Origin of the sequence: Legionella maioricensis, assembly GCF_023618015.1 — a bacterium.
Taxonomy (GTDB): domain Bacteria; phylum Pseudomonadota; class Gammaproteobacteria; order Legionellales; family Legionellaceae; genus Legionella; species Legionella maioricensis.
In genome coordinates this window covers 115,344-157,584 of the sequence record NZ_JAJKBJ010000009.1, presented here as the reverse complement: position 1 = coordinate 157,584, position 42,241 = coordinate 115,344, and the positions used below count along the sequence as shown (strand labels likewise).

Sequence of the window (42,241 nt, the reverse complement as noted above, 5' to 3'; positions counted from 1 at the left end):
AATTTTCCTGAGTATCAGTCTACTTGCATGGGCTACAGCTCTGGTAATATAGAAGGCCGAGGTTCAGGTATTGAATTTAACGATAAAATCTTTCAAAGTGCGATTAAGCTCCCTGCTGATGGTCGATTTATGAACTCCAATTTCATCTGCTATTTCTTGCTGCGTATAGCCTGCATGAAAAAAAGCTTGTATCTTACAACGCTTAAGATAATCCAAACGCTTGTAACCCACCAATCAACTCCTGTATTAAAACAGCGTGAAGTTTAATCTCTTCCACTGTTTTTTTTATATACAAAAGTTGCATTGGTAAGTTGAATTCACCAGTTAATGTAGTCAACGTTAACTATCTGGCATATATTTGCCCATTAACGTTTTTTAATAGTTTATTGATGAGCAAAAGTTCCTGAAAAACTCAATGATTCATCAGAGGTTGTTTGCCTATTCTTATAGGCTCCCGTAGCAAATAACCCAACACCTGAAAGAGCTGCAGCAGCTCCAACAACGGCTACTACTAATCCCGCAATACCAAAAGTTGCAGCATTAAGCACGGTAAATGCGATGGCGACAGCGGCAATTCCTGCCGCAGCAATAAAACCACCTAAAACCATCATGCTAATATTCATCGGAGATGATATAGGCATATCTTCTGTTTGAGGCAAATTAATCTCGGTGTTTTTATTCTGTTCGTCTGCTTCATCAGCAGCTAAAAGTTCTTTTTTAGTATTATGTAGTTCAGTTTCTATAATTTTTTTGAATAAGTCATTATGAGAGTTGGTACTTTCAACCTCTTTAATACTGGAGACTTGTCCTGTAATTTCTTCACTCCATGATGATTGTTCATGCCCTATAGAAATCAATGTAGGTAATAAATCATTTTTCTTAATTTTATTTATTCCTGCAAGAAGTTTCTTTATATGGTTTTCTTTATTAGGACAAGAAACATCATACACAACAACAAATTGAGTATTAGCGCATGATTGAGTCGATAGACAGGCAATAATATCTCTAATACCTTCAGCCCAGCTAGAGCCAGCACTTCTAATTTCAGCATGGGTTCCGTTTTGAGTATTTTCCTCCCAGTATTCATTCATTTGATAGAGTTTAACATCCTCATATTCAGCGCCAATCATTATGCCAATTACTTTAATACTTTTAGTCATCTTACTCACCTATTGTCGATAATCATTCTAGTTACACGACAAACCCGCTTAATAATTAAAACTAGGAAGTCCAGTTCTCCATTAGTCCTTAGGGAGAAGATAGGTCGCGGTGACTGATTGAATTAAATTATAGTCAGCCAATCAGTGAAAGAAATTATATCATTAAGAATCAATATTGGATCAAATAAAACATACATTATAACAAAGCGGCCTGCCGCTGATATTCATTGCCTAAAATTCAACAGACACTCTTTCTTGCGTTAACATAAGGTAATTTGACGATGCCCTCTTAGCTCTTAAAAAATTTTTGCTCCTGGATTTGTGCCTAGAAACTCTTATTCCCAGGTGAAATTGACATTGAATGATTGGTGAAAACCTCTTCAAGCGCCGAATAATTTAAATACGAAGCTAATTCTTGTGCAGTAACCTCAATGCATTGATTGTCTGGAAAAATCCGATAAGTAGCTCGCAAATCCGTATTTGCCCCATCCGCTAAAAGTATTTGGACCATCTCTGCTCGCTGTAAAAGTACCGCCTCGTGTAAATAAGTAGCGTTCTTTTCATTTTTTATATATCGCGGATGGTGTAATTTTGATGCTGGTTGAGTGAGATGTAAAACGACCATCTGTGTAACAGCGGAGTCTGTGATCGGTTTAGGCTTATCCTCTTTAGGAAAGTAATCTTGCAAGTTGGTGAGGCAATCCTCTACACAAACAACTTGCACGCCTTTTAATCGGATAAAATATATCTTCTCCTTCTTGGATAAAACATAGGCAGTTTCGGTCTGGATAGGTAAAGAGAATAATTGATCCCTGTCTGCTGAGTTGGAGTAATGCAAACTACAACTCTCCAAGAGATATAGATTCGGCGACTGACTTTGTCTATTGATATCAGCAAAAACCCTCTTTTGTAAAAAACAATCAACTCGATCAGGATGTACCCAGTAGAAATGACCTAACTCTATACGGTCACCGTAGGATCTGTAAGAAATTTTTTCGACTCCAAGTCTCTCATATTTAGACCCGGTGACATTTGAAATCAAAGGAATGTTAAAATCCTTGAAAACGTCAAGATTTGCAAAGGACGGACTTTCAATCCATTTCTTAAATACTTGCATGGCAGTGGGATCCTTCACTACTGGTGAATACATGAGGAAAAAATCCCTATGCCACTCACGCAGCCCTGATGTTGTAAATTGCTTTTCACCACTGAAATCAAGTAGTTTCCGATTTCGGAGCGGTAATATATTCGTATCAAGAAAATAACCTGATTGTGTTAAAAGTAAAAATAATGAAAAACCATCTTTGAATTCAACTCGTTTCATAACCGTGGTCAATTTAGGAAAATTTACTTTTTCCATGTACGCCTTAAATTGTTGCGCGGCTTCAGCTAAATTGCCCTTCAGCTCGTGTTTCACCAAATCTTCAATGGCACAAACTTGAATATCCACTTTGGCTTTTAAAAACTCGCTGCGATAAAAATCTTGATGCTCTTTAATGCACCAAAACTTAATGGTATTCACCCTTGTGCCTTGACTTTGTAACTTTTGTGCTAATTGTATGGGGCCATCTATGTCATGGCCTGGAACAGCCCGTTCATCTTGGTATGTAGGTGGCCCTATCCACGCATAATGGATGATTTGACTGGCTTCTAACTCTTTAAAAAAAATATTACTTTTCACGCTTTCTGCTTTAGGTGTTTTATCCCACATATTTTCCTACCTAATATCAAAACTTTAGACGTATTTTATATCATTATGTACAACATAACGTCTTTGTGGTGGGATTATAGCATAAACCTGTTCCATTCGATTGTAATGTACTTTGAAAATTGATATTTAAGTTAAATTTAATAAAGGGGTAACTGTGTGTAGTAGGAACTGGAATGTATGATTTATCCTGATACCAATCGAATAAACGTAACTTGTGCATGTCATTTTGCATCACAGTGCAAGTTCCGGAATGTAAGATCGATATTTAGCCAAGTTGTCTCTTCAATTTATCATGGGTGGAGTTTAGTGAATGGACAAAGAAAGGTTTAATCTCTTAGAAAAGATAGAACTTAAAATACTCATTCCAATAACATTGTGTTTTTTAGCTATAAGCCTCTATATGACCACACAGACGTACCTTAATTGGGATGTCAGTTGGCTGCTTGAGGTAACTCGACGTTTGCTCTCTGGTGGATCCTACTCGCACAATTTTATGGAAACTAATCCCCCTTTAATTTTATTTCTTTATGCCATACCTGTTCTCGTCACTTCCTGGATAGGTAACCTGGTCAGCAATTTTCTTATTTTTATCTATGCTATCAGTGTCTTATCACTCAGTTTAAATTATCTTTTCCTCAGGCAGCTTATGGCCAATCACATCGTATATTGGATACTGTTTTTTTGGGGTTTGGTGTTCTGTGAGCTTGTCTTACCTAGCTATGAATTTGGGCAACGGGAACATGTGACATTGATGCTTATTACACCCTATTTGTTATTAATTTCTTCAATTAATACACTTAAATTACCCTTATCCCTACGCTTGACTGTAGGTATCATGGCCGGTATAGGATTTTCGATAAAACCCCACTTTTTAATTCCGTTTATTTTAATTTTATGCTGGCAACTCTGCAAAAAGGGTAATTTACGGAACTGTTTCATCATTGAAAACGGATGTTTATTTGGAGTGATGATTCTTTATTTGATTGCCTGTTTCATTATTACCCCTGACTACTTTAGTTTTATATTGCCCTTAGTATTTAAATTTTACCTGGGCTATAAAGAGTCAATGTTTAACATGCTTACTCACCAATGGAGTATAGCATTCTACATCATTATGCTACTGGGAATTATTCAATTAAAACAAAAACATTTCCCTTACCGGAATCTATACCAACTGTTAATGGTAAGTAATTTTGGGTTTTTCCTGGTTTTTATAATCGGAGGGCATTTTTTTTACTATCATTTTTTAGTGGTCGCCGCTATTTCAATGCTATTAACTCTGTTTAATATTCAGTTAATAGCGCAACGAATGACCATAAAAACCATATGGAAAACAGAATATCTGAATATCCCTCTTGTTGGATTCTGTCTGGCTTTTTTATTAGATGTAGTTGTTACTAGTGACCTGTGGATATTAAAACGCGATGCGGAGGGTCCTACTCGTCAGCTCCTCATGGCCTTTCAGAAGATCAATCATGGACCGTTTGTTGTTTTTTCAAATTACGTGGCCCCGAACTCCTCTTTATTGACCTATAGTCAACTCCACTCCTCCTTCCGACTTCATCAATTTTGGTTATTACCCGGGATTGCTCAATTAGAGCATGATGGAAAGCGGGGGTTGGCCGATGAAGGAAAAAGTCTCCTGCGTCAAATTGTTATTCAAGATCTCTTACAAGATCCCCCCTATATCATTGTTATCGACGAAACGGATCCATCAATGACTATCGATGGACGAGATTTGAGTTATCTTAATTTTTTATTGGACGATTTGAAATTTAAGGAAATATGGGATAACTATCACTTGGAAACAAGGGTACGGTCTTCGTTTGGAAATTATGCTATTTATACCTTGCGCTCGTAAACCATATTATCCAAAAAACTCTGGGCTTTGTTGTGTTTTTTGGAATGACGCGTCATAGAGCAAAAGGGTTAGTTGGAGTGAGTCTGCTGCCAGGGAAGAGTACCCCCTCAACCATGGTATTCCGCGGTTCCCACTCATCAGTGCATATCAATTTTCATCATTTTTTCCTCGATTCATCAATATATTTACTATAGGGAACCTACTGATTTTGTTTTAAATAGTCGCTTAACTTCTCTATAAATCCTTCTTGAAGAAAATCTTGGCGGATTGGTGTTTGCTGTTCGTACATAATAGTGTCAACTAGTTATTACTTTATAATATTGATCCCATAATAGTAATGGGTTTTCCAAGCAAAGCGTTTTTTTCAATTTCAACCCATCCTAATTGCCTGTAATAATTAGGTTTAGTCTGGATATGCCTTTTGAATGGATGACTGAACATCTTGGTATGCCGTATTTAGCAGCGGTTCACCATGTGCACTGAGGAGATGGCAAAAGTTATACGACAGTAGCTTTTTAAAATCACTCCCCTGCACTTTACATGCTTGTTGCCAAATTTTAGAAATACTGGCTTTTTCAAAAAAACCTTGCTCTTTGTATGCAGCGGCAGATTGTTCGCTAAAATACTCATCGGCCTTAAGCCAATTCTTGATACTGTCACAAGTAATGATAATCCCGTTATTTCTTTGTAAGTGCAAAATACCTTCTGGAAATTGGGATGTGTTAAAGATAAATAACGAGCTATCGACAATTGGCAGTTCACTATGTGCTCGAAGTATTACATCAATAGGGGTTTGGTGTTGATCTTGAAGCCCTTCCAAAGCATAGAGCTTTGCATTATAAGTTTGTTTGTAAAAAGCATCGTCTCTTCCATGAAAGGCTCCTATCCTGATAATATTTTTAACTTCACCTAAATCCTCAAGTTGATGAAGCCCCTCTTCCGTCAGTCTCACCGTGTTGATTAAGCTCAACTGGGTTCCTTCACGAATGATGACCATGTTTCGACTGTGTTGAAGCTCCAAACCATTATGTTGCGTGATATTAGAACCTGTAACTAAAAAAACATCATCAAAAATAGATCGTATCTTGCCGTGAGGCCATGCTGGAGAAAAATTTTGCATTAAATTAGAAACTCATGAGTTATAAAGTTAGATAATAATAACCAACCAACTTGATGTTCGCAAAGCCAATGTTCTGATATTCATTTAAATCTTATTATTCAAACGCAGAAGTGTCTTAAAGAAATTGACAGTCCTTTAGAGCCTATTGAATCGTATATCCAAGATCTTTTGCTTCGTTTTTTACTTCATTTGTTTACTTTAAACATCGACTAATAGTAATGAAAAAAATGGATGAAAATAATATGGTTATATCTTTCATGTGATGGCTATTATGTTATCATCTCGCACAATTGTGGAGTAAAAAAATTATATCCTTAACGATTAACAATGAGCAGTAATTCTATGACAGTAAAGCAATTAAATGTACAAATAGCAAAGCTCAAAAGACAAATTGCCCTAATTAGCCTGCAAGCAGATTCTTGTACTCAGCCTAGCGATACCATAACAGAGAGCACTCGGCTTCGTGACTTTGCTGATGAGCTGATTGGTTTAACTTATGGAGCAAAAAATACGATTCAAAAAATCAGCGAACTGTTCCAAAGCGCACACAATCAATTAACTGATGCAGAAAAACATGCATTATGGAGCCTTTTATTCGAGTATTGCCGCTTAATTGACAAAAATATCACTTATCTTCAGCATCATCTTAAGGATGATTTCACTATTGAGGAAATGCTTCACGCAACCAAACAAAATTTAGAAGCCATACGCGACTTGATTCAGCCTATGGAGTTTAAAACCATTCATCTTTATCCTCATGGTCCTTCAACAGTTGATGTCTCAAGTCAGCAGTTTAATCGTGCAGCTTTAAAAGAGAGAATGGTCAAACCAGGTTTCATTAGTAAACTAATTACAAAAATATGCGTGAAAGCCATTACTGATGTAGCTGAAAAAGAAATAGATATTGCAGACAACCTTAAAAGCACCCTCCTCTCAGCTCCTAATGACGTAATCAGCTATCCATTGCGAATTGATCAAAAAACTAATGTTCAGGCAGTAGAATACCGCAATCCCGTTGCCACTGACAAATGGCTTATTGTTGTGGGAGGAGCAGGTGCTTCATACACCAATATGCTACCTGTAACCAAGGAAGTTGCTACTCGCAACCACTATAATTTTTTAGTCGTCGACTATTTGGCCGAAGGAGCAACTTCTTTTGCCAGCCCCGTAAAAATTATTTTGGCTGCAGCAGCATTTCTATATAAAAACAAAGGGGTCAAACCAGAAAACCTAGTTTTAATGGGACATTCAAACGGTGGTCGTATCGTATTAGAGGCAGCTACTGCTTTACCAGGCTGCAGCGTCATTACAAATAATACTTACACCAGCTTGGAAGAGGTTATTGTAAAGAACGTGCTGCATGCTATTGAGCTTTTTAAAAATATGGGCATTCCTGTAAATAAATATGCTGAAGAAATCATTAACTCAATTGCTGATTTTATAAAAGCGCATCATCTTGATGAAAAAATTCTGCATAGAGTTCGTAAAGCACTCGAAACAACCAATAATGGTTATCAATCAGAGCATGTAAAAGCAAAAATTCCTGATCATCGCTATGCTGCTGTCTATACAGCGCCTAGTACTACTCATGATAGTGATGGTCAAAAGTTACCCAAAACAGGGGGAGATAAACTACTTTTTGAAGCGAGTGATGGCATGGTACAAGCTCAAAGAAGCAAGCAGAGTACTCCCGAACAGCGTGAATTGCTAAAGAAAAGAAATAGATTTTTCACTTTCGATACTGAAGAAAGCGCTCAAAAAGCCGAGGTTCTTGGTGTAAAATATAAAGACAGCCCCAATCCCGCTCGTCACGGACATCATTTAGTATTGAAAGGGATCACCAATCCCAGAGTAAAGAACACTCACAATGTAATTGACGCTGGATTACTGAGTACCGCCCTTGCTGAATTAGAAAAACAAAAAGACTATAAGCCACTTACCCTTCAGGAACAGCTGCAATGTGTGTTAGATAAATACTATCTTAACAGTGAGCTAGAACATTTATTAGAGCCTGTGGGAATAGAGCTTGCCCCTACTGAGCGCTTTTTATTAATAAAGATAATGACCCAGTTAAAGAAAGATCCAAACCAAGCGGGTATGCCAACTCAAGAACAACTCATGCGTCTTTTCCAAGCCAGTAGTGCTGCTGCAGAAATAATCAGTGCTTATGAGCCTGCTCTAAATATCATGACATGGGGTGACAACCTAGCTGAATATAAAAAAGGAAGAGCCTTTCTTGAGGAGCGTCTCCGAAGTTTAGGTGAACGCAGCATGGCACCCAATCCTTGTCTACAGGGAACGGGGGCTTATCTTAATAAAAACTTAGCAGATGTCATCATGAAAAGATTACGAAACTATCATGCCCAATTGCCCGGTTATGAGCCAGGTTTGTTTAGTGGTTCGACTCTAACCCCCGTACAACGACATAGACTGTTTCAAGGAACAACCATCTCTGATTTGGATCTGTCTCACGTCACTTCAAGTGTTATGGTTTGCGCATAATCTTAGATATGCGCAACAGTTCTCTCTTGTTGGGCTGCGCGTTGCTTAGCCCAACCTGCCAAGAGTTATTTTTGATTTTACGAGCATACTGCAAAATTAAATACTTAGCATCCTGAATTCAAACCGCATGTGAGTAACTACTTAGCAAAATAATCATTTAATAATTGCATAGTAATGGGTTTTAGTAATTGGCTGCCAAATGGTTTTAAACTACCGTCAGATTTATCTATAGATGCCTGTACTACTTTATCAGTCAAATTACTAACAAAAATATATTTCTGGGAACCATCCTCAACAAAGCCGACAAACCAACCATCGCGTAATTGACTGGGATTACTTTCTCTTTCGTTACGCCCATGCCGTCCGGAGCCAGTCTTACCATAGTAATCAGCGCCATTATCCAACTTCCCTAAATACATGTTTTCTTTAGTTTTAACAATCGCCTCTTTAGCAATAGGCAATTTGTTACTCAACATAGCGTTTAAAAAATGAAGTTGTTCTACTGCAGATATTTTTAAACTACTCGATAACCAAGCATAGTGAAGACCATTATTTTTTCCTGAATCCCCAGTAAAATCCTGGTTACCGTAATTAAAATCAGCCAAATAATGTTTTATTGGGGCATAACCTAATTGGGAAGTAATCTGTTGAGAAACCCAAATGACTGAATATTTTATCCAGGTACCAGGGGTTTGATCCCGATCGTGCTCCGCCAATAATCCTTTTTTACCGTCCCATTTAAAAACTGTATTTTGGTTGATAATGCCCTTATCAAAAGCCATTAAAGATAAAGGAACTTTAAAAGTAGAGTCAGGCGCAATGCGTTGGTTACAATGGTTTTCCGGATTATATTCACTAACTATCTTCTGTTGATTCACACTATAAAGAATGAAACAAGCATCATAATTTTTAAATACTTGTGAATACTTCTCTGGGGTTATCTCCTTGGCAACTACAGAGAAGGATGTGGTTGCTAAAATTAGTGCTAATAGTTTGTTCATTTTAATACCCTAGAAATTGAGAAATAATCGTTGCTACACCGGATCGCCCATATTATGGGCAGTCATTAAAAAACTCACTGCGAGCAGTATACAATATAAGATCAACGAATTAAGCTTCTCGTTGAAATTCTTTGGGGTATTTATTTCCGCTGGCAATATTAACTGGAAATAATTGCTCAAGGTGATGCAGATCCTCTTGCGATAATTCAAGAGTTAATGCTTCCAGATTTTCTTCAAGATAAGAAGTTCTCTTGGTTCCTGGTATCGGAATAATAGATGCGGGTTGGGCTAATATCCATGCTAATGCCAGTTGGCTCAAGCTGCAGCGTTTCTCTTCAGCCATTTTTCTTAATTCATAGATAAGTTTTTGATTAGCAATAAAATTTTCTCCTTGAAAGCGCGGCAACAGGGTTCTGAAGTCCTCATGGGTTAATTGATGCATATTAGTCACCGTACCTGTCAAAAAACCACGCCCTAACGGGCAATAGGCAACAAAGGCAATTCCTAACTCCTGGCAAGTTGGTATAATTTCTTTTTCTGGATGTCGTTCCCATAAAGAATATTCTGTTTGTACTGCAGCAATAGGATGAACTTTTGCCGCTCGTCTGATAGTTGCAGGCTTTACCTCTGAAATGCCGATATGGCGAATTTTACCTGCTTTTACTAAATCAGCCATTGTTCCAATGGAGTCTTCAATAGGTGTTTCAGGATCCACTCGATGTAAATAATATAAATCGATTGCATCTACACCTAAACGCTTTAAGCTCGCATCACAAGCTTTTATTACGTAGGCTGGGGAACCATCAATGCGGTAATCTCGTGCGTCTCCAAGACTTTTTCTGGCAAATCCCATCTTGGTTGCCAAAATCATTTTATGACGCTGTGATTTGATGGCTTTACTGATTAATTCTTCATTATGGCCCCAACCATACATATCGGCAGTATCGATAAAGGTCACACCTAATTCAATCGCTCGATGAATCACCTTAATGGACTGAGTATCGTTTGTTGGGCCATAACTCATGGACATTCCCATACAGCCAAGTCCTAATGCTGAAACCAGTGGACCATTTACCCCTAAGCGTCTTTGTTCCATGTAGTTATCTCCTTATTCATAGGATATAAAGCGAATTCTATATTGAAAAATTGCATGGATCACTAGTCAAGGCTCCATGCATAGCTGTCAAGCTGAAGATTATTTTTGTTTAATAATGGACATATTGCATAAATATTTTTCGTGTCGATGAGGATCCATTTTTGCATTAGCATTGTACTAAAATAGGAATGGATTCCAGCTTGCACGGGAAGGACATTGAGCAGAGTAGTCTTACCCTGATGGCTATGCGACTCCACTCGTGTTCCACAATGTAAAGACTCAATTCATGCCAGAGCCTTCTCCGGCATGAATCATTCTCTATACAAGTGGAGGAGGACCGCGACGACCTATTAGACCCATGACTAGAAACACCACAAATATCACTAAAAACAGGAAGAATAATATTTTTGCAATTCCAGCAGCAGCCACTGCAATACCACCAAAACCAAAAGCAGCCGCAATTATTGCAATGATAAAAAAGACCAGCGCCCAACTTAACATGATGCACACTCCTTAGCATGGATTATCCATTTATCATTGAACCAAGCTTTCCAGTTAATTATAGTACATGGAGACAATGACTTGTGATTTCAGCTGGCACACCTCACTTCATATTTACAAAGATCCAAGAGAATCAAATCGCATCACTCTTATTTTTCTTCGTTATGTAAAGTATTTTCTTTACCTCAGCAACGATATTCCCCTTTTTATCAGTTATTTCTACCATAAACTCAGGCTCAAGTTTTTTGAAGTGTTCCAGTTCAAGACGAATTTTTTCAATTTGTTCTGATGATAAGGTGAACTGCGCATAAACAGTTCCTTTTGCAGGAATTTTATAACGGATGGTTGATGACTTATCCCAAACAATATACTCTCTTCCAAGAAGCTTCATTAACATCAACATATAAAAAGGGTCAGTCATGGAGTATAAAGAACCACCAAAATGAGTCCCAACATAATTCCTGTTCCAAAAACGCATTTTCATTTGGACTAAAATATACGTGTAATCAGAATTGAATTTTTTCACACTAATTCCAGCGCCCCAAAACGGGGGCCAAAATCGCATCATTTTCAATAAAATGGAAAAACTCATAAAATATTCCTTCAAATGAAATGTTGGAAAACGTTGAAGTCAAAAATATATTTTCTCATCCTCTGTTGTAGCTAATTTTTGCGAAAGAAACAATTAACTCGATAAGATTGTGTTATTTCGAACACTGAAAGCCTGGATTACGCTGCGCTAATCCAGGCTCCAAAACTTAACTTAATTGCAGTGACTGCAAGGGAGGCGGATCAATATCCAAAATAAAATCTTTCATCTTATCGATTAATTGCTCGGATTTTGTTTGAGAAAATAAACCTACTCTATTGGTATTGATGTAATTTATCCCTAGAGCAATTAAATAGCCTACACCAAGCAAACCAATTGCCGTTGCTATTTCAGCTACTAGCCACCATGAATCCCTGTGATTTTTCAAGGGTCCTTTAGCAGCATTTATTTCTTCTAAACAGCAATTTCTATATGCAAGAAGTATATAGGGCTCAGGTTTTCTCACTAATAACTCTGTATTGGTATTTAACTCATCAACTAAATGTTTCATTGCATCAGCAGCAAACAGAAATCCTCTTTGTCTAAGATTCCTTTCTTTATTCCGCAACACGATTAATTGATTTTGAATTGCCTGGATTTGCTCATTTAATCTTATTTTAAATTGTTCGGGATCTATGTGAGAAAATCCCAGCCTGTTTCTATTTCTTGGGGGTTGAATATCGATTTGAGAAAATTGAGTAATGGACTCTTCTATCGTGGGGCGCATGTTGGGATCTTCACTCAACATTTGATTGATACATTCTCTAATCTGATTCTGTTTTTCTTTCGCGAGAAAAAACTTAATATCAGGCTCATGAAATAAATGTTCATTTGTAGACTTATTTTTTATATAACTCCAATCCTTATCGCGCCCCAGATAATAATTATGATAATCATCACCCCATAAATAGCTTAAGATTCTTCCTGCTGAATACACATCGGATTTCGTTGAATACGCGAGATGGTCTGCGAATGATTCTGGTGGCCTATAGGCTCTGGTTCCCACTCTGCGAAGATCCTGCTCTCCTTGTTTCAAATTAAATCCATAATCAATAACAGTAACAGTTGGAGGTGAAGTGTTTAGATCAACCATAAGATTCCAGGGTTTTAAATCTCTATGAACAAGATTTTTATCTGTAACCTGAGTTTTAATGGCATTTAATATAGCCAAGGTTAACTCAAAACGTTTTGCGACTGTCAACTCCGGAATTTGATCAATGATATCAACACGTTTATTAGGATGAAGTATTTTTTCTAAGGCGATCCCTTTCGCACGCGCCATGACCAAGTAACTTTTTTTCCCCTCAGGCCCATCTGTAAACACAGGAGGCTTCACATGCAAATGTCCTGCTTGTAGTAATCCTTCATATTCCTGTCTTATTTCCGCCGATTGATCTTTTTTACTGTGATCCTGAATTTTAACAATTCGCTGATTACCCGATTTTAAAACGGTTTTTTCTGCTTTAAATCCGATAGTTCCTATAATTGGGTAAACGACGCCATAACCACCCTTTCCAAGAGGATCTTTATCACGATCATAAATATCAAATCGAACCCCCGTTTTACCCTCTTTTCTTTTTCGTTTTAAAATTGACTGAGTAAAACTAAATTGATAATTAATGTGATTATAAGTGTACTTATAATCTTCGTGACTTGCCCAAACCCCTTCTGTTTTATTGGTGTCTAAAAAAGACCTCAATGCTGCTATTATTTGACTATTTTTAGAACTTAACTCATGAATTTTTGTCGGTTCAATGAGTAGCTTTACTGTTTTGGGCATGCGTAATATGTCATTAATTTGAAAAAATTGGCCTATTATATGCCATAAAGGTGTATTTGTTAAATTTATTGAACTTATGGATAAAATCCCATTCATTAATAGCAAAATATATAGTATAAAATGGATGAAATTAATGAGAAGTGTCAAAGTCAACTCCCAAATCTTTAAGTAAGACTGGTAGGATTTATAACCGATATTTTAGATATGTTTATTCTAGAGTATTTTTATTTTCAAGGAGAGAGAAGTATGGGTAAGCTAAATGCTAGCAAAATGAGTGAAATTGCAACAGAACGAGCGAAACGAACCGAAAAACTAAGAGTCCTAACCTCAACTCCTTTTGACCTGGATAATAAAGAACATACAGGGGCATTAAAAAATTACATCGATAGTTTTGAGCTTACTGTAAACCAAATGTATCTTTTTCAAGCGATGAGCGCTGGTTTAACTACTTGGGGAGGCTCCTGGATTGTGGGGTTTTTCTTGCCTATTCCAGACTTTGCTAATTATTTCTTAACCGCGGTTCTTTATTTCGGAGTTGCCGGGTATATTCTTGAACGCTTTAGCATGACTGATTTTTTCGAACAACTCGCAGAAATGAAAACCATTTACAATTGGTGTTTAAAAAACGGTCAGGAGAACTACGGTTCAGCAGCAGATAATACCCAGAATTTAGCCTATCCTGATATCCAACGCATGATCAAATTAATCTCTCCGTTATGTAGTACCGAATTTATGCTTGCATGGCCCAAAGAGGCTAAAGAAGAAGATCAAAAAGGCGGATTATCCAGTGTCCTCTCCACGGGGTATAGTATAGTATCCTCTACATTTTCCTTATTTTCTTCTTCAACAAAACCCAAAATTGATCTAAACCGTATTCGTGAATTAAAGGTTAATGTAGAAACACGTAATTTTGATGTGGGAGTATTTAATGGATTGGAACAAGCGATTAAATATTTTGCAACCAGTCCTGACTTCAGAGAACTAATGACCGCCAAAATAAGACAACCAGTTGAGACGGTAAAACAAATGGTACCCAGTGCGATCATGGGAGGCTTTTCGCCATCCAGCTTTAACTAATCGTTGAATGTGTCAGCCTTTGCGAGGCGTTTTTGAATCAATCAGATGTTTTATAATACATTTCAACGCCTCACGGTTTGCCCTCGTTGTTGTATATCTTCTATACTCCCTCCGTCCCGCGGCTTGTCCGCGGGATCTAGAAATACTGCTCTGTGCCTCGCTTTCCGGATCCTGCTGACAAGCTGTGGGATGCAGAGCAGTATATTTGAGGTTCGGTCGGGATCCTGACGAAAAGGACCGTTTCCTGTTTATTTTTAATTCAGTTTAAATTCCACCCTCAATTTTTCTCTATGTCCCGTCAAAGGGAATAAACCAAATCGATTAAGATGGCCTGTGTGATACGGCGATAAACCATTGAGCATTTCAGGGCTAATTTCATAACCTTCAGTTTTCATCTCATTAATTACATTTGTCATATTAGCCACAACATGCAGAATAACAGCATTAGCGGCCAAACGACCAAAATTAATAATTTTCTTTTGGCTCCCCTGTAGATTATCTTCAATAGTTCCATCATGCCCGAATGCTACCCAATCAATGAAGTTATTAAATTCTTCACTTTTGCACGTTGCGGCATGAATAACCCGTCGCAATTCAATATCGTTGATGTAATTGAGTAAGAAAATTGTTCGAATTACTCGGCCTAACTCACGAAATGCCTGATAGATCTTATTCTTACGGCTTTGCGTGCATAGCTTACGTAAAATAGTTGATGCTTTAATTTTACCATTTTGAATGGACATCACTACCCGCAACATATCGTAGTAATGCGCCTCAATCAACACCCAATCAATCTTATCATGAGTAATTAAGCTATCAATATGTTTAAACGTGACGCCTGATGCTGTAACCGGTCTGTAATATTTTAGATGTTTGAAATTGCGAATTCTTGGCATCAATTTAATTGCAAGCAAATAAGCAAAAGCAAACACTACCTCACTTTGAGCACCTGTATCACCATGGATTGTTTTGGGCTGAATATCAGATTCATTATCAATAACGCCATCAAAAATATAAGTCGCTTCGTAGACACCGCAAGGAATAAAATTACTAAACAGTGCAATGTATTGATCAGAAACGTGGTAATAACCAATACCGCCATACTGTCCATAGCGAATATGGTGCTCTGCCAGTAAATTATTGGTGTACATGTTCCAATACGTTCCATCAACAGAGCTGCTATCACCAGTACCCCATGACTTCGGTAACTCGAATTGATTATAAATATTAATCAACTTCTCTGTTGCTTTACTTAGCCGGTAATCGGTCACATGATGGTTAAATACCCATGCAATTTGTTTACGGCTATATTGTTGTAAACAACGTTCTGCTTGAACGGGGCCAACATTACAGCCATAGGAAAAAGTAGTGGCTACGAAACGCATGCCATAATCTTTGATTTTGGCATCATAACCTGACAGTGGTTTAAAAAATTTGCTAATAGATAGCCATTCTTCAATATCCCTGTAGACGTCAACGATGTTTGAGAGGGGTAATCGTGCTGAAACTTCATCAACAAAAGCAGTAATCGCTTTATCCTCTTTTTTGGTTACTGCACGTTTTAAAACTGGCTCTCCATTTTCAATACTTAGATATTCATTGGCCAGGAAACCACTGTCTGTTTGCATTGCTGCTTCAAGATGCTGGTCTTGCAAACTTTTAATAAACTCAGAAGGCTTGCTTGGTTGCTGAATTAAGCCACAATACTCATCAACGCCGGCATAAAATTCTTCCCAGGTCATCAATTGTTTATTTGGATCGTCATAATGATTAGCGCCTACCAAAAACATGTCCGCACAGTGGATTTCATCTGCTAACGCATTAAAAACAGCCATTTCGAAATGTTTTTTATTGACCACCATGATCTCATCATGTCGCTTGTTATTCGTAACAAAATTAAACCATTTATCACTGAGCCAGCTTAATTGATCAAAATCATTAGCAACGATGGGAATCATCTTTTGTTTGCTTTGACGATGCTCGATAATGAAAGAAGCCGCCTGCTCAAGTGATCTATCTTGAGATGCAGAGCGCAATGTTAATTGCTCCAATAACTGAAATAGTACATACCTCTTGTTTTGATAGAGCTTTACCATAAAAGGCAAATAATTATTTCCTGAGTGTGCTAAATATTGTTCACATTGAATAATGGTTCCTTCTTTGTCTTCTGGAAAAGCTTTTTCAATAGCATCCAATCTTTCTGGAGGTGTCCCAGTAACCTTTGATGCTAATAACACGTTATACAGAATTTCAACTAATCGGTCTGTTTCATTTTTCTTGGTTAATGTGTAAGCATCTAATTCCTGACTGGCTTCATGTCTCATTTTACGCATCCAGCGAATCAATACACTTGCAATGTTATCCAAACCATTTGCAAGTTTAAAATGAAGCATGGTAACTGCTAAAGCATAACGTTTATTTTGCTTTAAGTCCTTCATGTCTGAGCTATCCAAGGCAGTTGATTCTTCAATCAATTGCTCTAATCGATGAGCCGGAATTTCATCAATAGCAGCTGGTGCTTTAGAGCGCCAATCTTTTAATTGAGCTAAATTCTCTACGAAGGTTTTGACATTCTGAGTAGTCGGTACTTTCATTTCCTGTTTTAAATAAGCCCATCGTGTTGTGGCATTATCTAGCGCAAGTTCTGTATCAAACAATGTATCGAGAAATATTTTTGACTCATCACTAAGCTTAGCGGTGATTCGCTCATACAATTTAGTACTGGTAAGCACTCTAGCGGCTCTAGCCATTCGTTCCAATGTAGTAAAACCGGGCAACTCGAATCGCTCCTTGACAAGCGTTTCAATCATGTCATTAATAATATCAGCCAACCCTTCTTTGAAAACCGCAGACTTTAATGCACTTTGCTTCATACAATCCCGTTGTTTATGCTCATCATCTGATATGTTAAGAAATTGCAGAATAATTTTCCGATGTCTTTTTTTAGAGCTTGGTGCATAACCAGTAAGTACCGGATTATCAGAACCTCCTAATGCTTTGGAAACATAGCTGATGATTGTTTCAGGAACATCTTTCAGATTAATTGCATAACCCAAGCATTGATAACATTTCAATGTGACTATAAAACCTAACTTATTAATGGCTGATGCTGAGCGTGTGCTTTCTTCCATCAGCATTATTTCATCGAACGTTGGTTTGAAGTTTTTCTCAAGCTCTGTTGGTGAAGGATGTGGTTTCAATCTGGGATAGGCGGTTTCATGTATTGCAGTCATATTAAATTTTGGTTATCTTTACAGCGGCCGAAAACAGTAGTTTATGGCCATGCTAAAATCAAGACTTTTGATCCTTATATTTAAAGGGTTTTCGATAGACGAATTTCATGGGGTTTTTGGCCAGGTATGAAAGCAGGAATTTATGCCAGAGTTTCAACACATGACCAACATACGTTGGATATGCAAATTGAAGCTATGAAAAAATATGTCAAGGCTAGGGATTGGCAAGTTGAAAGTGAAATTACCGAAATTGGTTCTGGAGCCGAAGATAAGCCAAAACGCGGAGAGCTTATAAACCAAGCAAAGCGGCGACAAATTGATGTGATTATTGTTTGGAAGTTAGATCGGTGGGGTCGATCGGTGAATGATTTGTTTTACACACTTAATGAACTTAATAGCCTTGGAGTTGGATTCATATCATTAACTGAAGCCTTAGACTTAACTACGGCAACGGGGCGCGCAATGGCTGGTCTACTGGCCATATTTGCAGAGTTTGAACGGGAAATTTTACGGGAAAGAGTAAAAGCAGGTATAGCCCATGCAAGGGGCAAAGGTAAAGCGCATGGGCGACCTGCGACAGCAAAAAAATTTGAAAAAGAAATCATTGCATTATTTAAAGATGGGTTAAGTCAATCAGCAATTGCAAAAAAAGTGGGTATTGGCCGAACATCGGTAAGGAGAATTCTCTCTGCTCAATAAAGAGCCTTTTGTCAAATTAATCTTAACCTATAGGAAAATAAAGTGAATTCTTCTTTTCAAGAACTATCAGATGAAATTTATGAAGTAAAACAGGATAACCTAATTTTTAGCAGTGATAGAAATAAACTCAATATTACTTATTTACATGAGCAATTATCGTCTTTTTATTGGGCTAAAAACATTTCATTGCACCGCTTAGCAAAATCTCTGCGTCATTCTGTATGCTACGGATTATATGAGGGCTATAGTAGGCAACTTGGATTTGCAAGAGTAGTAACTGACTTTTCCCAGGAAGCAATGCTATGCGATGTTTTTATTGATCGTAGTTATCAAAATCAAGGATTGGGTAGATTTTTAATAAAAAATGTCCTTGAAAGCCCAATTACTAAAGAGTGTTTTCGATGGGTTCTACTGACTCAAAGATGCTCATGCTTTTTATCAGCAATTTGGATTTACTCAGAGCGAATTAGCCATGTTTAGATTGACAGAATCTAATTATTAGATAGCGAAGGAGTTAGTTATGATTTCTCATATTGGAATTTATGTAGAAAACTTGAAAAATAGCAGCGAATTTTATATTCCATTACTGGAAGCAATAAACTGGGAAGTCATAATTAAAAATGACTTTTGTGTTGCTATGGGTAAGGGGAATATACCTTTTTTTGAAATATATACCGGGAAACCAGCTTCATCACCTATCCATATTGCTTTCGAATGTGCATCTAAAGAAGAAGTTAAAACATTTTATAATACAGCTCTTCAATTAAACGCCAGCGATAATGGGAAACCTGGTTATAGAGATTATTTTCCAGATTATTATTCCTCTTTTGTAATTGATCAAAACGGACATAATTTAGAAGGATTATATTTTGGAAAGTGAGCAACCATTACAGTTGTATTAAAAATGCACATGAAACGGGCCTTTTCGACAGGATCCCGGCCGAACCTCTATTTAAAACTTATACCTTATTGGAGAAAAGAGCGGAGAGTATATTTGCATAAAACACTTTTTTTATATTTTCCATTGCAGTCAGCGCATAAAAATTTTTTACGTCATTTAATAAATCACGCATTAGATTTTCAGAAAACACTTCTACATCATTTAAATGTTTTAATTCCTTATAAACTGCAATAAGCTTTATTAATTAATTCCACATTTGTATCTGATTTTAATTTCTTTAATTGTCTGGTTTGAGTGCTGTTTACCTTGTCTCTAGATAATATTGTTATGACACAGTCAATATCTTGACTTAAAATAAAACCACTAAAGACACTCTTGTTTTTGCGCCACCAATTATGGCCTTCACGCGGATGACCAGTATATCCAGAAGACGCTATGCTCGGTCTTATAAATCATGCCGTTCTACCACGAGTTGTATATTGATCAAATACTTCTTGTTCAACATAGTCGTGTAGCGCTAATCGTTTATAGGCCTGAATGAATCTCTTCTAGAAATTGAATAAATGCGTGTATCTTTGGTGGAATTATTCGGCTTTGTGTGAAAATGGCATAAATGGGTGTGTCTGGTGGATTAAAATCAGATAACAAGGTATATAATTTACCATTATTGATGTCCTCATTGATAACAAATTGGGGTAGTCGAGCAATCCCTTGCCCATTTAACACCGCTTCTAAAAGTACTGGTACGCTGTTAGAAAAAACCCTTGATTTAACAGCAATAGTTATTGGCGTATCTTCATCGTAAAAGGGCCAATGGTCGATGCTCCTTTCGGATGAATATACTAAACAATGGTGCTCGTGTAGTTGTTTTGGTGTTTTAGGTTGACCATATTGTTCCAAATATTTTTTTGATGCACAAATTACCATACGATCAGAACCAAGCCGTTTGGCTACTTTATCTAAAGGAGGTTCATGAGTTATTCGGATTGCCACATCTATTTTTTCTTTTACTAAATCGAGAAGATCCCCACAATGCTTCATTTCCAGGGATATGTCAGGATATTTTTCGAGAAACCGAGATAAATTGGGTGCAAGTAAATAGTCAGCATAACCTTTAGGCGATGTAATTCGTAAAGTTCCCTGCGCCTTATTTTGCAATGAATTCACTGTATTTTCGACAAATTGTAATTCATGGATTATTGATTCGGCATGTTTAAATAAAGCTTCTCCAGCAAATGTAAGTTTAATCGATCGCGTATTACGGTGGAGTAAGGCCGAACCAACAAGTCGCTCTAAATCAGTTACTTGTTTACTTATATGAGCCTTGGAACAATTCAAATGATTTGCGGCTTTGGTAAAACTCATGAAATCAGCAACATAATAAAAAATCACCAACTGTGAATAAGATTTTTCCATTATTGTTCTCACACGGAAACTAATAGTTAATTATATGCCAATTGTTCTATCAATAAAACAATGATAGCCTTAATGGATTGTAAATAACCAAATTTATTTGTATTTAATCCAGGGGAGCATAATGAAACGAAGCATAAAAGAGATGACCATCGTATGGAGAAAGTAAAAAAGTTCGCTTATTGGCATTTTTTCATGCCGATTATTTTTGTAATTTTGTATGGTTCAGGATTTGTTGGCGCAAAATTAGGTCTTCCCTATGCTGGGCCTCTAACATTTTTATCATTACGCTTTATCTTTACGTCAGCCCTACTTTATATAATTACCCTCTTCGTGCGTGCGCCATGGCCACGAAGACAGCAGGAAATCGGGCACATTATAATAGCTGGATTTTTGATGCAAGGTGTATTCTCTATAGGTGTATTCGAAGCTATTAATTTAGGAATTTCACCCGCTACCACTGCGTTAATTATTGCATTACAACCGATTTTGGTTGCCTTGGGTGCAGCTCCCATTTTAGGAACAAAAATACGACTGCCACAATGGTTTGGTTTATTACTGGGTCTACTTGGAGTTTTGCTCTTGGTTAGTCATAAATTAACCTTTAGTCATACCCACATAATTGGTTTAGCAATGAGTTTTTTAGGACTTTTCGGTTTAACGGCTGGTAATCTTTATCAAAAACGCTTTTGTTCACACATGAACATATTTAGCGGAGGGATGATCCAATCACTGACAGCTGGTATTGCCGTTTTTGTGGGTGTTTTTCTGTTTGAATCTATGCACGTATCGTGGACAAATCAGTTTATATTCGCGCTCGCCTGGATGTCTGTAGTCGTCTCTATCAGTGCACTTAGTGTTCTTTATTTATTATTAAGACACGGTGATGTGGCGCAAGTGGCTAGCTTATTTTATTTAGTACCTGTCTCAACTGCTATTATTGCATTCTTTATTTATAACGAAGCTATCGACATGCTTAGCATTGTTGGTATTTTTATCACTGCACTTGGGATTATCCTCGTTCAAAAACACGGATCATTACAAACTGTATAAAAATCCAACCGAATAATGTGATCAATATCTGTAAAGACCCCCTAGAAATTGATTTATTCAATAGCGTCCCAGCAATGGAATGCTTAATTTTGCTGTTCGCTTATAATTTTCTCAGTAAAATGACTACGCAGATAAAAACCTCTTGGGAGAGTTTTTATTTTATTACCTTCACTATCGTAGCCATAACATAAGGATTTTCCATTCGCAGCTTTGGGTCTTACTTGCAAGTACTCTCCTGCTGTAGCATCTATTGTTTCAAGTTGTCCTGTGCTTATTTGCAAGGTCAGGTAATTCCAATCGGCAGCAAGTATCGACTCTTGATGCAGATCAGGCGACCATACAAATCCCCGTCCTATTCTTCTTTGGGCGTAGGGAATATCGGTATCTCCTTCAACAGGAATCCACAAAATACGCTTTAATTTGGCATAGCACTGGGATGATTTCCAATTTTGTTGATGAATAGTCAGTAAAGGAATGGAGGTAATAAAAGTCGATTCAGTAGGCTTTCCTGAGCGTGCAATGGGCAATGTTTTCAGCTCTATTCCAAGGTGCTGAAAATCAGGCAAGGATTTATTGCTTGCATCAGCTCCTAAAACCAGTTCAAGTGCCTGTCCAACCCATCCTTTTCTGTGATTTGGGTTTGATGGAATAAATAGTTCTAAACTCATCCCTAATTGGCCAAAACTAAGACCTTCAATTGTGGTACAGCGCTCGATTAACTCTTTTTCAGTCTTCGGCGGGATGTTTTTTAGGAAAGAAATCACCGTGCCCTTCTTTAAATTCCACTGTAATTGGTTCTATAGGCGCTCTAACACCTGCGGCCTTGAATTGAGCCGTTATGGCAAAAAGAACTTTTGAGCGCACTTCAAAACGAGTATGTTGTTGAACATTAATAAAATAGCGTGCTTCAAACTCAATTAAGGCCTCATCAATTTTCTTAAGAAATACTTGTGCAGGTGGATCAGGAACTATCTCAGGAATAATAGCGAGTACATCAAGGATTAATTGCTGAATCATCACGGGATCATCAGCACGACTGACTTTAATAGGAACTACTGTCCTCACAATGCTATCTTGAAGAGTCCAATTGGTAAATGGCTTATTAAACGTTTCAGCATTGGGTATTAAAACCTCCATATTATCCCATGAAGAAACGCGCATTGAACGAATGCCAATATGAGTCACTTGGCCTTCATATTCACCAAGAGTAATTAAGTCCCCTTCTCGGACAGGTCTTTCAATAAGAAGCATAATGCCTCCAACTATGTTGTTGGCAAAATCCCTTAAGCCAAATCCCATACCTACTGCAAGTCCCCCTAGTACCATTGACATACCGCCAAAATCAAGCCCCAGAACGTGTAAGGTAATAAAAGCACCTAATAAAATAATGGCGTATTGACTAAATACAGACAGACTATTACGAATTCCGGCATCCTTGGCATTTTTATACAGCCAGCGATAACAAAACTCCCGAGTCCATTTCGATGCCCAGATAAAAAGTGCCAACACAATAAAAAATTCTATAGTACTTGCGACAGTGATGTGAATGCCCGTTAAATTGACAATGGTGTACTGAGCCAGTTTTTCCAGACTGACCATGACCAAAGAGTCAGAGTGCCACCCGTAGAGCTGGAATAAAATAAGCGCACTAAATAAAAGCAAAATAATACGAAGAATTTTATCAATGGGTTTTAAGAATACTTCTATCCATAGCCATCCATTGCGTAAAGATGAAATCATCCATTCAGAAAAGAGCTCTAATGCATCAAAAAGCAGGCCTCTCGTAAGAATATACCCAACCAGTACTAACAAAAGATAAGCCTGATAACGACACATGGTCCAGGCTAAATTGACAAAACCTAATAAACCGATGATTGCCGTAGTAAACAAAGTGATAGGAACGAGAATAACCAGCAATGAAATTGCATTCTTAAAATATCTCTTTTTATATTTTAAGAATGGTCTTAACAGATAGGGAATCACGTCCTTACTTTTCCATGCCACTAAAGAAACAGCCAAGATAAACAGCATAAACAGTCTGTTAAAGATATCTTGTAATAATAAAGATAACGGCAAGATATGACTAAAGACCATGAAAGCAGTAGTCCATCCACCAAATAAAAATAGCCATTTTAATCGATAATATAATTTTACATCCTTACCAGATGAATCCGAGATTCGCTCCAGTAGCCCCAGGCGTGCAATTAAAATGAGTAGCCTAAAAGTGAACCAAACAGTAATTAAATTAAATAATAATTGATAGTTGGCAAAAGAAATATTAGTAAAATACAACACCGACCATAGCATAATAAACAAACAAAGATAGGGGATGTTTCTTTGCACAAGGGTCAATGCACCGTCATAAAGATATCCTGCCAGTCTGTAGCGTTCTTTGTCATTGCTCAAGGTTTTTAAGAACCGATTCAGCATAAAAAAAACACCAACTGACAAAGCCAGTATCACCCACAAAATCGTCGCAGGAAGTGTATCCAACCAAGTATAACTATCATAAACTTTCAAGGTTAAGGTTTTTAGATATTTATAGAATAGGTTCGGAATATCTATTAATTTATTAAGAATAATAGGTAAACTATCCAAATTATATTCAGCAAGACTTTGGCGGGAAGAAATAAGTTTTTTTAGTTGATTTTGAACTTCATCCAGCTCTTTTAAAGCTATCTTTTTCTGCAAACTGACATCTGCAAGCTGAATATTTAATGCTTTTTGCAACGAAACAAGGGACTTCTTCAAAGCGGGATTTACTGAAAGATTGGCTTCGTTATTGAGCGAAACCAACATTTGTTGTAATGATTTTTCAATATTAGAATATTGCTTAATGCCCTCTTTATAGGTGTCACTCACCGCCTGTAACGTTTTGGTATCTATATTTTTAAGCAATAAAATCTTAGCCTTAATTATCATTTTTTGTAAATGTAAGGCATTTATATTTTGATGAATAAGCGCAATATGCTGATTATTAATGAGTAAATCGACCTCGTTTCCTATTTGTGCATTGGAACTGTTATCTGGACGCTTTTTATCATGATTATTGATGTTACTTTGATAAAGTTGACTCAAATCATGATTTAATTTGGTCTTTTGGGATTTAATTTGAATCAGTTTTTGTTCTAACTCATATTTTTGCTTCCACAGTTGCAATCCCTTTATTTGGTCCTTCAATGAAACCTCAAACTCTCTTGCCAACACTAAGTTTTCATTAATCAGTTCAATTGTTTTTTTATTCACCGTAAGTAAGGTTTCTACCTTGGCTACCCTTTCCTGGATGCTTACTTCTGCACTGGCAAGCGGTAATTGCTGCAAATACTTTAATCTTTGCTTAAGATTTATTTGTTGTTTATTTTGATTATCAAGAAACCCTTCCAGACTCTGAATTTTAGCGCTAGTCATCGTCAGCATGGATGATATGTGCTGCATTTTTGCGTTAAATTCTTTCTCATTTTGAGGTAAGGTATTTTGCTCCGCATTATTAATAGCGATCGTTAGATGAGTCTTCTCTTGCGCCAGATATTCAATAAGCGTTGCTTTACTTTCTTTGTTGGGGACGGCCTTAACCGGTTTAGAAACGGCGCTGACATGAGTGCTAAATAAGAAAAATAACAAGAAAAAAAATAACGGAAAGCACCACCAACCCTTTAGGCTGGTGGTGCTTTGAAATGAGTTATTTTGTAGTAATTGTCGGCGCAAGTCTGATTCCTAATTCAGTAAGTTGTGCATTGCCCGTAGGCGACGGAGCACTGGTTAACAGACATGATGCAGTCTGCGTTTTTGGAAAAGCGATGACGTCTCTGATCGATGTTGAATCAGTAAGCAACATCGCTAACCTGTCGATACCTAAAGCAATCCCACCATGAGGTGGTGCGCCATATTGTAACGCTTCAAGGAGGAAACCAAATTTATCCTGGGCCTCCTGTTCATTAATTCCAAGCAACTGAAATACAGTTTGCTGCAAGTCAGATTGATGAATACGAATAGAGCCACCACCAATTTCATAACCATTGATGACTATATCATAGGCTTTTGCTAATGATGCAGTAGGGTTAGAACGCAATGCCTCTGGAGATAACTCTTGAGGAGAGGTAAATGGATGGTGCATAGGCTGTAATTTATTATTTTGATGATCCATTTCAAACATGGGCCAGTCAACTACCCATAGTAATTTCCATCCTTCGCTTAACAGCTTTCTATCTTGCCCCAGTTTAATTCTTAATGCGCCCATAGACTCATTAACGATATAGTTTTTATCTGCACCAAAGAAAATGACGTCGCCGGATTGAGCCTCAACACGATTTAAAATTGCTTGAATGGCATCTTCTGATAAAAATTTCAAAATAGGAGATTGTAATCCAGCCATCCCGGCAGCAAGATCATTAACTTTGATATAAGCAAGCCCCTTAGCCCCATAAATACCAACGAACTGTCCATAGCCATCCAGATCTTTTCGACTTAAATCGCAGCCATTAGGTAATTTTATGGCAACCACTCTACCTGCCGGATCGTTAGCGGCAGCAGAAAAAACATTAAAATCACAGTCTTTTACCAAATCCGCCACATCAACTAACTCTAAAGGATTACGCAAGTCAGGTTTATCACTGCCAAAGCGTCGCATTGCTTCTGCATAAGACATTCTTGGTAATTTTTCAGGTAGCGTCACATCAAGAATTTGCTTGAATACATCCTTTAACAATCCCTCGATCAGAACCAGAATATCTTCTGCATCAATAAAGGCCATCTCGATATCAAGCTGAGTAAATTCAGGCTGCCTGTCAGCACGTAAATCCTCATCTCTGAAGCAACGCACGATTTGATAGTATTTATCAAATCCCGACATCATTAATAATTGTTTAAATAATTGTGGCGATTGGGGTAATGCATAAAATTGTCCTGGATGAACTCTTGAAGGCACCAGGTAGTCCCGAGCGCCTTCAGGAGTAGCCTTGGTTAGCATCGGTGTTTCTATATCCAGAAAATCTTTTTTGTTTAAATAATCGCGAATACATCGGTTTAAATTGTGTCTTAACGTCATTTTATTTTGCATGACGGTACGACGCAGATCGATATAGCGATATTTATAACGCAAATCTTCATTTACGATTTGGTGATCATCAGGCAAAAATGGAGGCGTAGGTGACTGATTGAGAATCTCAAGCTGGGTTCCAATGACTTCAACACTCCCTGTGGCCATTTTGTCATTGACCATTCCCTCAGGTCTTTTGCGCACTATGCCTGTAACGCGGACAACAAATTCAGACCGCAACTTTTCGGCAATAGAGAACGTGTCTTTATTTTCCGGCTCATAAACAACTTGCAACAACCCGGAGCGATCACGAATATCTAAAAAAACCACACCACCATGATCTCGTCTATTATGTACCCAACCACAGACGGTGACTTCCTTATTTAAACTTGATTCATTCACTGCAGAACAGTAGTGTGTGCGCATAAAACCACCTATTTAATTTTTATTTTGTTTGTAACTAATGGCATGGCAGTATTAGACTGCATGACGCCTAAAGAGATTGTAAACTTCAATGCCTCATCAATACTCATGTTCAGTTCAATAGCCTCTTTTTTGGGAATCATAACAAGAAACCCGGATGTCGGATTAGGCGTTGTCGGTATAAACACCGAGAGCATTTCATCATTTACTTTCTTACTTATTTCAGAATTTACGGCTCCGGTTTGAAACCCGAGAGTCCACATCCCATGGCGAGGATACTCTATTAGTAACACTTTGCGAAAAGCCTCGCTATTAGTCGATAAAATAGTATTAAGTACTTGTTTAACAGAATTATATATAGAGCGAACCAAAGGAATTCTTGAAAGCAGTGACTCTCCCCAATTCATTAACCTCTGGCCCAAAAAATTCGTGGCCAAAATTCCCGTACTCACCAGTAAGATCAATGACAATATGACGCCAAGGCCTGGAATATGTATACCAAATAGCTGTTCCGGTTGATACCCCTTAGGAACTAGAGCAAGTGTATTATCCAGTAAATCAATGATGAAACGAAGAACCCCCATAGTGATGAGAATGGGTAACCATACGACTAAACCCGCAAGTAAGTAACTTCGTATCGAGTTATACTTCACTCAGAATCACCTTTAGTTGATTTTGCTGTACCCGTGGCAGCAGGATTATCCTTGGCTGTAGCATTACTGGTCTTACCGGAGTCTTCTTTTTTACCAGAAGCATCCTTGGGTGCAGTACCTTTGGTTTTAAAATCAGTAGCATACCACCCTGTTCCCTTGAGCTGGAAACCTGCTGCAGAGACCAGTTTAACCACTGAATTATTAAAACATACAGGACATTGCTTCACAGGTTCTGCAGTGACTTTCTGTATTAAATCAAAATGATGATGACAACTTGTACATTCATATTCATAAATTGGCATCGAAAATAACTCCATTCACTTCAAATAACATTAATTGAACAGTCGATTATAGCTAACTAACAGCGTATGGACAACATTTGTCGCATTTTATATGGGTTAAGGTGTTGGAATGAAATGAATTTATGTCCGGAAGTAATTTTTTGAGGATTATTCTTTAAGCTTTTCAAACAAAACTCTATCAATTGCTTCGCTATGTTCGCAACGACGGGATTGTCCAAACCCACAACATGCTTTATGTATGCGGTAAAATTTATGAGGGTCCCTCAATCCCAAACGCAGCAGGTCGGGAAAGATGAATTGTCAAAAAGGCTCTAGAAGAGTTCCTGATTAACCTCTGAAAGTTCACCAAAATATGGGATAGTAGCTAATAAGGGAAAATTCAAAATGCTCTTTAGAGTTCTTATATTATCTGATAACGCCAGCATTTCAGGGTCAAGGCAATTAGCTATCCATCCCACACATTTAATTTTATTAGCTTCTAAAGCCGTTTCAGTAAGCAGTGCGTGATTAATGCAACCTAATTTTAATCCAACAACTATAACTACAGGAATGTCCGTCTCCTTTAAAAAATCAATCCAGGTCTCCTTTTCATTTAAGGGAACCATTAGCCCCCCTGCTCCTTCAATAAAAAGGGATTCAACGCCTGGTAATTGTAAATTCATACAATAATCGGCTATTTCTTTTATCGATAAACAGATTCCTTCTTCTTTCGATGCTATATGGGGTGAAACAGGTAATTTAAATCGCCAGGGATTAATCACATTCAATGATAAAGGACTACTTTGCTGTAAATGTTGAGCATCTGTACTCACTAACTGATTTTCTATCACCACACACCCACTGGCTACAGGTTTTATTGCTGCAGCATTGGCAAAATATTCAACCAGTTTTGCTGTGACATAAGTTTTGCCACAGTCTGTATCGGTACCCGTAATAAAATATCGTTTCATTGGATAAACTCTAATACTTCCTCAATAAATAACTCAGTGTGCGATAAAAAGGGCATATGAGCGGCCTTGTTAAAAAGAACATATTTAAAATCTGGATAAAGAGTCTGCATGGTATTCATGGTTTTAACCGGTGTAATGGGATCAAGGCGCCCAAACATGAAGCATGTTGGTTGGACAAGATTTTTTACTCCCTCTCGCAAATCCCATGTGTCTAAAATAGTCAAACCTTTTGCCAACCCCTCTGGGCTTGGCGGCGCGCCTGGAACAAACTTGAATTTATTTTTATTTAATTGTAAGGCAATAAAGTCATGCAGTGTTTTATTAATATCAGTTGATAGATTTCTATAAAAATTAAGAAACACTTCTTTGGCCACGCCGGGCCATAAAGCATCAGTAATAAATCGGGGGGATGAGCTTATATTTAATAGACAACGCACTCGATGAGGTTCTTCTATCGCCAGTCGTGTCGCATAAAGTCCTCCCATAGACCATCCAGCTAAAGCAAATCTAGGCGGCAGCTGCTCGAGCAAATGAATTTTAAAGTCATGCCAATTCATCATGGGAGTCAAGCCAAAACCCGGCAGATCAACTAGCATCAATTGATAACGGTCTTGAAGAAAAGGAATTAATGGTAACCAGATTTGATTATCAAATCCCCATCCATGAAACAGGACCAAGGGAGTTCCTTGTCCGTAGCGATTAATGTGTATATTCATAAATAGCATGCAACTTTTTAAACAATTGTTGAATTTGCTCGGGCTGATGACGGTAATTAAGAATAACTCGCAAACCAGTAGACTTTATATTGACTGTTGGCGTCCTTATAGCCGAACAACTAACCCCTTCTTTTTTCAACTCCTGAGCATAATGAAGCGCTAAATGAGGGCATTGCAAATGCAATTGTTGAATGGGCGTTTCAGAATCAATCCATTTTAGCGGTGAGTCGTTGATCTGCTCCTTAAATAATTTAATGAGCTGGACTAATTTTTGGCGCCTATCGTCAGCGCAGGCCACAACTTCTAAAGTTTTTAATAAGCCATAACTCAAAGCAGGACTAATCGCTGTTGAATACACTACAGAACGACCTGCTTGCAAAAGAGCATTAATCCATTCTTCTTTTCCAGCAATCAGTGCCCCTTGCGCTGCAAAAGCTTTACCTAAAGGAATAACTCGAAGAGGAACTTCTCTTTGAGATAGTCCGTGGTAATCAACAGAACCTTTTCCTTGATTTCCCAAAACGCCAAAAGAATGAGCCTCATCAACCACAAGTTCTGTTTTGTTATTAAAACAGAGCGAAGAAATGGTCGATAACGGCGCAATTTGCCCACTCATACTAAAAATTCCCTCAGTCAATAAAACAGAGTTGAGAGCAACGGCTTTCAGTTTCTGCGCCAAATCATTCATATCATTATGCCGATAGCGAGTATAACTTACTTGCGATAATGCTAATCCGTCATAAACCGAAGCATGTATGCTTTTATCTATTAAGCAATATACTTTAAGTAAACCTAGTAAGGCGGTAATAGCCAAATTTGCAGCATAGCCAGAAGAAAATAAAACACACGCATCTACATTCAGCAGATCTGCAAAAGCATGCTCAACTGCCTGATGATTAGGGTGGTAACCACTAAGCAACATTGACGCGCCACTTCCCGCAGGATAAAAGGCATATCCATCCTGATATGCCTTAGCAATACGTTTATCCTGGGTCAACGATAAATAATCATTACTATCAAAATGAATCAATGTTGAATTGGCAGGTTCGCAAACTTGCCTGACTCTCAATAATCCTTGCCGATTTAACTGCTCAGTATATTCTTTAATTTTATCATTCAAACTCATCTATACCATCTCAGTCAAACCAAGTTTATTAAACAGAGCTTTATCTTTAGCACGTTGGGGATTTTCTTCTGTCAATAATTTATCCCCGATGAACACTGAGTTTGCGCCAGCGTAATAACATAGAGCCTGCAGCTCATCACTCATTTCAGTTCGTCCTGCTGTAAGGCGAACAACACTTTTGGGCATGAGGATTCGGGCAGTAGCGATAGTTCTTACTAACTCAATACCTTCAACTGGTTGTGCTTCTGCAAGTCGGGTTCCTTCCACCGGTATCAATCTATTAATCGGTACACTTTCCGGTGGGACTTCCATATTAGCAAGGGTTAATAAAAATTCGATGCGATCTTCACGAGTTTCACCCAAACCCAAAATCCCGCCACAACATACATTGATTCCAGCAGCGCGAACCGTATTGAGCGTCTCGAGACGATCACTGAATTTACGAGTGGTCACTACTTTTTCGTAATAAGACGGTGAGGTATCTATATTATGATTATAGAAGTCCAACCCCGCTTCTTTCAGGCTTTCTGCTTGCTCCTGATTCAACATGCCTAGGGTCATACAGGTTTCCAAGCCCAAAGATTTGACTCCTTCAATCATTTCTTTTAATTTAGGCATCGCCTTATCAGGCACACAGCGCCAGGCAGCTCCCATACAAAACCGTTTTGCCCCTCCGTCTTTTGCTTCCTGGGCACTTTTGAGCACTTCCGCTACTGACATTAATTTTTCTTTTTCCACATGGGTTTTAAAATGACCGCTTTGAGAGCAATAGCCGCAATCTTCGGGACAAGCCCCCGTCTTGATGCTTAATAAAGTGGCAAACTGCAAGGAATTAGATTCATGATGTTGCTTATGTATTGTATGAGCCTGATGAAGTAAATCATTAAATGGCTGCTGATAGATTGCAGTAATCTCAGAAATTGACCAGTTTTTTTTAGCCTCAGTCACAACGTCCCCCTTTTATTCATAATAATGAACATGATAGAGTGGTGCCCAAACTTGTCAACCAATTTTTTAAATAATGGTCAACGTAGAAAAATTAATCTCAAGGAATTTAAAGCATATTTGGCACCCCTGTTCTCAGATGAAAGATTTTGAGATGTGTCCTCCTTTAGTAATTGAACAAGCTCAAGGCAGTTATCTTTACACGAATCAAGGTCCATTAATTGATGCCATTTCGAGCTGGTGGTGTAAGTCTTTGGGACATGGACATCCCGCGGTAATTTCCGCAATTAAAGACCAGTTATCGCGTTTCGAGCATGTCATTGGTGCAAATACTACTCACCCTGCTCTAGTTGAATTAGCGGAGCATTTAACAGAAATTACTGGTAAGCAACATGTTTTTTTTGCCAGTGATGGGGCTAGTGCTGTTGAAATTGCAATGAAGTTAGCACTGCATGCGAATCAAATTAAGGGGCATAAAAATAAGAATCAATTTATTGCGCTTAAAAATGGATACCATGGAGAGACGCTTGGAACAATGAGTGTCAGTGACTTGGGTATTTACAAGGAACCGTACAAATCCTTTGGTGTTCCCTGTTATTTTGTTGACAATATTCCCTATGTAACCGGAATAAATGATCCTTTGTGGCGCTGTTGTGATAATGAATGGGATGCTATTGTGGCTCAATTAGACAAAATCAGTGACAACGTCTGTGCACTTATTGTAGAACCGATTATTCAAGGCGCAGGGGGAATGTTATGCTACAGTGCTGATTTTTTAAAAAAAATATCCTTATGGGCAAAATCAAAAGGTATTTATCTGATTGCCGATGAAATCATGACTGGACTTGGACGAACCGGACAATGGTTGGCATGCGATCATGCGGGAATTGAGCCTGATTTAATCTGCTTATCGAAAGGACTAACATCCGGCTCCATTCCATTCAGTTGTGTCATGATTGATAGTTCCATTTATGATCTTTTTTATGGAGATTACAAAACAGGGAATTCATTTTTACATTCCCATACCTACAGTGGGAATCCTTTGGCAGTAAGTGCGGCCTTGGCGACAATTAAAGCAATGCACCATGAGGACATCATAAATAAGGCACAACGCCTGGGAGAAACCATGCTAGATTACCTCAAACAGGTGGCTGAAGAGTCTGGCAAGTTAAACAATGTCAGAGGTGTTGGTGCCGTTGTAGCAGCTGACCTCGCCGAGATAGGTGATTACCGTATAGGCAATGAGGTGTATCAACAAGCATTAAAATATGGTGCCCTTATAAGACCGATAGGAAAAACACTATACTGGCTTCCCCCTTTAAACACGGAGAGTGAAATTATTAGGAAATTAGCGAAAATAACACTAAACTCTATAGATGCAGCTTATACGAAAGCGCAAGGCTATGAGTAAATTATTTCAACAGTCATCACTGATAATTTATAAACGATTCACTTTCCTTTGGGTTTTAATTACGCTTCTAGTGCTTTTAGTGGCCCTTTATAGAAATTGGCAAATTAGTCTGGAAAAGTCATATCAAAATATTTCAGAAACAGCGATTAAACTCAGCAATAATACGGACCGATTGATTGAAGATCTCTTTCAGGAAATTTATACATTACCCGCTTATGAAAAAAATTTCTCAGATTGCCAAGAGGGATTAGCTCCTTATCTGGAACGAATTCCTTTAAATGATCCTAAAATTGCAGGATTAGTAGTTAGTGATAACACCAAGCTGCTCTGCTCCACTTTGAGTGATACCACGGGGCTTGTTTTATCCCATGCTCGTCCCAGGAGCATTTCAGGACCATATAATCTCTCTATATTTGATCAGCCAGTTTATTTTATTCAACAGAAAATGGGACATTATGATATAGGAATCCTCGTCCTTTCCTCTACAATTAAAAATGTACTTTATCCCTTAGATGACAGTGTCAACGCGGTTGCACTTTATGATAACTCAGAAAGAAAAACTATTTTAAGAATTGAACGTAATCCTGAGCGCTCAGGTTGGATATTTAATAATAATCAAGAAGACTTATCTTTGCAGAAGGATCAATCTCTATTTGCGGTGGATAAGCTTTATAGCATAGATGGAGTTAAGGTGATGGTTTTTAAGGATGAAAATACCACACTACGTCATTTAGGATATAGAGAGACATTAGTCAGTTTAACCATCTTAATCATTTCGTGTTTATTGTACTTTATAACGAAAAATTTCATCACTAAGCGTTATTCTTTGCTTGGTGCGATGAAATCAGCATTAAAAAACAAGGAATTTTATCCAACCTATCAGCCTCTTTTTGATAAAGAAAAAAAGAAATATGCGGGAGTCGAAGTATTATTACGATGGCAAGACAAGAAAAATCAAATAATTATGCCTGACTTATTTATTGAAGAAGCAGAGGCTAATGGATTAATTGTGCCAATTACTTTACAAATTATAGAAATAGCTTTTAATCAAACTAAAGCTCTTTTAAATAATTACCCTGATTTTCATCTGGCTTTTAATATTTCAGCTTTGCATTTTACTGATCCCACTTTTTTTAACAAATTTAATTTACTAGTTGAACAATATGTCATCTCCCCTACCCAAATTATTTTTGAAATAACTGAAAGGGATCTATTAGATAAAAATAATGGTATTTTCTTCGATAAAATGCGGGAATTGCGTCAAGCAGGATTTTCTTTAGCTGTTGATGATTATGGTACGGGACATGCCAGCATCAGTTATTTACATCATTTTCCCTTTAACTATCTGAAAATTGATAAATTATTTATTCAAGCTATTGGTACAAAAGCGATTACAGAGTCTTTAAATGATGCCATTATTAATATGGCGAAACGATTAAATTTGATTATTATTGCTGAAGGTGTTGAAACAGAAGAACAAGTTAATTATTTATCAGAAAATGGAGTAAGATTTCTACAAGGTTGGTATTTTTCAAGAGCGCTATCCATCGAAAAATTATTTGACCTGTTACAAGGAGAGGAAAATGAATCACAACTTTAAATATTATTTATTGTTGTTCTTATTGGGTTGCGGTACCGCAGCATCAGCACCTTTTTTAACTAGAGGGAACTATTGGGTATGTACCACCCAGGACAATGCAAACCAGCAATGGTCAGCAAAAAGCACTTATCAAAAGGCAGCGCTCAACTTTGCCTTTGCAACATGCAAGAAAGAAAGTAAAAATCCTTTAAGCTGCAAAGCATCCATAGCCAACTGCGAGGGATTTAATCAAGGTATGAGTACTAGACCGATGTGGCGATGTACCGCATTAGATCAAACGGCAATGCCCTGGCAAAGCAACTTTTATTCACAGCGTGATGATGCTGCTCTTGGAGCCCAGGCTTATTGTAGAGAAAAAAGTACGGTCCCTGATACCTGTTATATTAATTTAGTAACCTGTGCGAGTTTCCAAGAGGGAGTTAGAATGTAATGGTCTTTGCCGTTGGATTAACTGGTAATATAGCCAGTGGGAAAACTACTGCTGCTAAAATTTTTGCAAGCTTGGGAGTAGAGGTTCTTAGTGCAGATAAGGTCTCTAAAGAATTAACAGCCAAGAATACGCCTACTTACAAAGAAATTATTGCACATTATGGCCCTGAGATAATTCTTGAAGACGGTGAACTTAATCGCAAGCGCATGCGAGATATTATTTTTTCTAACCCCGATGAACGAAGATGGTTAGAAAATCTGCTGCATCCGCTTATTCGTAAGAATCTGGAGAAACAAGTTAATTTATGCATTACCCCTTATTGTGTTGTTGAAATTCCCTTGTTGCTTGATAAAAAAAAATATCCTTATCTAAATAAAATATTAGTCATTACTGCACCGCAAGAGCTGCAAATAGCTCGTGTCATGGAGCGAGATAAATGTTCGAAAGAACAAGCCCAAGCTATTTTATCTGCCCAGCCTGACGATAATTTACGTTTAAAAAGCGCCGATGATGTAATTATTAATGCTGCTGGTCTGAATGTCTTAAAACATGACTTGGAAAAACTACACTATAAATATCTGAATGCTTTATAGTATTTAAGAATAAATTCAAGACTTAAAACAGATATAAGTAACAGAAGAGTTGCAAGACACAAGATATCTTTTGTTTTCAATGACTTTTATGTTAGTCTATGCGCAAAAAACTGACTTTCGCACTGTGATATTTTGAGTCACACATAGGTCATAAAGAGCTTCTATAAGCAACTTTCGTGTGAAAGACAATGAAAATCTACACTGAGATAAAATACTGAGTACCAAAGTCGGATCATGCTAGGATGGCCAGATTATATGTATAACGACACGATTACTTTTCAATTAGCCACACATTTTTTATCAAGAATTGCTTTACGCTTAGAGTTTTTATTTAAAACTATCAATCAAGCCTGTTATGAATCTCATGAAGTCATCCACCGCTTTGCCTTAAAACATATTATTGAAATTGTTGATGTTATTGAAAAACCAGAATTAAAAAGCAGATTTCTTAAAGAGTTAATTCGCATAGAACATGTATTAAAAAAAAGTAACTTATTGGCTAATACCCTGTTATTTGATAATTTAGCGACTCAAATTCATGCTTTAAATCATGTTCCCGGTCGCTTTAGTAATTCAATACACAATGATGAGTTTTTAAAAACGTTAAGGCAGATTCATCATCCCAATACTAAGGAATGTGAGTTTAACTCGCCTCATTTAGTATTATGGTTTGACTCAGATCCTTTACTAAGACAAAAAACGATTAATCAATGGGTGCACTGTTTAAAGGATTTGGAACAAACAGTGACAGTTTATTTATCACTTTTACGAGAAGCAACGCAATATATTCCAATTATTGCATATAACGGATTTTACCAGCATAGCATCTCTCCTAAATCAGTGAATCATTTGATTTTATTAAAAATGGATAAAATAATGGGCATTATCCCAAAGCTACAGCTAGGCCATCATAGTTTAACAATCAGGCTGTATGAGTTATCGACTACCCAGGAAATTCGCGATAAAACCGTTAATATGGAAATTGCGTTTTGTCAGATATGAACAAGAGAACTAATTGTAAATGAAATTAATAACCTTAAATATCTGGGGAGGACATCTTAGAAATCCTCTATTAAAATTTATTCATGAACATCGAAATGTAGATATTTTCTGTCTCCAGGAGGTCTATTATAACGCCCACCGGACCCTTGTAGATAAAGAAAGAGAGTTAAGTCTTAACATCTTTGCTGACTTACAAAGACTACTTCCAGACCATCATGCTATTTTTAAACCCGCAGTTGAAAATGTTTATGGAGTTGCAATGTTGATAAAAAATAATATTGATATCATTGGTGAAGGTGATATTAATATCCATCAAAAACAACATTATCCAGGCATAGGTTTAAATCACGATAGAAATCTGCAATGGGTTGAGTGCGGGGTTAATAATAAAATTTATTCAGTTCTTAACGTACATGGCCTATGGAATGGCAAAGGGAAAAAAGACACACCTGAACGAATCAATCAATCTCACCGCATTCGTCAATTTATGGATACAATCAATACTCCCAAAATCTTGTGCGGGGACTTTAATTTAAGACCTGATACGGAAAGCATGCACATATTGGAACAAGGAATGCATAATCTAATCGTATCTCATAATATACGGTCAACACGTACCCGCTTTTATTCAAAAGAAGAAAAATTTGCGGATTACATCCTGACTTCGCCGGAGATTATAGTTAATGAGTTTGCGGTTATGAATGATGAAGTATCAGATCATTCACCTTTATTGATTGATTTCAATTAGATTATTGATCAACAAATGTACTCCTTAGTGGCTTAACTTAAAGGAAGCCTGGGTGAAGGCGCAGCGCCGGGATCAAAACTTGATTCGAGCCGGATTCCGCTTTTCGCTCGAGACTTAAGTTTTTCCCACAACTAAACTGGAGTATTTTACGTGCCGTGACTTGTTCGCGGCATCCAGAAATCAAGTACCAGACTGGATCCTGCGGACAAGCCGCAGGACGTAGACCTACAGAAGATTGGTACAACAAGGCAGCTAAGAATGTCAAATGTAGATACGGTCTTTAAAAACAAACTCTTAATGAACATTAAACTTGCTTTTAAAGACCGTATCTACAATTTTCCCTTAAATTTAGGCTACTGCGTGAATGCTTACGAAAATTGAATGGATATACCAGTTCCCCAATAATAACTAAATCCGTCAAGGACACCACTAATACGATGCCCAGCTTCCAAATCGATTACTATATTCTTTTTTATCTGATATAGAACACCTGCGTCCGTAATAAAACCACTTCCTTGTTGTGGTCCGGTTTTACTTTGACCATATATTTCTCCATAAATACTAATTTTTTCTTTAGTCCATGATAATACAAGATCTGGATTAATACTGTTGTAACGCTGTCCTCCAGCATTAATTGATAGAGTTTGTGAGCTTAGGCCAAGCATACCAGACAAACTGATTTCTGAAGTAATATTATAACTAAAAAGACCATTAAATATTCCTCCGGCCCTTTCACTCCCGAAATTGACACTTCCGGAAGGAAGAATGAGATAGCCGTCAATCGCAATAACCCATTGCGTACTTGCTGCAATCTCATGTTTAACTCCTAAAGTTGATGGATCATACCCCTTATAAGGCAATACCGTTTGATGAACATAGTTAGGAAGAAAAATATTAAATTCAAATCGATCTGCCAAGCCAAATCTTAAAAAAGCTTCAGGGAAATTTTGTTGCCTTCCGCCACCTAAAAGTGTCAGATCTTCATATCCTGATTCCAAAATAACGGTCTTATCAGGAGTCACGCAGGCGCTATCAGCAAAAGATGGTCGATCAATAATCGCAAGTAAATTTGTAGGTCCACCACAAGGAGTATCATTGGAACTTATGGCATCAAGAGGAAATAGCAGAGTAAATAATAATATAAAGTAAAATAACATTCCCTTATTCCAATAAGTCCATTTAAATCGCTTGCATGGGCGATACGAAATCACCAGCTGGCTATACTGTTGCCTCGGGTATTGGAATTAAATCAAAAATACCTTTATTAGCTTCAGGAAAATCGTCAGGATTTAGTTTATCTTTTTCTATCCATTGCATATTCAGTTGCCCTTCCATGCAAGAAGCTGTCCCGCTAAATTGATTCACCTGGAAAACAATTAACTGTACAGATTTATCCGGATATTGATGCGTAATCTCTCCTAGCAAGTGGCACTGATGAATTTCAAGTCCTACCTCTTCTCTAATTTCCCGGATCAAAGCCTGTTCCGCGGGTTCATTAGATTCAAGCTTACCACCTGGAAACTCCCAGAATCCTCCATGTGGAACATGAAAAGGACGCTGGGTAATCAAAATACGGCTTTGCTCATCAGTTATAATAGCAACAGCTACTTTCATGCGAGGCTACCATGACATGATTTATATTTTTTTCCTGAACCACAAGGACAGGGATCATTACGACCTATTTTCTTTTCATGTCTTTTGTAGGTTTGATCCTGACTTTGCTCATTATCATCATATGGGTTCTCATGGTTCAGGCTCATCTTTCGAATTTGCTCTGCGCGTCGTTGCTCCTCAACAGCATTAGCATCTTCCTCAGTTTGAATTTCTACGGATAATAATAACTTGATAACATCATACTTCAAGTTATCCAACATCATCGTAAATAAGGTAAATGCTTCTTTTTTATACTCTTGTTTTGGATCTTTTTGCGCATAGCCTCTTAGATGAATACCCTGACGTAATTGATCCATAGCGGCTAAATGCTCGCGCCAATGATTATCCAAAGTTTGTAAAATAACTGATTTTTCAAATTGTGATAATACTGGGCGACCAGTTTTTCTTACTTTTTCATCATAAAGGTCTATTGCCAAAGCAAGAATTTTTTCTTTAATTTGCTCAGGTTGAATATGATGATCCGCATCTATCCACTCGGATATTGGAGCCTTGATTTTAAACTCATCAGCTAACACATCACTTAGAGCTTTAGGATCCCATTGATCCTCCAGACTTTGCGGCGGAATGTAGGTATCAACCAAACCGGATATTACCTCTTCTCGCATAATAGCAACAACTTCTTCTGTATCCGTCATCTCCATGATTGAGGCACGTTGAGTATATATAACTTGTCTCTGATCATTGGCGACATTGTCATAATCCAACAATTGCTTTCTTACATCAAAATGATGTCCTTCCAGTTTGCGCTGAGCATTCTCAATAGCTTTGGTTACCAAACTATGCTCAATAGGCTCACCAGGCTTCATACCCAAACGACGCATCATTGATGCCACTCGCTCTGAAGCAAAAATACGCATCAGATTATCTTCAAGAGATAAATAAAAACGACTGCTTCCAGAATCGCCCTGGCGACCTGCCCGACCACGTAACTGATTATCGATACGGCGCGACTCGTGGCGCTCAGAACCAATAATTCTTAAGCCCCCAGCGCTCAATACTTCATCATGTCTCTTTTGCCACACTTCTTTTACTGCATCTTTTTCTTCAGCAGTCGCCGTTTCTGGCAATTGCGCTAAGTCCGCAGCCAAACTCCCACCAAGAACGATGTCAGTTCCTCTACCGGCCATATTAGTCGCAATAGTCACTGCACCGGGACGCCCAGCCTCAGCAATAATTTGCGCTTCTTTTTCATGGAATTTTGCATTTAAGACCTGATGTTTGATATTCACTTTTTTAAGCAGCTGGCTTAAATATTCAGAGGCTTCGATGGAGGCGGTACCTACCAATACTGGCTGCTTACGGGTTCCACATTCCCGGATATCTTCAATAATAGCTTCATATTTATCTATCTGATTCAAATAAACCAAATCCGCTTCGTCCTTACGCATCATCGGCTTATTAGTGGGAATGACTACGACTTCCAAATTATATATTTGTTGGAACTCGTACGCCTCTGTATCAGCTGTTCCGGTCATCCCAGATAATTTATTATACATTCTGAAGAAATTCTGGAAGGTAATTGAAGCAAGCGTTTGGTTTTCATTTTGAATGGAAACTCCTTCTTTTGCTTCAACTGCTTGATGTAAGCCCTCTGACCAACGTCGTCCTGGCATTGTACGACCAGTATGTTCGTCTACAATGACAACCTGGTTGTCTTTAACAATATAATCTATATCACGATGAAACATGGCATGAGCTTTTAAAGCAGCGTTGACATGATGCATCAACATAATATTGCTGGCGTGATATAAACTTTCACCTGGATCAAGCAACTTAGCTTTAATGAGTAACTCTTCAATATGCAAATGTCCTGCATCCGTCAGATGAGCCTGCTTTTGCTTCTCATCGATAGTAAAATCCCCTTCGCCACCTTCTTCTTCCTGTTTCTTTAAATGGGGAATAAGGGTGTTTATTTTTATATAAAGCTCAGAACTGTCTTCAGCTGCACCAGAAATGATTAGAGGCGTCCGTGCTTCATCAATTAAAATAGAGTCCACTTCGTCGACTATTGCAAAATTGAGTTCCCTTTGTACTTTGTCCTCAAGACTAAAAGCCATATTATCGCGGAGATAATCAAATCCATATTCGTTGTTAGTTCCGTATACTATATCAGCTCTATACGCCGCCTGTTTGTCAGCATGAGACATATCAGGATAAATAACGCCTACAGTCAATCCCAAAAACTCAAAAATAGGCTTCATCCACTGACTATCTCGCTTGGCAAGATAATCATTAACGGTTACAACATGAACTCCACGACCGCTAATCGCATTAAGATAGGCGGGTAAAGTAGCCACCAGGGTTTTACCTTCCCCGGTACGCATTTCGGCGATATTGCCTTCATGCAGCACCATTCCACCAATTAATTGCACATCAAAATGACGCAGACCTAAAGTTCGAACAGATACCTCTCGAACTGTTGCAAAAGCTTCAGCAAGTAATTCATCAAGAGTTTCGCCCTGAGCAAAACGTGCTTTAAAATGCTCCGTTTTTGCAGCCAACTCGGTATCCGTTAAAGCTTGCATTTGTGGTTCAAATGCATTGACAGCCATTATCGCCTTTTCCATACGCCGTAATGTACGCTCATTTCGGCTTCCAAACATTTTCTTAATCAACGTATTCAGCATGGCCTAGATATTCCTCTGGATGTTCCAAATAACAAACTCATTAATGTACTAGAATTCGATATAAAATGCCACGAATACCTTGGATTTGAATGATTAATCGTATGAATTTAAAAATTGTAGCCCGAATGAAGCACCGCTGAGTACTGGAAATAGTTTATATCTTATGCACGCCCCAGAAATTACTCCAGGGTATTTTCTTTGATTAGTTCCATATCCCATAGATATTGGCGCAAATCATTGAATAAGGCCAAATCCTTCAATTGCAGAATGGCCATTAATTTCTTTTTCCATTGACTTGCACCAGGCATC

At 37.8% G+C, this 42,241-nt stretch carries 36 protein-coding genes and 1 pseudogene (1 of these 37 running past the window's edge); 13 read left to right on the top strand and 24 right to left on the bottom strand.

The window, feature by feature from the left end; translation table 11 throughout:
* Nucleotides 1-93: 93 nt before the first annotated feature.
* The 3 genes and pseudogenes from LOX96_RS17705 to LOX96_RS09475 form a co-directional block, all read right to left on the bottom strand.
* Nucleotides 94-231, bottom strand: a pseudogene (locus LOX96_RS17705) (helix-turn-helix domain-containing protein); the annotation flags it as partial.
* Nucleotides 232-383: 152 nt separating this feature from the next.
* On the bottom strand, nt 384-1,160 hold the full coding sequence (locus LOX96_RS09480; RefSeq protein WP_250421227.1) for a hypothetical protein: 777 nt from the start codon (nt 1,158-1,160) through the stop codon (nt 384-386).
* Between the two features lie 325 nt (nt 1,161-1,485).
* Entirely contained in the window at nt 1,486-2,871 is a 1,386-nt protein-coding gene (locus tag LOX96_RS09475) for a hypothetical protein (RefSeq protein WP_250421226.1), read from the bottom strand.
* Between the two features lie 310 nt (nt 2,872-3,181).
* Here LOX96_RS09475 and LOX96_RS09470 point away from each other — a divergent pair, with 310 nt between their 5' ends.
* Nucleotides 3,182-4,732 carry a hypothetical protein gene (locus LOX96_RS09470; RefSeq protein WP_250421225.1) on the top strand — a complete coding sequence of 517 codons (1,551 nt, stop codon included), beginning with the start codon at nt 3,182-3,184 and terminating at the stop codon, nt 4,730-4,732.
* Between the two features lie 403 nt (nt 4,733-5,135).
* Here LOX96_RS09470 and LOX96_RS09465 read toward each other — a convergent pair whose 3' ends face one another.
* A complete protein-coding gene (locus LOX96_RS09465; protein ID WP_250421224.1) occupies nt 5,136-5,852 on the bottom strand; it encodes a hypothetical protein in 717 nt (238 codons plus the stop codon).
* A 327-nt stretch (nt 5,853-6,179) separates the two neighbouring features.
* Between LOX96_RS09465 and LOX96_RS09460 the strand changes: the two genes are divergently transcribed.
* Nucleotides 6,180-8,354, top strand: a complete 2,175-nt coding sequence (locus LOX96_RS09460) for an alpha/beta hydrolase family protein (protein ID WP_250421223.1) — start codon at nt 6,180-6,182, stop codon at nt 8,352-8,354.
* A gap of 137 nt (nt 8,355-8,491) precedes the next feature.
* Here LOX96_RS09460 and LOX96_RS09455 read toward each other — a convergent pair whose 3' ends face one another.
* From LOX96_RS09455 to legK1, 5 genes are all read right to left on the bottom strand, one after another.
* Nucleotides 8,492-9,355, bottom strand: a complete 864-nt coding sequence (locus tag LOX96_RS09455) for a penicillin-binding transpeptidase domain-containing protein (RefSeq protein WP_250421222.1) — start codon at nt 9,353-9,355, stop codon at nt 8,492-8,494.
* Nucleotides 9,356-9,464: 109 nt separating this feature from the next.
* On the bottom strand, nt 9,465-10,451 hold the full coding sequence (locus LOX96_RS09450; RefSeq protein ID WP_250421221.1) for an aldo/keto reductase: 987 nt from the start codon (nt 10,449-10,451) through the stop codon (nt 9,465-9,467).
* Nucleotides 10,452-10,769: 318 nt separating this feature from the next.
* Nucleotides 10,770-10,952, bottom strand: a complete 183-nt coding sequence (locus LOX96_RS09445; protein ID WP_250421220.1) for a DUF1328 family protein — start codon at nt 10,950-10,952, stop codon at nt 10,770-10,772.
* Between the two features lie 133 nt (nt 10,953-11,085).
* Entirely contained in the window at nt 11,086-11,544 is a 459-nt protein-coding gene (locus LOX96_RS09440; RefSeq protein WP_250421219.1) for a DUF4442 domain-containing protein, read from the bottom strand.
* Between the two features lie 166 nt (nt 11,545-11,710).
* On the bottom strand, nt 11,711-13,321 hold the full coding sequence (legK1, locus tag LOX96_RS09435) for a Dot/Icm T4SS effector kinase LegK1 (RefSeq protein ID WP_250421218.1): 1,611 nt from the start codon (nt 13,319-13,321) through the stop codon (nt 11,711-11,713).
* Between the two features lie 246 nt (nt 13,322-13,567).
* Here legK1 and LOX96_RS09430 point away from each other — a divergent pair, with 246 nt between their 5' ends.
* Nucleotides 13,568-14,398 (top strand): hypothetical protein, encoded by an 831-nt coding sequence (locus LOX96_RS09430; RefSeq protein ID WP_250421217.1) that lies wholly within the window; start codon nt 13,568-13,570, stop codon nt 14,396-14,398.
* Between the two features lie 254 nt (nt 14,399-14,652).
* Here the strand turns inward: LOX96_RS09430 and LOX96_RS09425 are convergent, their stop codons facing one another.
* The gene (locus tag LOX96_RS09425; protein WP_250421216.1) at nt 14,653-17,631 is read right to left on the bottom strand and encodes a Tn3 family transposase; all 2,979 of its coding nucleotides are present in this window, start codon (nt 17,629-17,631) and stop codon (nt 14,653-14,655) included.
* 126 nt (nt 17,632-17,757) lie between these two features.
* Between LOX96_RS09425 and LOX96_RS09420 the strand changes: the two genes are divergently transcribed.
* From LOX96_RS09420 to LOX96_RS09410, 3 genes are read left to right on the top strand one after another with little or no spacing between them, the layout of a single operon-like run.
* Nucleotides 17,758-18,330, top strand: coding sequence for a recombinase family protein (locus LOX96_RS09420; RefSeq protein ID WP_250421215.1), 573 nt, complete (start codon nt 17,758-17,760; stop codon nt 18,328-18,330).
* Between the two features lie 42 nt (nt 18,331-18,372).
* Nucleotides 18,373-18,810: a GNAT family N-acetyltransferase gene (locus LOX96_RS09415; RefSeq protein WP_250421214.1), complete on the top strand. Its 438-nt coding sequence runs from the start codon at nt 18,373-18,375 to the stop codon at nt 18,808-18,810.
* A gap of 40 nt (nt 18,811-18,850) precedes the next feature.
* Nucleotides 18,851-19,210 (top strand): VOC family protein, encoded by a 360-nt coding sequence (locus LOX96_RS09410; RefSeq protein WP_250421213.1) that lies wholly within the window; start codon nt 18,851-18,853, stop codon nt 19,208-19,210.
* A gap of 546 nt (nt 19,211-19,756) precedes the next feature.
* Here the strand turns inward: LOX96_RS09410 and LOX96_RS09405 are convergent.
* Nucleotides 19,757-20,647: a LysR family transcriptional regulator gene (locus LOX96_RS09405; RefSeq protein ID WP_250421212.1), complete on the bottom strand. Its 891-nt coding sequence runs from the start codon at nt 20,645-20,647 to the stop codon at nt 19,757-19,759.
* A gap of 153 nt (nt 20,648-20,800) precedes the next feature.
* On the opposite strand from LOX96_RS09405, the gene LOX96_RS09400 reads away from it, so the two are divergent.
* Nucleotides 20,801-21,697 (top strand): DMT family transporter, encoded by an 897-nt coding sequence (locus LOX96_RS09400; RefSeq protein WP_250421211.1) that lies wholly within the window; start codon nt 20,801-20,803, stop codon nt 21,695-21,697.
* Nucleotides 21,698-21,780: 83 nt separating this feature from the next.
* On the opposite strand, the gene mutH is transcribed toward LOX96_RS09400, so the two are convergent.
* The 9 genes from mutH to bioB form a co-directional block, all read right to left on the bottom strand.
* Nucleotides 21,781-22,461 (bottom strand): DNA mismatch repair endonuclease MutH, encoded by a 681-nt coding sequence (mutH, locus tag LOX96_RS09395; protein WP_250421210.1) that lies wholly within the window; start codon nt 22,459-22,461, stop codon nt 21,781-21,783.
* On the bottom strand, nt 22,424-25,402 hold the full coding sequence (locus tag LOX96_RS09390; protein ID WP_250421209.1) for a mechanosensitive ion channel domain-containing protein: 2,979 nt from the start codon (nt 25,400-25,402) through the stop codon (nt 22,424-22,426). The genes mutH and LOX96_RS09390 overlap by 38 nt, the downstream gene beginning before the upstream one ends.
* A complete protein-coding gene (aspS, locus tag LOX96_RS09385) occupies nt 25,377-27,158 on the bottom strand; it encodes an aspartate--tRNA ligase (protein ID WP_250421208.1) in 1,782 nt (593 codons plus the stop codon). Before aspS ends, LOX96_RS09390 begins: the two co-directional genes overlap by 26 nt.
* 8 nt (nt 27,159-27,166) lie before the next feature.
* Nucleotides 27,167-27,808, bottom strand: a complete 642-nt coding sequence (locus tag LOX96_RS09380; protein ID WP_250421207.1) for a DUF502 domain-containing protein — start codon at nt 27,806-27,808, stop codon at nt 27,167-27,169.
* Nucleotides 27,805-28,110, bottom strand: coding sequence for an FmdB family zinc ribbon protein (locus tag LOX96_RS09375; protein WP_250421206.1), 306 nt, complete (start codon nt 28,108-28,110; stop codon nt 27,805-27,807). The genes LOX96_RS09380 and LOX96_RS09375 overlap by 4 nt, the downstream gene beginning before the upstream one ends.
* A gap of 311 nt (nt 28,111-28,421) precedes the next feature.
* The gene (bioD, locus tag LOX96_RS09370) at nt 28,422-29,060 is read right to left on the bottom strand and encodes a dethiobiotin synthase (RefSeq protein WP_250421205.1); all 639 of its coding nucleotides are present in this window, start codon (nt 29,058-29,060) and stop codon (nt 28,422-28,424) included.
* Nucleotides 29,057-29,776 (bottom strand): alpha/beta fold hydrolase, encoded by a 720-nt coding sequence (locus tag LOX96_RS09365; protein ID WP_250421204.1) that lies wholly within the window; start codon nt 29,774-29,776, stop codon nt 29,057-29,059. Before LOX96_RS09365 ends, bioD begins: the two co-directional genes overlap by 4 nt.
* Nucleotides 29,760-30,902 (bottom strand): aminotransferase class I/II-fold pyridoxal phosphate-dependent enzyme, encoded by a 1,143-nt coding sequence (locus tag LOX96_RS09360; protein WP_250421203.1) that lies wholly within the window; start codon nt 30,900-30,902, stop codon nt 29,760-29,762. The genes LOX96_RS09365 and LOX96_RS09360 overlap by 17 nt, the downstream gene beginning before the upstream one ends.
* Entirely contained in the window at nt 30,903-31,850 is a 948-nt protein-coding gene (gene bioB, locus LOX96_RS09355; RefSeq protein WP_250421202.1) for a biotin synthase BioB, read from the bottom strand.
* A gap of 73 nt (nt 31,851-31,923) precedes the next feature.
* Here bioB and bioA point away from each other — a divergent pair, with 73 nt between their 5' ends.
* The 6 genes from bioA to LOX96_RS09325 all read left to right on the top strand — a co-directional run bounded on the left by bioA (nt 31,924) and on the right by LOX96_RS09325 (nt 37,631).
* The gene (bioA, locus tag LOX96_RS09350; RefSeq protein WP_250421201.1) at nt 31,924-33,258 is read left to right on the top strand and encodes an adenosylmethionine--8-amino-7-oxononanoate transaminase; all 1,335 of its coding nucleotides are present in this window, start codon (nt 31,924-31,926) and stop codon (nt 33,256-33,258) included.
* Nucleotides 33,251-34,858 carry an EAL domain-containing protein gene (locus LOX96_RS09345; RefSeq protein ID WP_250421200.1) on the top strand — a complete coding sequence of 536 codons (1,608 nt, stop codon included), beginning with the start codon at nt 33,251-33,253 and terminating at the stop codon, nt 34,856-34,858. The genes bioA and LOX96_RS09345 overlap by 8 nt, the downstream gene beginning before the upstream one ends.
* Nucleotides 34,842-35,288 (top strand): hypothetical protein, encoded by a 447-nt coding sequence (locus LOX96_RS09340; RefSeq protein WP_250421199.1) that lies wholly within the window; start codon nt 34,842-34,844, stop codon nt 35,286-35,288. Before LOX96_RS09345 ends, LOX96_RS09340 begins: the two co-directional genes overlap by 17 nt.
* Nucleotides 35,288-35,881: a dephospho-CoA kinase gene (coaE, locus tag LOX96_RS09335; protein WP_250421198.1), complete on the top strand. Its 594-nt coding sequence runs from the start codon at nt 35,288-35,290 to the stop codon at nt 35,879-35,881. The genes LOX96_RS09340 and coaE overlap by 1 nt, the downstream gene beginning before the upstream one ends.
* Nucleotides 35,882-36,136: 255 nt before the next feature.
* Entirely contained in the window at nt 36,137-36,883 is a 747-nt protein-coding gene (zapD, locus tag LOX96_RS09330; RefSeq protein WP_250421197.1) for a cell division protein ZapD, read from the top strand.
* Nucleotides 36,884-36,902: 19 nt separating this feature from the next.
* Nucleotides 36,903-37,631, top strand: coding sequence for an endonuclease/exonuclease/phosphatase family protein (locus LOX96_RS09325; protein ID WP_250421196.1), 729 nt, complete (start codon nt 36,903-36,905; stop codon nt 37,629-37,631).
* Nucleotides 37,632-37,999: 368 nt separating this feature from the next.
* On the opposite strand, the gene LOX96_RS09320 is transcribed toward LOX96_RS09325, so the two are convergent.
* The 4 genes from LOX96_RS09320 to dusA all read right to left on the bottom strand — a co-directional run.
* Nucleotides 38,000-38,788: a transporter gene (locus LOX96_RS09320; RefSeq protein WP_250421195.1), complete on the bottom strand. Its 789-nt coding sequence runs from the start codon at nt 38,786-38,788 to the stop codon at nt 38,000-38,002.
* A 61-nt stretch (nt 38,789-38,849) separates the two neighbouring features.
* A complete protein-coding gene (gene mutT / locus LOX96_RS09315) occupies nt 38,850-39,245 on the bottom strand; it encodes an 8-oxo-dGTP diphosphatase MutT (protein ID WP_250421194.1) in 396 nt (131 codons plus the stop codon).
* Nucleotides 39,242-41,932: a preprotein translocase subunit SecA gene (gene secA / locus LOX96_RS09310; protein WP_250421193.1), complete on the bottom strand. Its 2,691-nt coding sequence runs from the start codon at nt 41,930-41,932 to the stop codon at nt 39,242-39,244. The genes mutT and secA overlap by 4 nt, the downstream gene beginning before the upstream one ends.
* Nucleotides 41,933-42,111: 179 nt before the next feature.
* Nucleotides 42,112-42,241, bottom strand: the 3' portion of a protein-coding gene (gene dusA / locus LOX96_RS09305) for a tRNA dihydrouridine(20/20a) synthase DusA (protein ID WP_284498344.1). It continues 869 nt past the right edge of the window; the window shows 130 of its 999 coding nt (coding positions 870-999); its start codon lies off the right edge, out of view — the gene reads right to left on this strand; the stop codon is at nt 42,112-42,114.

Bases quoted from the DNA above. Each gene is read 5' to 3' on its own strand.
- aspS (WP_250421208.1), bottom strand. From the start codon at position 27,158: ATGCGCACACACTACTGTTCTGCAGTGAATGAATCAAGTTTAAATAAG.
- LOX96_RS09405 (WP_250421212.1), bottom strand. From the start codon at position 20,647: ATGGAAAAATCTTATTCACAGTTGGTGATTTTTTATTATGTTGCTGAT.
- mutT (WP_250421194.1), bottom strand. From the start codon at position 39,245: ATGAAAGTAGCTGTTGCTATTATAACTGATGAGCAAAGCCGTATTTTG.
- LOX96_RS09440 (WP_250421219.1), bottom strand. From the start codon at position 11,544: ATGAGTTTTTCCATTTTATTGAAAATGATGCGATTTTGGCCCCCGTTT.
- LOX96_RS09365 (WP_250421204.1), bottom strand. From the start codon at position 29,776: ATGAATATACACATTAATCGCTACGGACAAGGAACTCCCTTGGTCCTG.
- LOX96_RS09455 (WP_250421222.1), bottom strand. From the start codon at position 9,355: ATGAACAAACTATTAGCACTAATTTTAGCAACCACATCCTTCTCTGTA.
- LOX96_RS09320 (WP_250421195.1), bottom strand. From the start codon at position 38,788: ATGTTATTTTACTTTATATTATTATTTACTCTGCTATTTCCTCTTGAT.
- LOX96_RS09445 (WP_250421220.1), bottom strand. From the start codon at position 10,952: ATGTTAAGTTGGGCGCTGGTCTTTTTTATCATTGCAATAATTGCGGCT.
- zapD (WP_250421197.1), top strand. From the start codon at position 36,137: ATGTATAACGACACGATTACTTTTCAATTAGCCACACATTTTTTATCA.
- LOX96_RS09340 (WP_250421199.1), top strand. From the start codon at position 34,842: ATGAATCACAACTTTAAATATTATTTATTGTTGTTCTTATTGGGTTGC.
- LOX96_RS09375 (WP_250421206.1), bottom strand. From the start codon at position 28,110: ATGCCAATTTATGAATATGAATGTACAAGTTGTCATCATCATTTTGAT.
- bioA (WP_250421201.1), top strand. From the start codon at position 31,924: ATGGTCAACGTAGAAAAATTAATCTCAAGGAATTTAAAGCATATTTGG.
- legK1 (WP_250421218.1), bottom strand. From the start codon at position 13,321: ATGCCCAAAACAGTAAAGCTACTCATTGAACCGACAAAAATTCATGAG.
- LOX96_RS09465 (WP_250421224.1), bottom strand. From the start codon at position 5,852: ATGCAAAATTTTTCTCCAGCATGGCCTCACGGCAAGATACGATCTATT.
- secA (WP_250421193.1), bottom strand. From the start codon at position 41,932: ATGCTGAATACGTTGATTAAGAAAATGTTTGGAAGCCGAAATGAGCGT.
- LOX96_RS09470 (WP_250421225.1), top strand. From the start codon at position 3,182: ATGGACAAAGAAAGGTTTAATCTCTTAGAAAAGATAGAACTTAAAATA.
- LOX96_RS09420 (WP_250421215.1), top strand. From the start codon at position 17,758: ATGAAAGCAGGAATTTATGCCAGAGTTTCAACACATGACCAACATACG.
- LOX96_RS09410 (WP_250421213.1), top strand. From the start codon at position 18,851: ATGATTTCTCATATTGGAATTTATGTAGAAAACTTGAAAAATAGCAGC.
- coaE (WP_250421198.1), top strand. From the start codon at position 35,288: ATGGTCTTTGCCGTTGGATTAACTGGTAATATAGCCAGTGGGAAAACT.
- LOX96_RS09360 (WP_250421203.1), bottom strand. From the start codon at position 30,902: ATGAGTTTGAATGATAAAATTAAAGAATATACTGAGCAGTTAAATCGG.
- LOX96_RS09345 (WP_250421200.1), top strand. From the start codon at position 33,251: ATGAGTAAATTATTTCAACAGTCATCACTGATAATTTATAAACGATTC.
- LOX96_RS09425 (WP_250421216.1), bottom strand. From the start codon at position 17,631: ATGACTGCAATACATGAAACCGCCTATCCCAGATTGAAACCACATCCT.
- LOX96_RS09430 (WP_250421217.1), top strand. From the start codon at position 13,568: ATGGGTAAGCTAAATGCTAGCAAAATGAGTGAAATTGCAACAGAACGA.
- LOX96_RS09460 (WP_250421223.1), top strand. From the start codon at position 6,180: ATGAGCAGTAATTCTATGACAGTAAAGCAATTAAATGTACAAATAGCA.
- bioD (WP_250421205.1), bottom strand. From the start codon at position 29,060: ATGAAACGATATTTTATTACGGGTACCGATACAGACTGTGGCAAAACT.
- LOX96_RS09475 (WP_250421226.1), bottom strand. From the start codon at position 2,871: ATGTGGGATAAAACACCTAAAGCAGAAAGCGTGAAAAGTAATATTTTT.
- LOX96_RS09450 (WP_250421221.1), bottom strand. From the start codon at position 10,451: ATGGAACAAAGACGCTTAGGGGTAAATGGTCCACTGGTTTCAGCATTA.
- LOX96_RS09400 (WP_250421211.1), top strand. From the start codon at position 20,801: ATGGAGAAAGTAAAAAAGTTCGCTTATTGGCATTTTTTCATGCCGATT.
- LOX96_RS09325 (WP_250421196.1), top strand. From the start codon at position 36,903: ATGAAATTAATAACCTTAAATATCTGGGGAGGACATCTTAGAAATCCT.
- LOX96_RS09480 (WP_250421227.1), bottom strand. From the start codon at position 1,160: ATGACTAAAAGTATTAAAGTAATTGGCATAATGATTGGCGCTGAATAT.